Origin of the sequence: Pseudomonas sp. FH4 (assembly GCF_000510915.2) — a bacterium.
Lineage (GTDB): Bacteria > Pseudomonadota > Gammaproteobacteria > Pseudomonadales > Pseudomonadaceae > Aquipseudomonas > Aquipseudomonas brenneri.
Genome location: NZ_AOHN01000034.1, coordinates 1 through 57671, shown reverse-complemented (window position 1 = coordinate 57671; position 57671 = coordinate 1). Strand labels below are relative to the sequence as shown.

At 61.9% G+C, this 57671-nt stretch carries 44 protein-coding genes and 1 pseudogene; 16 read left to right on the top strand and 29 right to left on the bottom strand.

The window, feature by feature from the left end:
* Positions 1–177 precede the first annotated feature (177 nt).
* The gene (locus tag H097_RS23405) at positions 178–984 is read left to right on the top strand and encodes an MOSC domain-containing protein (RefSeq protein ID WP_032862772.1); all 807 of its coding nucleotides are present in this window, start codon (positions 178–180) and stop codon (positions 982–984) included.
* A 62-nt stretch (positions 985–1046) separates the two neighbouring features.
* On the opposite strand, the gene H097_RS23400 is transcribed toward H097_RS23405, so the two are convergent.
* The 8 genes from H097_RS23400 to H097_RS23365 form a co-directional block, all read right to left on the bottom strand.
* Positions 1047–1331: a pyrimidine/purine nucleoside phosphorylase gene (locus tag H097_RS23400; protein ID WP_032862771.1), complete on the bottom strand. Its 285-nt coding sequence runs from the start codon at positions 1329–1331 to the stop codon at positions 1047–1049.
* A gap of 48 nt (positions 1332–1379) precedes the next feature.
* On the bottom strand, positions 1380–1922 hold the full coding sequence (locus H097_RS23395; protein WP_032862770.1) for an exonuclease domain-containing protein: 543 nt from the start codon (positions 1920–1922) through the stop codon (positions 1380–1382).
* A 70-nt stretch (positions 1923–1992) separates the two neighbouring features.
* Entirely contained in the window at positions 1993–3927 is a 1935-nt protein-coding gene (locus H097_RS23390; protein ID WP_032862769.1) for an acetyl/propionyl/methylcrotonyl-CoA carboxylase subunit alpha, read from the bottom strand.
* Positions 3928–3992: 65 nt separating this feature from the next.
* Positions 3993–4754 carry an enoyl-CoA hydratase-related protein gene (locus H097_RS23385; protein ID WP_032862790.1) on the bottom strand — a complete coding sequence of 254 codons (762 nt, stop codon included), beginning with the start codon at positions 4752–4754 and terminating at the stop codon, positions 3993–3995.
* Between the two features lie 17 nt (positions 4755–4771).
* Positions 4772–5929: a citronellyl-CoA dehydrogenase gene (atuD, locus tag H097_RS23380; RefSeq protein ID WP_032862768.1), complete on the bottom strand. Its 1158-nt coding sequence runs from the start codon at positions 5927–5929 to the stop codon at positions 4772–4774.
* Positions 5930–5949: 20 nt separating this feature from the next.
* Positions 5950–7566 carry a geranyl-CoA carboxylase subunit beta gene (gene atuC / locus H097_RS23375; RefSeq protein WP_032862767.1) on the bottom strand — a complete coding sequence of 539 codons (1617 nt, stop codon included), beginning with the start codon at positions 7564–7566 and terminating at the stop codon, positions 5950–5952.
* 3 nt (positions 7567–7569) lie between these two features.
* Positions 7570–8442, bottom strand: coding sequence for an SDR family oxidoreductase (locus tag H097_RS23370; RefSeq protein ID WP_032862766.1), 873 nt, complete (start codon positions 8440–8442; stop codon positions 7570–7572).
* Positions 8443–8454: 12 nt separating this feature from the next.
* The gene (locus H097_RS23365) at positions 8455–10233 is read right to left on the bottom strand and encodes an acyclic terpene utilization AtuA family protein (protein WP_032862763.1); all 1779 of its coding nucleotides are present in this window, start codon (positions 10231–10233) and stop codon (positions 8455–8457) included.
* Between the two features lie 157 nt (positions 10234–10390).
* Here H097_RS23365 and H097_RS23360 point away from each other — a divergent pair, with 157 nt between their 5' ends.
* The 3 genes from H097_RS23360 (at position 10391) to H097_RS23350 (ending at position 13003) form a co-directional block, all read left to right on the top strand.
* Positions 10391–11014 (top strand): TetR/AcrR family transcriptional regulator, encoded by a 624-nt coding sequence (locus H097_RS23360; RefSeq protein ID WP_032862762.1) that lies wholly within the window; start codon positions 10391–10393, stop codon positions 11012–11014.
* A 97-nt stretch (positions 11015–11111) separates the two neighbouring features.
* Positions 11112–11909, top strand: coding sequence for a transporter substrate-binding domain-containing protein (locus H097_RS23355; RefSeq protein ID WP_032862760.1), 798 nt, complete (start codon positions 11112–11114; stop codon positions 11907–11909).
* An 80-nt stretch (positions 11910–11989) separates the two neighbouring features.
* The gene (locus H097_RS23350; RefSeq protein ID WP_032862759.1) at positions 11990–13003 is read left to right on the top strand and encodes a GNAT family N-acetyltransferase; all 1014 of its coding nucleotides are present in this window, start codon (positions 11990–11992) and stop codon (positions 13001–13003) included.
* 128 nt (positions 13004–13131) lie between these two features.
* On the opposite strand, the gene H097_RS23345 is transcribed toward H097_RS23350, so the two are convergent.
* Positions 13132–13683 carry an RNA polymerase factor sigma-70 gene (locus tag H097_RS23345; RefSeq protein ID WP_029298131.1) on the bottom strand — a complete coding sequence of 184 codons (552 nt, stop codon included), beginning with the start codon at positions 13681–13683 and terminating at the stop codon, positions 13132–13134.
* A 446-nt stretch (positions 13684–14129) separates the two neighbouring features.
* On the opposite strand from H097_RS23345, the gene H097_RS23340 reads away from it, so the two are divergent.
* Both H097_RS23340 and H097_RS23335 read left to right on the top strand, forming a co-directional pair.
* Positions 14130–27074 carry a non-ribosomal peptide synthetase gene (locus H097_RS23340; RefSeq protein ID WP_032862758.1) on the top strand — a complete coding sequence of 4315 codons (12945 nt, stop codon included), beginning with the start codon at positions 14130–14132 and terminating at the stop codon, positions 27072–27074.
* A 187-nt stretch (positions 27075–27261) separates the two neighbouring features.
* On the top strand, positions 27262–29973 hold the full coding sequence (locus tag H097_RS23335) for a hypothetical protein (protein WP_050593433.1): 2712 nt from the start codon (positions 27262–27264) through the stop codon (positions 29971–29973).
* Positions 29974–30157: 184 nt separating this feature from the next.
* Here the strand turns inward: H097_RS23335 and H097_RS27995 are convergent, their stop codons facing one another.
* The 4 genes from H097_RS27995 to dsbD all read right to left on the bottom strand — a co-directional run bounded on the left by H097_RS27995 (position 30158) and on the right by dsbD (position 34189).
* Positions 30158–30676: a GNAT family N-acetyltransferase gene (locus tag H097_RS27995; protein ID WP_082445661.1), complete on the bottom strand. Its 519-nt coding sequence runs from the start codon at positions 30674–30676 to the stop codon at positions 30158–30160.
* Between the two features lie 176 nt (positions 30677–30852).
* Entirely contained in the window at positions 30853–31614 is a 762-nt protein-coding gene (dsbG, locus tag H097_RS23330; RefSeq protein ID WP_032862757.1) for a thiol:disulfide interchange protein DsbG, read from the bottom strand.
* Complete coding sequence (locus tag H097_RS23325) at positions 31590–32459, bottom strand: TlpA disulfide reductase family protein (RefSeq protein ID WP_032862756.1); 870 nt, start codon at positions 32457–32459, stop codon at positions 31590–31592. The genes dsbG and H097_RS23325 overlap by 25 nt, the downstream gene beginning before the upstream one ends.
* Positions 32459–34189, bottom strand: a complete 1731-nt coding sequence (gene dsbD / locus H097_RS23320; protein WP_032862755.1) for a protein-disulfide reductase DsbD — start codon at positions 34187–34189, stop codon at positions 32459–32461. Before dsbD ends, H097_RS23325 begins: the two co-directional genes overlap by 1 nt.
* Before the next feature lie 171 nt (positions 34190–34360).
* Here dsbD and H097_RS23315 point away from each other — a divergent pair, with 171 nt between their 5' ends.
* From H097_RS23315 to H097_RS23295, 5 genes are all read left to right on the top strand, one after another.
* Positions 34361–35041, top strand: coding sequence for a response regulator (locus H097_RS23315; RefSeq protein ID WP_032862754.1), 681 nt, complete (start codon positions 34361–34363; stop codon positions 35039–35041).
* Positions 35038–36360: an ATP-binding protein gene (locus tag H097_RS23310; protein WP_032862753.1), complete on the top strand. Its 1323-nt coding sequence runs from the start codon at positions 35038–35040 to the stop codon at positions 36358–36360. Before H097_RS23315 ends, H097_RS23310 begins: the two co-directional genes overlap by 4 nt.
* 122 nt (positions 36361–36482) lie before the next feature.
* Positions 36483–37256, top strand: a complete 774-nt coding sequence (locus tag H097_RS23305; RefSeq protein WP_032862752.1) for an N-acetylmuramoyl-L-alanine amidase — start codon at positions 36483–36485, stop codon at positions 37254–37256.
* A gap of 155 nt (positions 37257–37411) precedes the next feature.
* Positions 37412–38824 (top strand): aspartate aminotransferase family protein, encoded by a 1413-nt coding sequence (locus tag H097_RS23300; protein WP_032862751.1) that lies wholly within the window; start codon positions 37412–37414, stop codon positions 38822–38824.
* A 79-nt stretch (positions 38825–38903) separates the two neighbouring features.
* Positions 38904–39128 (top strand): MbtH family protein, encoded by a 225-nt coding sequence (locus tag H097_RS23295; RefSeq protein WP_032862749.1) that lies wholly within the window; start codon positions 38904–38906, stop codon positions 39126–39128.
* 138 nt (positions 39129–39266) lie between these two features.
* On the opposite strand, the gene H097_RS23290 is transcribed toward H097_RS23295, so the two are convergent.
* The 9 genes from H097_RS23290 to H097_RS23250 form a co-directional block, all read right to left on the bottom strand.
* A complete protein-coding gene (locus H097_RS23290) occupies positions 39267–40190 on the bottom strand; it encodes a zinc ABC transporter substrate-binding protein (protein ID WP_032862747.1) in 924 nt (307 codons plus the stop codon).
* The gene (locus H097_RS23285; protein WP_029300631.1) at positions 40190–41089 is read right to left on the bottom strand and encodes a metal ABC transporter permease; all 900 of its coding nucleotides are present in this window, start codon (positions 41087–41089) and stop codon (positions 40190–40192) included. The genes H097_RS23290 and H097_RS23285 overlap by 1 nt, the downstream gene beginning before the upstream one ends.
* On the bottom strand, positions 41086–41832 hold the full coding sequence (locus H097_RS23280) for a metal ABC transporter ATP-binding protein (protein ID WP_032862745.1): 747 nt from the start codon (positions 41830–41832) through the stop codon (positions 41086–41088). The genes H097_RS23285 and H097_RS23280 overlap by 4 nt, the downstream gene beginning before the upstream one ends.
* Positions 41829–42749 (bottom strand): metal ABC transporter substrate-binding protein, encoded by a 921-nt coding sequence (locus tag H097_RS23275; protein WP_032862743.1) that lies wholly within the window; start codon positions 42747–42749, stop codon positions 41829–41831. Before H097_RS23275 ends, H097_RS23280 begins: the two co-directional genes overlap by 4 nt.
* A gap of 34 nt (positions 42750–42783) precedes the next feature.
* Positions 42784–43359, bottom strand: a complete 576-nt coding sequence (locus tag H097_RS23270) for a DUF6162 family protein (protein WP_032862742.1) — start codon at positions 43357–43359, stop codon at positions 42784–42786.
* Positions 43356–43685 carry a hypothetical protein gene (locus H097_RS23265; RefSeq protein WP_032862741.1) on the bottom strand — a complete coding sequence of 110 codons (330 nt, stop codon included), beginning with the start codon at positions 43683–43685 and terminating at the stop codon, positions 43356–43358. The genes H097_RS23270 and H097_RS23265 overlap by 4 nt, the downstream gene beginning before the upstream one ends.
* Positions 43682–44221, bottom strand: a complete 540-nt coding sequence (locus tag H097_RS23260) for a hypothetical protein (protein WP_032862740.1) — start codon at positions 44219–44221, stop codon at positions 43682–43684. The genes H097_RS23265 and H097_RS23260 overlap by 4 nt, the downstream gene beginning before the upstream one ends.
* Positions 44218–45429, bottom strand: a complete 1212-nt coding sequence (locus H097_RS23255; RefSeq protein ID WP_032862738.1) for a PepSY domain-containing protein — start codon at positions 45427–45429, stop codon at positions 44218–44220. Before H097_RS23255 ends, H097_RS23260 begins: the two co-directional genes overlap by 4 nt.
* Before the next feature lie 320 nt (positions 45430–45749).
* Complete coding sequence (locus tag H097_RS23250) at positions 45750–46205, bottom strand: VOC family protein (RefSeq protein WP_032862736.1); 456 nt, start codon at positions 46203–46205, stop codon at positions 45750–45752.
* A gap of 225 nt (positions 46206–46430) precedes the next feature.
* Between H097_RS23250 and H097_RS23245 the strand changes: the two genes are divergently transcribed.
* Positions 46431–46796: an antibiotic biosynthesis monooxygenase gene (locus tag H097_RS23245; RefSeq protein WP_032862734.1), complete on the top strand. Its 366-nt coding sequence runs from the start codon at positions 46431–46433 to the stop codon at positions 46794–46796.
* Here the strand turns inward: H097_RS23245 and H097_RS23240 are convergent.
* From H097_RS23240 to ssuD, 3 genes and pseudogenes are all read right to left on the bottom strand, one after another.
* A pseudogene (locus H097_RS23240) lies at positions 46785–47878 on the bottom strand (sigma-54 dependent transcriptional regulator). The gene H097_RS23245 and the pseudogene H097_RS23240 sit on opposite strands and share 12 nt — an antisense overlap.
* 9 nt (positions 47879–47887) lie before the next feature.
* Positions 47888–49075 (bottom strand): acyl-CoA dehydrogenase family protein, encoded by a 1188-nt coding sequence (locus H097_RS23235; RefSeq protein ID WP_032862733.1) that lies wholly within the window; start codon positions 49073–49075, stop codon positions 47888–47890.
* Between the two features lie 77 nt (positions 49076–49152).
* A complete protein-coding gene (gene ssuD, locus H097_RS23230; protein WP_032862731.1) occupies positions 49153–50289 on the bottom strand; it encodes an FMNH2-dependent alkanesulfonate monooxygenase in 1137 nt (378 codons plus the stop codon).
* A 254-nt stretch (positions 50290–50543) separates the two neighbouring features.
* Between ssuD and H097_RS23225 the strand changes: the two genes are divergently transcribed.
* The 3 genes from H097_RS23225 (at position 50544) to H097_RS23215 (ending at position 54041) form a co-directional block, all read left to right on the top strand.
* Positions 50544–50813 carry a hypothetical protein gene (locus H097_RS23225; RefSeq protein WP_032862730.1) on the top strand — a complete coding sequence of 90 codons (270 nt, stop codon included), beginning with the start codon at positions 50544–50546 and terminating at the stop codon, positions 50811–50813.
* Positions 50814–51034: 221 nt separating this feature from the next.
* Positions 51035–52195, top strand: coding sequence for an aminotransferase class V-fold PLP-dependent enzyme (locus tag H097_RS23220; protein WP_032862729.1), 1161 nt, complete (start codon positions 51035–51037; stop codon positions 52193–52195).
* A gap of 37 nt (positions 52196–52232) precedes the next feature.
* Positions 52233–54041, top strand: coding sequence for an aminopeptidase P family protein (locus H097_RS23215; protein WP_032862728.1), 1809 nt, complete (start codon positions 52233–52235; stop codon positions 54039–54041).
* A gap of 45 nt (positions 54042–54086) precedes the next feature.
* On the opposite strand, the gene H097_RS23210 is transcribed toward H097_RS23215, so the two are convergent.
* Both H097_RS23210 and H097_RS23205 read right to left on the bottom strand, forming a co-directional pair.
* Positions 54087–54677, bottom strand: a complete 591-nt coding sequence (locus H097_RS23210) for a 2-hydroxychromene-2-carboxylate isomerase (RefSeq protein WP_032862726.1) — start codon at positions 54675–54677, stop codon at positions 54087–54089.
* 36 nt (positions 54678–54713) lie between these two features.
* Positions 54714–55445, bottom strand: coding sequence for an SDR family oxidoreductase (locus tag H097_RS23205; protein ID WP_032862725.1), 732 nt, complete (start codon positions 55443–55445; stop codon positions 54714–54716).
* Positions 55446–55536: 91 nt separating this feature from the next.
* Here H097_RS23205 and H097_RS23200 point away from each other — a divergent pair, with 91 nt between their 5' ends.
* Positions 55537–56097, top strand: coding sequence for a TetR/AcrR family transcriptional regulator (locus tag H097_RS23200; RefSeq protein WP_032862723.1), 561 nt, complete (start codon positions 55537–55539; stop codon positions 56095–56097).
* A 4-nt stretch (positions 56098–56101) separates the two neighbouring features.
* Here H097_RS23200 and H097_RS23195 read toward each other — a convergent pair whose 3' ends face one another.
* Positions 56102–56383 (bottom strand): hypothetical protein, encoded by a 282-nt coding sequence (locus tag H097_RS23195; RefSeq protein ID WP_032862722.1) that lies wholly within the window; start codon positions 56381–56383, stop codon positions 56102–56104.
* 169 nt (positions 56384–56552) lie between these two features.
* The gene (gene rhtA / locus H097_RS23190; RefSeq protein WP_032862721.1) at positions 56553–57440 is read right to left on the bottom strand and encodes a threonine/homoserine exporter RhtA; all 888 of its coding nucleotides are present in this window, start codon (positions 57438–57440) and stop codon (positions 56553–56555) included.
* Positions 57441–57671: the final 231 nt, after the last annotated feature.

The window sequence follows — 57671 nt, the reverse complement described above, 5'->3', positions numbered from 1 at the left end:
GCTCGCGATGGTCGTTAACGATGACGTTGGGTATCTGACACCCCGAGTTGTTCTTGCTGGCGTCATCGCCGGCAAGCCCGCTCCTACAGGTGATGGCGCCTTGAATGCCCGCGGATATTTTGATTCTGCCAGCGGCCTCGTATAGGGTGACGTTTTTGCTCACAGGAACCCAGGCTCATGCTTCGTCTCAGTGCGTTGTATCGGTACCCCTTGAAGTCAGGCAAGGCAGAAACCTTGGCGCATATCGGCCTGGATAAACTCGGGCTGGACGGGGATCGACGCTGGATGTTGGTGGATGAGGCCAGCGGGCGTTTCCTGACCCAGAGGGCGGTGGCGCAGATGAGCCAGCTGTCGGCACTCTGGAGTGCCAGCGGTGGCCTGACCTTGAGCGGTACCGGTCGGCCCACCCTGGAGGTGGCGTTGCCCGGCGCTGACGCCGAGTTGCGTGGCGTCACCATTTGGCGCGACACCTTGCGAGTTCCCGATGCCGGCGATGAAGCTGCACGCTGGGTCAGCGACTTTATCGGCAAACCGACCCGGCTGGTACAGGTGCCCCTGGAGCGTGCGCGCACCACGGCGGCCGGTTATGGCAAGGATGATGATCAGGTCGCGTTCGCCGACGGTTTCCCGTTGTTGCTGATTGGCCAGGCGTCCCTCGACGATCTGTCGCAGCGCATCGGTCGGCCCATGGAAATGCTGCGCTTTCGCCCCAACCTGGTGATTGAAGGCAGCGAGGCCTTTGCCGAGGATGGCTGGAAGCGTATCCGCATTGGCGATGTGGAGTTGCGGGTGGTCAAGTCCTGTTCCCGTTGCATCCTCACCACCATCGACCCGGCAACCGGTGAGCGCAGTGCTGACCGTCAGCCGCTGGCAACCTTGGAAACCTACCGTAAAGAGCCCGATGGCGTGATGTTCGGCCAGAACCTGGTCAATGACGGGGTTGGCCGCCTGGAAATCGGCATGCCGGTGACGATCCTCGAATAACCCAGGCTCCATGAAAAATGCCCGTCTCATCGAGACGGGCATTTTTTGCGCGAGGGAAAGGCTTAGCCGCGGTATTCGCACAGATAAGCAGTGTCCACGGCCACTTTGAGCTGGAACTTGCTGTCGGCAGGTACGTTGAACTGGCTGCCGGCGGCGAAGGTTTCCCAGGCGTCGCTGCCTGGCAACTTGACGGTCAACGCGCCCGAGACCACGTGCATGATTTCCCGCTGGGCCGTGCCGAATTCGTATTCACCCGGTGCCATGACGCCGATGGTCGCCGGGCCTTCCGGGGTACCGAAAGCGATCGACTTGACGGTGCCGTCGAAGTACTCATTGACTTTGAACATGGGTGGATCCTCGAAAAAAGGGGCAAGAAAGGCCGGCCAGTATGCCTTCTACACGGGCAAAATCAACGGCAGCAAGCGTGCCGTGTTACGCGCATCTTCCAGTGCCCGGTGTTGCTGGCCGTTGAACTGCATGCCCGCCAGTTGCAACGCGCCATTGAGCCCCAGCGGCTTGTCCAGGCGCCGGGCCTTGGCGAAGCGTTGCTTGAGGTTCACATGGCGTGTCTGGCCAAGCACACTGGCCAAGCCATGGCGCTGCCACTCCAGCTCTAGTTGCTGGCGATCGTAGTCGCCCCAACTGGCCCAGCCTTCCAGGCGCGAATGATGCTGGCCCAGCCAGCGTTCGAACAGCGGCCAGACCTCGGTCAGCGGCGCAGCGCTGTCGATATTGGCCTGGCTGATGTGCGTCAACTGGCGGCAGAACGGCGTCAACAGTGGGCGGCGCAACGGCCGCACGAAACGCTGGAAGTGATCCAGCTCGCGGCCTTGACGGTTGACCAGGCTCACGCCGATTTCGATGATTTCCATCTCCGACACGGGCCAGCCGCCTTCATCCGTTGTGGCTTCAAGATCAATAATCAGCCAATGAGGCATCGCAGGTTCCCGTACTCATCCCTTTCTGATGGGGATAGAGCGTAGCCAAGCCTGGTAGTTCCGCCCAGGGCTACTCGATCTGCAGCAATACCTGGCGATTGCGCACCTGATCGCCGGCGCTGACGTGAATGGCCTTGACCACACCGTCGATGCCCGCCTTGAGCGGGTGTTCCATTTTCATGGCTTCGAGTACCAGCAACAGTTGGCCTTTGCTCACCCTATCGCCTTCGCGCACCTGCGCCAGAATGATGGCCCCGTCCATCGGCGCCTTGACCGTACCGTTGCTGGCTGGCGCTTCACGACTGGCCACGGTTTGCGTCTGATTGCTCACGCACAGGCTGTTGCCGGCGTGCAACAGCCAGAGCTGGGTGCCTTGCAAGTGATAGGCAACCCGTCGCCGAACGCCATTGATGTCCAGGCTGGCCCAGCGCCCGTCGCTGTGGCGGATGTGTATATCGATGTTGGCGACTTGCACATGATCGTCCGCCAATAGCCGCACGCTGACCTCGTGACGGTGTTCATCGATGCCCAGGCGGTAGGTCCAGGGCACGTTGGCGTTGTTGCGCCAGCCCGCCAGGGCCGGGCGATGCACTGCCGCGCTGTGCCGATAGAACAGGGCGGCGGCCAGTGCCAGCGCTTCTTCGCTGATGGCGGGGCGGGCAATATCGCTGAAATGTTCGGCGATAAACCCGGTGCTGAAATCTGCCGCGACAAACTGTGGATGCTGGAGCAGGTCCGCCAGTAACCGCTGATTGCTGGGAACCCCCAGCAACACGCAGTCCTGCACCGCGCGCAGCAGCTTGCGCCGCGCCTCTTCGCGAGTGGCGCCATGGGCGATGATCTTGCCCAGCATTGGGTCATAGAACGGGCTGATGCGCTGCGGGGCCTGCAAGCCATGGTCGACCCTGACGCCGGCCGCCGGCTCCCAGCGCAGTACCTCGCCGGTTTGTGGCAAGAAACCCTGGGCCGGGTCCTCGGCGTACAGTCGCACCTCCATGGCATGGCCGGTCAGCGTCACCTGCTCCTGGCGCAACGGCAAGGGTAGGCCGGCGGCGATTTGCAGTTGCCAATCCACCAGGTCCAGGCCGGTGATCAGTTCGGTGACCGGGTGCTCCACCTGCAGGCGGGTGTTCATTTCCAGGAAATAGAACTGCCCGTTCTGGTCCAGCAGGAACTCCACGGTGCCAGCACCTACATACTCCACCGCGCGCCCGGCCTTGAGCGCCGCCTCGCCCATGGCCTGGCGCAGCTCGGCGGTCATGACCGGGCAGGGTGCTTCTTCGATGACCTTCTGATGGCGGCGCTGCACCGAGCAATCGCGCTCGCCCAGGTAGATCAGGTTGCCGTGGGCGTCGCCGAACAGCTGGATTTCCACATGGCGTGGCGCAATCAACGCCTGCTCCAGAATCAGCTCGTCGCTGCCAAACGCGTTCAGGGCTTCGGAGCGTGCGGTGTGCAACTGTTCTAGTAGTTGCGCAGGCGTATGCACCAGGCGCATGCCGCGTCCGCCGCCGCCGGCACTGGCCTTGATCATCAACGGGTAGCCGATGCGCTCGGCTTCGTTTTGCAGGGTGGCGTCGTCTTGTGCGCTGCCCTGATAGCCGGCAATGCACGGCACACCCGCGGCGAGCATGGCGATTTTCGACAGGCGCTTGCTGCCCATCAATTCGATGGCGTGGGCGCTGGGGCCGATGAATACCAGGCCGGCGGCGATGCAGGCCTTGGCGAACTCGGGGTTTTCCGAGAGAAAGCCATAACCGGGGTGGACCGCATCGGCGCCGGTGAGGCGCGCGGCGTCGAGGATCGCCTGAATGTTCAGGTAGGACTGCTGCACCGGGGCAGGGCCGATGTTGACGGCTTCGTCGGCCATGCGGACGTGCAGGGCGTTGGCGTCGGCCTCGCTATAGACTGCCACGGTGCGGTAGCCCAGGGCCTGGGCGGTGCGCTGGATCCGGCAGGCGATTTCGCCGCGGTTGGCGATCAGTATTTTATTGAAACTGGGCATGTTCGGTCCCTGTTTGATTGGTTGCGCAGGTGCGGGCTCCCACAGGTGATGTGGCGTTTTCAAGATCAACTCACCCACCTGGCCTTGCGCTTCTCGACAAACGCCCGCGTTCCCTCAATGCCTTCTTCCCCGGTCACCGCCTCGGCAAACCAATCGGCAGCCTGGTCCAGCAGCAGTTCCAACGGCTGATCCAGACTCTGGAGCAACAACGCCTTGGTCCGGGCATTGGCACGCGGCGCACAACGCAACACCTGGCCCAACACCTCATCCAGGCGCTGCGCCAACCCCTGGGGATCATGCTCGACAAAATGCACCACCCCCAGGCGCTGCGCCTCGACCCCGTCAAACCGCGCCGCCGTCAACGCCAGGCGCCGGGCCTGTGTCAGGCCGATACGCTGCACCACAAAGGGTGCGATCTGTGCCGGCAGCACGCCGAGGCTGGTTTCCGGCAAGCCGAACTGCGCCTGGTGATCGGCAATCGCAATGTCACTAACGCACGCCAGGCCAAAACCACCGCCCAACACCGCACCCTGCAACACCACGATCACCACCTGCGGCAATGCCTGGACCTCTTGCAGCAGCGCACCAAACACCCGGTTCAGATCTCGCAAGCCCTCGCGGCTGCTCGCACGGCTCATGTCCTTTACATCGCCGCCGGCACAGAAGTGCCCACCGGCGCCACTGATCACCAGCGCCCGCACGTGCTCGTCACCCGCAACATCCGCCAGCACCGCGCGCAGTTCGCTGACCATCTGCAAACTCATGGCATTGCGGCTCTGCGGGCGATTGAGGGTGATGTGCAGCACGCCGTTGTGCGGCTCCAGCATCAGCGTCTCGCAGGTATTCACGACTTTTTACCCGGCAGCGTGCCCATCAGTTTGCAGATGATCCCCAGCATGATTTCGTCGGCACCGCCGCCAATCGACACCAGGCGCACATCGCGATAGGCGCGGGCCACCGGGTTGTCCCACATAAAACCCATGCCGCCCCAGTATTGCAGGCAACTGTCGCTGACTTCACGGCCCAGGCGCCCGGCCTTGAGCTTGGCCATCGAGGCCAGCCGCGTCACGTCCTGGCCCTTGATGTATTGCTCGGTCGCCTGGTAGACCAGCGCACGCAGGCATTCGATCTCGGTGGACAGCTCGGCCAGGCGAAAGTGGATCACCTGGTTGTCGATCAAGGCCTTGCCGAAGGTCTGGCGCTCCTTGCAGTAGGCGATGGTGCTGTCGATGCACGATTCCAGGCCCTTGATCATATTGGCTGCGCCAAACAGCCGTTCCTCCTGGAATTGCAGCATCTGCATCATGAACCCCGCGCCTTCATGGCCGATGCGGTTGCGCTGGGGGATGCGCACATCATCGAAAAACACCTGGGCAGTTTCCGAGCTGTGCATGCCGAGCTTTTCCAGGGGCGGGCTGACGCTGATACCGGGGGTGTTCATCGGCACCATGATCAGTGACTTGTTGATATGCGGCTTGCCGTCCGAGGTGTTGGCCAGCAGGCAGATAAAATCGGCACTGGGGGAGTTGGTGATCCACATCTTGCTGCCGTTGATCACGTAGTCGTCGCCATCCTTGCGCGCGTGGGTTTTCAAGCCCGCCACGTCGGAGCCGGCGCCGGTTTCCGAGACGCCGATGCAGCCCACTTGTTCGCCGCTGATGGCCGGGCGCAGGAATTCCTCGCGCAACTCATCGGAGCCAAAACGTGCGAGGGCCGGGGTACACATATCGGTCTGCACGCCGATGGACATCGGGATACCGCCGCAATGGATGGTGCCGAACTCTTCGGCGGCGACAATCGAGTAGCTGTAATCCAGGCCCATGCCGCCGAACTTCTCGGGCTTGGAGATGCCCAGCAGGCCGAGGTCGCCGGCCTTGCGGAAAATCTCGTGGATCGGGAAGCGCCCGGCTTTTTCCCATGCGTCGACATGGGGGTTGATCTCGCGGTCGACAAAAGCCCGTATGGTACGACGCAGCTCTTCGTGTTCCTGGGTGAAGATCATTTTTATTGTTCTCCTGATCGTTAAAAGCGCGCGGCGCCGAAGCTGTTGGGTTGCAATTGGCGCACCTGGGCCTCTTGGCAGATATCCAGCAGGTAACCCAGCAAGGTGCGGGTGTCCCGTGGGTCAATCAGCCCGTCGTCCCACAGGTTGGCGCTGCCATACAGGGCCGTGGACTGGCTATCGAGTTTCTGTGCGGTGACCTGTTCGAGCATGTCGAGCATCTTGGGATCGGGCACCAGGCCGTCTTTCAATTGCTTGGCCTCGGTGACAATGCGCAGCACTTTGCCGGCCTGGGCGCCGCCCATCACGGCGGTGCGGCTGTTGGGCCAGGCAAAGATAAAGCGCGGGTCCAGGCCGCGGCCGCACATCGCATAGTTGCCGGCGCCGTAGGATCCGCCGACCACCACAGTCAGCTTGGGCACGCGGGCATTGGCCACCGCCTGGATCATCTTCGCGCCGTGCTTGATCACCCCTTGTTGTTCGGATTCGGTGCCGACCATAAAACCGGTGGTGTTGTGGAAGAACAGCAGCGGGGTCTGGCTCTGGTCGCACAGCTGGATAAACTGCGCGGCCTTGCTCGCGCCCTTGGGGGTGATTGGGCCGTTGTTGCCGATAAACCCGCAGGCGCGGCCCTGGATCTGCAAGTGGCCGCAGACGGTGTGGGGATCGTACTCGCCCTTGAATTCGAGGAAGTTGGAGCCGTCGGCGATGCGCGCGATGATTTCCCGTACGTCGTAGGGCTTTTTCGGGTCGTCGGGGATCAGGCCCAGCAACTCTTCAATCGGATACAGCGGCTCGGCGTAGGCCCGCACCTGTGTAGGCGGCAGCCGGTCGTCCCACGGCAATAGGCTGACAATCTCGCGCACGATGCGCACGCCATCGGCATCATTTTGCGCCAGGTATTCGGCGGTGCCGGCGGTTTGCGCATGCATCTGGGCGCCGCCCAGCTCTTCATCCGTCGCCACTTCACCAGTGGCCGCCTTGAGCAACGGTGGGCCGGCCAGAAACAGCTTGGCTTTGCCGCGCACTACCACCACGTAATCCGAAAGTCCTGGCTGATAGGCACCGCCAGCGGTGGCCGAACCGTGGACTACGGTGATCTGCGGCAGGCCCATGGCGGACATCCGTGCCTGGTTGGCAAAGCTGCGCGCACCTTCGACGAAAATCTCGGCGGCGTAGTTGAGGTTGGCGCCGCCGCTTTCGGCCAGCGTCACCACCGGCAGTTTGTTTTCCATGGCGATCTGTTGCAGGCGCAGGGATTTTTTCAGGCCCGATGGCGAGATCGTCCCACCCTTGATCGCACTGTTATTGGCCACCACCAGCATGCGCACGCCGCTGACATAGCCAATGCCGGCAATCAAGCCGCCACCGGCGGCGCTGCCGTCCTTGTCATCGTGCAATTTGTAGCCGGCCAGGCTCGCCAGTTCGAGGAAGGGCGCGCCGGGGTCTAGCAACAGGTTCAGGCGTTCGCGGGGCAGCAGTTGGCCGCGTTTGTCGAACTTGCCCTTGGCTTCGGCGGCCTTGTCCAACAGGTTCTGTTCCAGTTGGCGCAAGTGGTTGATGGCCGTGAGCATGGCCTCGCGGTTCTGTGCGAACTGCGGGTGGTGGGCGTCGAGTAGCGAGTCGATGACCGGCATGGTTTATTGGCCCTCCTTGAGCACATCTGGCAGGTAGGCGCGGTGAAAACCATTGAAGGATGGGCTCGGCGGTTGGGCCTTGTGCAGCGGCCAGGCGCGGCTGCCCAGGCTGGCGGCGCCGTCGATGCGCAAGGTGCTGCCGCTGACGAACGCGGCGGCGGGGCTGAGCAGGAACACAATCGCTGCGCTGACTTCCGATTCGGTGCCAATGCGCTTGAGCGGTACATGCTCGCGCAGGGTCGGGATCACGGCCTTGAACGCACCTTCGTAGGTGTCCATGCCGCTGGAGGCGATCCAGCCTGGCGCCACGGCGTTGACCCGCACCCCGGCGTAGCCCCACTCGAACGCGGCGGTCTTGGTGAAGTTGTCCATCCCCGAGCGCGCCGCGCCGGAGTGGCCCATGCCAGGCATGCCGCCCCACATATCGGCCAGCATGTTGACGATGGTGCCGCCGTGCTTGCTCATCGATTGATTGAACACTTCCCGCGCCATCAGGAAACCGCCCACCAGGTTGGTGCGCAGCACCGTTTCAAAGCCTTTTTGATTGATCGACGCCAGGGGCGAGGGGTATTGGCCACCGGCGTTGTTCACCAGGCCGTGGATTGGCCCGTGTGCTTCGATGATCTGGCTGACCAGCGCCTTGACCGCTTCTTCATCGCGAATATCGCAGGCCTGCCAACTGGCGCGGCCACCGTCATCGCTGATCTCCTGGGCGACACCTTGGAGTTTTTCCGGCTTGCGCCCCACCAGCACCACATGGGCGCCGAGGGCTGCCAGTTCATGGGCGGTGCAGCGGCCGATGCCACTGCCGCCACCGGTGACGATAATGGTCTGCCCCAGGAACAGGTCGGCTTTGAAGATCGAGTCGAAGGCCACGGCGAGAGTCCCTTAGTTGAGTTGATCGGCGAGGTGGCGGGGCACGGCAATCGGTATTTCCAGCAGTTGCTGGGCGAAGGCCTTGCCCTGTGGGTCGATGCGCAGGCTGGCGATACCGCCGCCGCCCAGGGCATTTTCGAGGAGGAAATTGAGGCTGTGGCTGCCGGGCAGGTACCAGCGTTCCACGCGCCCATGCAGTGGGTCGAGGACGTGGCTCATCCAGTCGACGATCACCTCGGGCGTCAACGCCTCAGCGATCCATGGCAAGTATTCGGGGCGGCGTGCGATTACCCCGATATTGCTGTGATTGCCCTTGTCACCGGAGCGCGCCACGGCCAGTTTGACCAAGGGCACGCTGGCATCGGCGCGGCCTTCGGGCTTGGGCGGGTCGAGCGGTGTGTGGGGCGTGCCCAGGGCCGCTGTGGCAGGCAGTTCGCAGGGGTGGGACTGGCCCTGGAAGTCGACGCTCAAGGTGCAGGCGCGCTTATCGATCAGGAACGAAAACAGGCGGATCAGCGGATACACGGTGGGTCTGCCGCCAACGATGCCGGTCAGGCCCGGCGCCATGCCGGTGGCTGCCTGGGCAATTTCCCGGGCGAACAGCACCAGTGCTTGTTTGCTCGGGTGACGCACCGCCAGTTTGAGCACCACCTCGCGGCAATCCTGGCGCCGGGCGTGGGCGCCGTAGGTGGCTTCGCTGCCGAGCAATTCAATATTGACCTCGGTGTAGGGCGCCCAGCCGCGCTGGCTGAACAGTTGCGAGGTTTTGTTGATGATCGCCTGGCTGACCCGCTCGGCCTTGGCCACCGCATCCATGCCGGCCAGCAGGCAACTGGCGGTGCAGCGAAAACCGTCGGGGTAGGTGGCGCTGACTTTGTACTGATCGGTCGGCGCCAGGCCTTTAGCGCCGTGCAGGCGCACGCGGTTTTCGCCTTGTTGCTCCAGTGTGACCTGGCTGAAGTCGCAGATCACATCCGGCAGCAAATAGGCGCGGGGGTCGCCAATTTCATACAGCAGTTGTTCGGCGACGCTCAGTTCGCTGATCAACCCGCCTGTGCCCGGTGCCTTGCTGACGGTGAACTGGCCGTCGGCGCTGACGTCGACAATCGGGAAGCCGATGTGCTCGTAGTCCGGCACCTCGCGCCAATCGGTGAAGTTACCGCCGGTGCACTGCGCGCCGCATTCGATGATATGCCCGGCCAGCGCGGCCTGGGCCAGTCGGTCGTAGTCCTGCCACGACCAGTTGAACTCATGCACCAGGGCCGCGCTGACCACCGCGCTGTCCACTACGCGCCCGGTGATGACGATATCGGCGCCCAGTTGCAGGGCCTGGACGATGCCCGGCGCGCCGAGGTAGGCATTGGTCGACACACATATCGCCGGCAACGGCGCGCCGCTGAACATATCGCTGATGCCCTGCAGTTGCTTGAACTGCGGTTGCAGGTCGTCGCCCAGCACCACGGCGATTTTCAGCGGCACCCGTGCCTGGTCGCAGACAGCCTGCAATGCCGCGGCGCAGGCCTGGGGGTGGATGCCGCCGGCGTTACTGATCACGCGGATGCCCTGGCGCTGGATATCGGCGAGCAATGGCGCAAGCACTTCGACAAAGTCCGTCGCGTAGCCGGCCTGGGGATCCTTCATCCGCGCCCCGGCGAGGATCGACAGGGTGACCTCCGCCAGGTAGTCGAACACCAGGTAATCCAGGGCGCCGCCGTGCACCAACTGCGCGGCGGCGGTGCAGGTGTCGCCCCAGAATGCACTGGCGCAGCCGATACGAACGGTCTTGTCCATGGGACGTCCTTCTCTGGAAAATCGCTGGGTCGAGACTACCAAGCAAGCGCTTGGTTTGTAAACTCTGCTCATAACTTTTGCCCAAGCGCTTGCTTGGGTGGCTGTCACGGCCTAAATTGCCGGCCATGACGCAATCAAAGTAGTTGAGGAGAGCAGCATGGATGAGCAAAAAGCCCTGGAGGTGATGCGCACCATGGTGGACGGCGGGCAACTGACCGACCCCGACAGCGCCCGGGGCAAGCTGCTGCAGACCGCGGCTCACCTGTTTCGCAACAAGGGCTTTGAACGCACCACCGTGCGTGACCTGGCCAGTGCCGTGGGGATCCAGTCCGGCAGCATCTTTCATCACTTCAAGAGCAAGGATGAAATCCTGCGGGCGGTGATGGAAGAAACCATCCACTACAACACCGCGCTGATGCACGCCTCCCTGGCCGAAGCGAGCAACGTGCGCGAGCGGGTGCTGGCGCTGATTCGCTGTGAGTTGCAGTCGATCATGGGCGGCAGCGGCGAAGCCATGGCCGTGCTGGTGTATGAATGGCGTTCGCTGTCGGCAGAAGGGCAGGCCCAGGTGCTGGCGTTGCGTGATGTCTACGAAGATATCTGGCTGCAGGTGCTGGGCGAGGCCAAGCAGGCGGGTTATATCAAGGGCGATGTGTTTATCACCCGGCGTTTTCTGACCGGGGCGTTGTCCTGGACCACGACCTGGTTTCGCGCCCAGGGCAGCATGACCCTCGAACAATTGGCTGATGAGGCGTTGCTGATGGTTCTCAAGGCTGATTAGGCCTGGAGTGCAAGCCATTTATTGTCGGGTCGAAAGTTGTCTCTCCAGACAAAAACGCCTAGCTTAGCGAGATTCAGATTTGAACGGTGCGTGCCTGATGTTTTCGCCATTGCGGCTGGCTGCGGGACTTACAGTATTGGCAATGGGCACCCTGTGGCAGGCGCAAGTTTCGGCGGCCCAGTTGGTGCGGATCGGTGCCGCGCATTTTCCGCCGTACACGGTGCGCCCGGAGCAGGGCGCCGACACCGGATTGCTGCCGCAACTGCTGGAGGCGCTGAATCGTGCGCAGACCGAGTACCAGTTCGTACTGGTGCCGACGTCCATCCCCCGGCGTTTTCGTGATTTCGAACAAGGCCGGGTCGACATGGCTATCTTCGAGAACCCGCAGTGGGGGTGGCAGGATATTCCCCATACCAGCGTCGACATGGGCCTGGAGGACGCCGAAATTTTTGTTGCCCAGCGCCAGTCCGGTCGCGACCAGGGGTATTTCGCTGAACTCAAGGGCAAGCGCCTGGCAGTGTTCAGCGGCTACCACTACGCCTTTGCCAGCTTCAACCCCGACCCCAAGGCCATGGCCGCGCAGTTCAATGCCACGTTGACCTATTCCCATGACAGCAACTTGCTGATGGTGACCCGTGGCCGTGCGGATATTGCCCTGGTGACGCGCTCCTACCTCAGCGACTTCATGGTGCGCAATGCCGACACTGCCGGGCAGTTCCTGGTGTCCGAACGCATTGACCAGGTCTACCACCACTACGCATTGCTACGGCCCAAGGCCGCGATCAGTGGCCCGGCGTTTGCCGAGTTGCTCAAGGGCCTGCGCGACAGTGGCGAGTTGCTGAAGATCTTCGAACCGTACCGCATCGATGTGCTGCCGGTAGCGGATGCGCCCTGATCCCGGTAACGGCGCTTAAATTTTTGCTGTTGGCTCACGTCACTTCGTCTAACTGTCGACGATTACCGTGAGCCCCTTCCATGCCTAATCCCAATGATTTGTCAGTCCTGCCACTTCCGGCAGGGCCCACCCTGAACGCAGACGAAAGCGATAGCCGCCTGACCCTGACCCTTGCAGGCCAGCCGTTGGTGCGCCTGCGCCTGGAGCGCGGCGATGCACTGGACGTGTATCTGCAAAACCCCGCTGAGGTTCCTTCGGTGCAAGCCTTGTGGGCGGCGTGTTACTGGCTGTTTGCCCGGGAACCCGAGCGCCAGCAACTGACCTGGCACCTGGAGCACACCCCTGACGAGGCCCTGCGCAGCGGCCTGCTGCTGGCCACCGACGTGGTGGGGCAGTTGCGTTGCGAGCGCACCCTGTTCTGGCAATTGCCGCAGCCGTGGTTGGGCCAGCCGTTGAATGATGCCTATCCGCAGCAGATGATTATCAGCAACGGCAAGCGCCATCCGGTGCGTGCGCCCAAGCCGCGCGGTGAAGTCTATCGACGTTTCGATGCACGCCTGGGTGCGTGGATCTCACTGCGCACGCTGGAGATCGATGTCGACCTGGCTCGCTTCAATCGCTGGCAGAACAGCGCGCGTGTCGCCAACTTCTGGCAGGAAAGCGGCAGCCTGGAGCAGCATCGCGACTACCTGACGAAGCTGGACGCCGACCCGCATACCCTGACGCTGATCGGCTGTCTCGACGATGAACCCTTTGCCTATTTTGAGGCGTATTGGGCCAAGGAAGACCGCATCGCGCCGTTCTATGATGCGGACGATTACGACCGGGGTATCCATATGCTGGTGGGGGAGGAGCATCATCGTGGGCCGCACAAGGTTGCCAGCTGGCTGTCGGCGCTGGTGCACTACCTGTTCCTCGACGACCCGCGCACCCAGCGCGTGGTGGCGGAACCGCGAGCCGACAATGCGAAGATGATCGGGCATATGCAGAACCAGTGTTTCCACTGCGAGAAGGAATTCGATTTCCCCCACAAGCGTGCGGCGCTGATGATCCTGGGGCGGGAGCGGTTTTTTGAGCGGTGTGGGTTGGTCTGAGCGCTACAGGGCAACGAATATCAAATGTTGTGGGAGCGGGCTTGCTCGCGAAGGCGGTTTGTCAGTCAATTGATTCGTTGGCTGATACACCGCCTTCGCGAGCAAGCCCGCTCCCACACGCGTGGTGTTCAGACGCGTCGGGCAAAGGTATCGCTATGCGTCCCCGAAACCTTACGGCAGTGCACCAACGCATCGCGGATCATGAAGTTGACCAGGGTCGGCGACACGCCCAGTTCCTTGGCAATGTCCTTCTGCGGCACGCCATGCAGGCGGTACATCTCGAACGCGTAGCGCGTGCGCTGGGGCAACTCGGTCAGGGCGTCGGCGATGTTTTCCAGGGTGGAAAAATTGATATGCGAGGTTTCGGGTGAAGCGCCATGAATAACCACATTCAAGCCTTCCTCTTCCGTCCCGGAGTATTTCAGTTCCAGGGCCTGTTTACGGTAGTGGTCGATAGCCAGGTTGCGCACGATCTGGAACAGATAGCTCAGTTGCGCCTTGAACGATGAGGTGATCTGCGGTGCCGATTGCAGTCTGAAGTAGGCGTCCTGCACCACGTCTTCGGCGCGGGAACGGCAGCCGGTAATGCGCGCCGCGATCTTGACCAGGATCAGTCGATTATCGACAAACGCCTGGAGTAACGGTGAATCGCACCTGCTTGTGGATACTTGTTCCGTCATGGAAATCACCTTGCTGCAATAAGGTTTTAGTGGAGGGCATCCCTGCTGAGGCCTCCTACATATCGGGCAACAAATTATTCTTAATGATAATGATTGTCAAATGAGAAGTAGGATTAATCTTATTCCGAAATATAAATTGTGAGGTGCTTCTCTTTGTGTGTGGGCCTGGGCCTGCTGACTAATTATTTTGTCGGGCCATCCGTTCTCATTGGTGACAGGCCAGCCAGCACGCCGGCCAAGGATTTGCACCCGGAGGAGGACGACATGCGTTTGTATCGCGAGAACCCAGCGTTCCAGGCAAGGGTGGTCTGAGATGAGCACATCGACCCGCTGGCACCATGGTGCTGCGCGACGAGCGGCCCTGGCGACCGGCTGAACACGTCGCCACGCGCCCACGCCCTCTATCCCCGATTTCCCCGTAAGCCGATTTCAGGCAGGAACCCCTCATGATGGACGCCTTCGAACTTCCCCGCACTCTGGTCCAGTCCCTCCAGCGCCGTGCCGCGCAGACCCCGGACCAAGTGGCCCTGCGCTTTCTGGCCGAGTCTGCCGACGACACCGTAGTGCTCAGCTACCGTGACCTGGACCTGCGCGCCCGCACCATCGCCGCCGCCCTGCAGGCCTCGGCCGGGCTGGGCGAGCGTGCGGTGCTGCTGTTCCCCAGCGGCCCGGATTATGTCGCGGCGTTTTTTGGCTGCCTGTACGCCGGGGTCATCGCGGTACCGGCCTATCCGCCGGAGTCGACCCGTCGCCATCACCAGGAGCGGTTGCTGTCGATCATTGCCGATGCCGAGCCAAGGCTGTTGCTGACCAGTAGCGGTTTGCGCGACTCGCTGGGGCAGATCCAGGAGGCGCCACCCTTGCTCTGCGTGGATGAGTTGCACAGTGACATTGCCGCAGGCTGGGTCGCACCAAACCTGCAAGATGACGACATCGCCTTCCTGCAATACACCTCCGGTTCCACCGCCTTACCAAAGGGCGTGCAAGTCACCCACGGCAACCTGGTGGCCAACGAACTGCTGATCCGCCGTGGCTTTGGCATCGACCTCAACCCCGATGACGTGATTGTCAGCTGGCTGCCGCTGTACCACGACATGGGCCTGATTGGCGGCCTGCTGCAACCGATCTTCAGTGGCGTGCCGTGCGTGCTGATGTCGCCGGGGTACTTCCTCGGCCGGCCCTTGCGCTGGCTGGAAGCAATCAGCCAATACCGCGGGACCATCAGCGGTGGCCCGGACTTCGCCTACCGCCTGTGCAGTGAGCGGGTCAGCGACTCGGCCCTTGCGCGCCTCGACCTGAGTCATTGGCGAGTGGCTTATTCCGGCTCCGAGCCGATCCGCCTGGACACCCTGGAGCGTTTCGCCGAGAAATTCGCTGGCTGTGGCTTTACCCCGAACAACTTCTTTGCCTCCTACGGGCTGGCCGAGGCGACTTTGTTTGTCGCCGGCGGCACCCGTGGCCAGGGCATACCGGCCTTGCGTGTGGACGAACAGGCGCTGGCCGCCAACCGGGCGGAGCCGGGGCAGGGCAGTGCGATCATGAGCTGCGGCACCCGCCAGCCCGAGCATGGGGTGCTGATCGTCGAGCCCCATACCCTGGCTGAACTGGCCGACAACTGCGTCGGCGAAATCTGGGCCACCGGCCCGAGCATTGCCCACGGCTACTGGCGCAACCCCGAAGCCACGGCCAAGACCTTCGTGCAGCATGCCGGTCGCACCTGGCTGCGCACTGGAGACCTGGGCTTTATGCGCGACGGCGAGGTGTTTATCACCGGGCGCCTCAAGGACCTGCTGATCGTGCGTGGCCATAACCTGTACCCGCAGGACATCGAGCAAACCGTCGAGCGCGAAGTGGAAGTGGTGCGCAAGGGCCGTGTCGCGGCGTTTGCGGTGAATGACCAGGGCCTGGAAGGGATTGGCATTGCTGCAGAAATCAGCCGCAGCGTGCAGAAGATCCTGCCGCCCGAAGCCCTGATCAAGGCCATCCGCCAGGCGGTGGCCGAGGCCTATCAAGAGGCGCCGTGCGTGGTGGTGCTGCTTAACCCCGGCGCGCTGCCGAAAACCTCCAGTGGCAAGGTCCAGCGTTCGGCCTGCCGCACTCGCCTGGCCGATGGCAGCCTCGACAGCTACGCGCAGTTCCCCGACCTGCAGGTGCAGGCGGGTGATGAGGCCTTGGTGTCAGGGCTGCAACAGCAGATCGCCGCGATCTGGTGTGAGCAGTTGCAGGTGGAACAGGTGGCTGGTGATGATCACTTCTTCTTGCTCGGCGGCAACTCCATCAGTGCCACCCAGGTGGTTGCCCGCCTGCGCGAGGTCCTGGGTCTGGAGCTCAATCTGCGCCTGTTGTTCGAGGCCCCGGTGCTGGCTGATTTTGCCGCCAGCGTCGGGCAATTGCAGCAGGACGGTGGTGTGGCCCAGGGCGCAATCAGCACCTTGTCACGCCAGCAGGATATGCCGCAATCCCTGGCGCAGAACCGCCTGTGGATCACCTGGCAGTTGGACCGACAGAGCAGCGCCTACACCATCCCCGGTGCATTGCGCCTGCGCGGCGAGCTGGATGAAGACGCGCTGCATGCAAGCTTCGCGCAACTGATCCAGCGCCACGAAGCGCTGCGTACGCGTTTTTATGAGCGCGACGGCCAGGGCATGCAGTGTGTCGATGCCCAGCGCGAGTTTGCCGTGCAAGTCATCGACCTGCGCGACTTGCCCGTGGCCGAGCGCGAAGCCCGCGCCGCACAGGTCCGCGAGGACGAGGCACGCACCCAGTTCGACCTGGAGCAGGGCCCGCTGCTGTGGGTCACGCTAGTTCGCCTGGACGATGAGGATCACCAGTTGCTGGTGACGATGCACCACATCATCGCTGACGGCTGGTCGCTGAATGTATTGATCGATGAATTCTCGCGCCTCTACGCCGCCGCGTCCCAAGGCCAGGCCATCGAGTTACCAGCCCTGGCCGTGCAGTACGCCGACTACGGCAGTTGGCAGCGCCAATGGCTGGCCGAAGGCGAAGGCCAGCGCCAATTGGCCTACTGGCAGCAGCAACTGGGTGACGAACATCCCACCCTGAGCCTGGCCACCGATCACCCGCGTTCGACCCAGCAACGGCACAGCGCTTCGCGCTACAGCGTGCGTCTGGATGCGGATCTCGGCGCAGCCATCCGCCAGACTGCCCAGGCCCACCAGGCCACGCCATTCGTACTGTTACTGGCGGCATTCCAGAGCCTGTTGCACCGCTACAGCGGCCAGCGAGATATCCGCATCGGCGTGCCCAACGCCAACCGTGGGCGTCACGAAACCCAGGGCCTGATCGGCTTCTTTATCAACACCTTGGTGCTGCGCGCCGAGGTGGATGCGCGCCTGCCGTTCAGCGAGCTGCTGGCGGCGACCCGCCTGACGGCCACCGAGGCCCAGGCCCATCAGGACTTGCCGTTCGAGCAACTGCTGGAAGCTTTCCCGCAGGCGCGCGAACAGGGCCTGTTCCAGGTCATGTTCAACCACCAGCAGCGCGACCTTAGCGCCTTGCGCCGCCTGCCGGGCCTGCTCGCTGAGGAGTTGCCATGGCATAGCCGCGAAGCCAAGTTCGACCTGCAACTGCACAGCGAAGAAGACCGCAATGGGCGCCTGAACTTGTCATTCGACTACGCCGACGAACTGTTCGACGCCAGTACTATCCAGCGTCTGGCCGCGCATTTGGTCAGCCTGTTGCAGGCCGTCTGCGCGCAACCACAGCAGGCTCTGGGCGATATCCCGCTGTTGAGCGCCAACGAGCATGCCCAGCAACGCACCTGGAGCGAGGCACCGTGCGCACCGGCGCAGCGCCTGGTGCCGGAGCAGCTCAACCAGCATAACGACGAGCGCACCGCCCTGGTCTGGCAGGACGCCAGCCTGACCTTTGCCCAACTGCACACCCAGGCCAACCGCCTGGCCCATTACCTGCGTGACAAAGGTGTCGGCCCGGACGTGTGCGTGGCGATTGCTGCCGAGCGTTCGCCACAACTGCTGGTCGGCTTGCTGGCAATTCTCAAGGCCGGTGGCGCCTACGTGCCGCTGGACCCGGACTACCCGGCCGACCGCCTGGCCTATATGCTGGCCGACAGCGGTGTGCAATTGCTGCTGACCCAGACCCATCTGCTGCAACAGTTGCCGGTAGCCGAGGGCGTATCGGTGATCGCCATGGACAGCCTCAAGCTCGACAGCTGGCCGACCCAGGCGCCGGGCCTGCACCTCAATGGCGACAACCTCGCCTATGTGATCTACACCTCGGGTTCCACCGGCCAGCCCAAGGGCGTGGGCAACACCCATGGCGCCCTGGCGGAGCGTTTGCAATGGATGCAGGCCACCTACTCGTTGGATGAAAGCGATGTGCTGATGCAAAAGGCACCGATCAGTTTCGACGTGTCGGTGTGGGAATGCTTCTGGCCGCTGATCACCGGTTGCCGCCTGGTACTGGCCGGCCCCGGCGAGCATCGTGACCCTCATCGCATTGCGCAGTTGGTGCAGGAACATGGGGTCACCACCCTGCATTTTGTGCCGCCACTGTTGCAGCTGTTTGTCGATGAGCCGCTGGCGGCCGAGTGCAGCAGCCTGCGCCGGGTGTTCTCCGGTGGCGAAGCGTTGCCCGCCGAGTTGCGCAATCGGGTCCTGGCGCAACTGCCAGCGGTGCAATTGCACAACCGCTATGGCCCGACCGAAACCGCGATCAACGTCACTCATTGGCACTGTCAGCGCGCAGATGGAGAGCGCTCACCGATTGGCCGGCCGCTGGGCAACGTGATTTGCCGGGTGCTGGACGAGCAACTCAACCTGTTGCCGACAGGTGTGCCGGGCGAGCTGTGTATCGGCGGGATTGGCCTGGCCCGCGGTTATCTGGGGCGTGCGGGGCTGACGGCCGAGCGCTTTGTCGCCGACCCACTGGGCGCGGCGGGCGCACGCCTGTACCGCACCGGCGACCGCGTGCGCTGGGCTGCCGATGGCGTGCTGGAGTACCTCGGGCGCCTGGACCAGCAGGTCAAGCTGCGCGGCTTTCGCGTCGAGCCGGAAGAAATCGAGGCGCGGCTGTTGGCCCAAGACGGCATTGCCCAGGCGGTGGTGCTGATCCGCGACACCGCTGGCGGTGCGCAGTTGATCGGTTACTACACCGCCAGCGGCGAGCTGGATGAGCAGGACGTGAAAACCGCCCTGGCCGCCGAGTTGCCGGAGTACATGGTGCCGGCGCAACTGATACAACTCGATGTCATGCCGCTGAGCCCCAGCGGCAAGGTGGATCGTCGTGCCTTGCCGGAACCGGTGTGGCAGGTGCGTGAGCATGTGGAGCCGCACACCGCGCTGGAACAGCAAATCGCCGGGATCTGGCGCACGGTGTTGGGTGTGCCGCGTATCGGTCTGCGCGACGATTTCTTCGCCCTTGGCGGCCACTCGCTGCTGGCCACGCAAATCATCTCCCGCACACGCCAGGCCTGTGATGTGGAGCTACCGCTGCGCACCTTGTTCGAAGCCAGCGAGTTGGGGGATTTTGCCGAGCAGGTCCGCGAGATCCAGGCCAGCGGCCGGCGTAACCAGCAGACCGCGATTGGCAAGGTCGATCGCCGCCAGCCGGTGCCACTGTCCTATTCCCAGCAGCGCATGTGGTTCCTCTGGCAAATGGAGCCGGACAGCCCGGCCTATAACGTCGGCGGCATGGCACGCTTGCGCGGGGTGTTGGATGTGGGGCGTTTCGAGGCGGCGTTGCAAGCCTTGATCATGCGTCATGAAACCTTGCGGACCACGTTCCCGAGTATCGATGGCGTGGCCCAGCAGAAAGTCGCCGCGCAAAGCAGCGTGCGCATGAGCTGGCAGGATTTTTCGGCCCTGAACGAGGCCGAGCGCCAACTGCGTCTGCAGCAACTGGCCGACCAGGAAGCCCACAGCCCGTTCAACCTGGAAACCGGGCCGTTGCTGCGCGCCTGCCTGGTCAAGGCTGGTGACCAGGAGCATTACCTGGTGCTGACCCTGCACCATATCGTCACCGAAGGCTGGGCCATGGACATCTTTGCCCGTGAACTCAGCGCGCTGTATGAAGCCTTTATCGATGAGCGTGAGTCGCCGCTCGAACCCCTGCCGGTGCAGTACCTGGACTACAGCGTGTGGCAACGCCAATGGCTGGAGGCCGGCGAGCGCCAGCGCCAGCTCGACTACTGGACCGCGCAACTGGGCAATGAGCATCCACTGCTGGAATTGCCCAGCGATCGGCCACGCCCGGCGGTGCAAAGTCACCAGGGCGAGCTGTACCGTTTTGACCTCAGTGACGACCTTGCCGCGAGGGTTCGCGCGTTCAATGCCGAGCATGGCCTGACCCTGTTCATGACCATGACCGCGACCCTGGCGACGCTGCTCTACCGCTACAGCGGCCAGACCGACCTGCGTATCGGCGCGCCAGTGGCCAACCGTATTCGCCCGGAAAGCGAAGGGTTGATCGGTGCCTTCCTCAACACCCAGGTATTGCGTTGCCAGCTCGATGGGCAGATGCGTGTCGGCGAGCTGTTTGAGCACGTGCGCCACACCGTGATCGAGGGCCAGTCCCATCAGGACCTGCCGTTCGATCATCTGGTGGAAGCCCTGCAACCACCGCGCAGTGCCGCGTATAACCCGCTGTTCCAGGTGATGTGCAACGTGCAGCGCTGGGAGTTCCAGCAAAGCCGACAGCTGGCCGCAATGACCGTCGAATACCTGGCCAACGATGCGCGTGCTACCAAGTTCGACCTCAACCTGGAAGTCACCGACCTCGACCATCGCCTGGGTTGCTGCCTGACCTACAGCACTGACCTGTTCGACGAGCCGCGCATTGCACGCATGGCGGCCCATTGGTGCAACCTGCTGGAGGCGCTGATCGCCGATCCGCAGCAGCGTTTGAGCGAGCTGGCGCTGCTGCAGATCGATGAGCAGCGTGCCCAGCAAGACAGCCTCGGGATCGAGGCCGGCGAGCACCGTCTCGACCAGTGCATCCATCATCTGTTCAGCCAGCAGGTCCAGGCCCGTGGCGATGCCCCGGCGCTGACCTTTGCCGGCCAGACCCTGAGCTACCGCGAGCTGGACAGCCGCGCCAATCGCCTGGCCTGGATGCTGCGTGAGCGTGGGGTTGGCCCGCAGGTGCGGGTCGGCCTGGCGCTGCCGCGCTCCCTGGAAATGGTCATCGGCCTGCTGGCGATTCTCAAGGCCGGTGGCGCCTATGTGCCGCTGGACCCGGAATATCCGCTGGACCGCCTGCACTACATGATTGAAGACAGTGGTATCGGCCTGTTGCTCAGCGATGCGGCGATGTTCGATGCCTTGGGCGAACTGCCTGCCAGCGTCAGTGGCTGGTGCCTGGAAGATGACCTGCCGGTGCTCGCCAATTACCCGGCCAGCGACCTGCCGGCGATCAGCCTGGCGCAACATCAGGCGTACCTGATCTACACCTCCGGTTCTACCGGCAAGCCCAAGGGCGTGGTGGTGTCCCACGGTGAGATCGCCATGCATTGCCAGGCGGTGATCGGGCGGTTTGGCATGCGCCCTGACGATTGCGAACTGCATTTCTACTCGATCAACTTCGACGCCGCCACCGAGCGCCTGCTGGTGCCGCTGCTCAGCGGCGCGCAGGTGGTATTGCGCGCCCAGGGCCAATGGGATGCCGAAGAAATCTGCGGGCTGATCCGTGAGCACCGGATCACTATCCTCGGCTTTACCCCAAGCTATGGCAGCCAGTTGGCGCAATGGCTCGCCACGCAAAACCAGACCTTGCCGGTGCGCATGTGCATCACCGGCGGCGAAGCCCTGACCGGCGAGCATTTGGCGCGGATTCGCGCAGCATTCCAGCCGGCGCTGTTTTTCAACGCCTACGGGCCGACCGAAACCGTGGTCATGCCCCTGGCCAGCCTGGCCCCCGAAGTGCTGGAGGAGGGCGCTGGCAGCGTGCCGATCGGCAGCATCATCGGTGCGCGGGTTGCCTATATTCTGGATGCCGACCTGGCACTGGTACCCCAAGGTGCCACTGGCGAGTTGTACGTCGGCGGTGCGGGCCTGGCCCAGGGTTATCACCAGCGTCCGGGCATGACCGCCGAACGTTTTGTGGCTGACCCGTATGCCGATGGCGGGCGGCTCTATCGCACGGGCGATCTGGTGCGCCAGCGTGCCGATGGCTTGGTGGAGTACTTGGGGCGGATCGACCATCAGGTGAAAATCCGGGGTTTCCGCATCGAACTGGGCGAGATCGAAACCCGCCTGCTTGAGCATGAGGCGGTCCGTGAGGCCGTAGTCCTGGCCCTGGACGCGCCGAGTGGCAAGCAACTGGCGGCGTATCTGGTCAGCGATGCCAGCGATCACACAGCCTTGCGCGAGGCGCTCAAGACGCACCTGAAGGCGCAATTGCCAGACTACATGGTGCCCACGCACCTGATGGTGCTGGACAGCATGCCGCTGACCGCCAACGGCAAGCTCGACCGCCGTGCCCTGCCGCAACCGGACCCTGAAGCCAACCGCCAGCAGTACGTGGCGCCGAGCAATGAGCTGGAACTGAGCCTCGCCGCGATCTGGTGTGCGGTGCTCAACGTGCAGCAGGTCGGATTGCACGATAATTTCTTCGAGCTGGGCGGCGATTCGATCCTGTCGATCCAGGTGGTCAGCCGGGCACGGCAGGCGGGGATTCACTTCAGCCCGCGTGACCTGTTCCAGCACCAGACCGTGCAGGCCCTGGCAGCGGTGGCCACGCGCAGTGAGCTGATCACTGCCGAGCAGGGTGTATTGACGGGGCCCTCGGGGATGACGCCGATCCAGCACTGGTTCTTCGACAGCGAGATCCCGGCGCGCCAGCACTGGAACCAGGCCTTGTTGCTGGCACCGGTGCAAGCTCTGGACCCGCATCGCCTTGAACAAGCGCTGTTGGCCGTGCTGGAGCACCACGACGCCTTGCGCCTGAGCTTCACCCAGCGCGACGCGCAATGGCATGCCGAGCATCTGGCGGTGCCGGAAGGCGGGGTGTTGTGGCTGGCCCAGGTGACGGATATGCAGCAGTGCGAGGCGCTGTTCGCCGATGCCCAGCGCAGCCTCGACCTGGAACACGGCCCGCTGCTGCGCGCCTTGCTGGTGGACGGGCCGATTGGCCAGCAACGCTTGCTGATCGCGATCCATCACCTGGTGGTGGACGGCGTGTCCTGGCGTGTATTGCTTGAAGATCTGCAAAACGTCTATCGCCAATTGAGCGACGGCCAGGCCGTCAGCCTGCCGGCCAAGACCAGTGCGTTACGCGACTGGGCCGCGCGTTTGCAGGCGTATGCCAGCAGCGAATCCCTGCGTGAAGAACTGAGCCTATGGCAGCAACAGTTGGCCGGCCCGGCGGTTGAACTGCCGGTGGACCGCGCGCACGGTAGCCTGCGCAATCGCGACGCGCAGACCGTCAGCGTGCGCCTGGATGCCGAGCACACCCGCCAATTGCTGCAGCAGGCGCCGAGTGCCTACCGCACCCAGGTCAACGACCTGTTGCTGACTGCACTGGCCCGCGTGCTGTGCCGCTGGAGCGGGCATGCGTCGAGCCTGATCCAGTTGGAAGGCCACGGCCGCGAAACCCTGTTCGATGAAATCGACCTGACCCGCAGTGTCGGTTGGTTCACCAGCGCGTATCCGCTGCGCCTGACCCCGCTGCAGATCGAAGACGCCAGTGGCCAGGGCGCGTCGATCAAGGCGATCAAGGAGCAACTGCGGGCGGTGCCCCACAAGGGCCTGGGTTATGGCGTGCTGCGCTACCTGGCCGACAGCACCTGTCGCCAGGCCATGGCCGCGTTGCCGAGCGCCTCGATCACCTTCAACTACCTGGGGCAGTTCGACCAGAGTTTTGATAGCCAGGCGCTGTTCCATCCATTGGAAGCGTCTGCCGGGCCGGCCCATGATCCGGATGCGCCGCTGCCCAACGCCTTGAGTGTGGACAGCCAGGTGTACGGCGGCGAGTTGGTACTGCGCTGGACCTTCAGCCGTGAGCGCCATGACCACCAGACCATCAGCGAACTGGCCGAGGCCTATCTGGGCGAGTTGCAGGGCCTGATCGCCCACTGCCTGAGCGATGATGCCGGCGGCCTGACGCCGTCCGATTTCCCGCTGGCGCACCTGACCCAGCCACAACTGGACGCGTTGCCAGTGCCGGCCAGCGCCATCGAAGACGTGTACCCGCTGACGCCGATGCAGGAGGGTTTGCTGTTGCATACCCTGCTGGAGCCGGGCACCGGTCTGTACTACATGCAGGACCGCTACCGCATCAACAGCGAGCTCAACCCCGAGCGCTTTGCCCTGGCCTGGAAAGCCGTGATTGCCCGGCATGAAGCCTTGCGGGCGTCGTTCTGCTGGAACGTGGGCGAAGACATGTTGCAGGTGATCCATAAGCCCGGCAGCACGCCCATCGAGTATCTGGACTGGAGTACTGTCCCTGAAACCGAGCAGGAGCCACGCCTGCAAGCGTTGCTGAAAAATGAGCGCGAAGCCGGTTTTGATCTGCTCAACCAGGCGCCGTTCCACCTGCGCCTGATCCGCGTCGGCGAAGCCCGCTACTGGTTCATGATGAGCAACCACCACATTCTGATCGATGCCTGGTGCCGCTCGTTGTTGATGAATGACTTCTTCGATATCTACATGGCATTGGGTGAAGGCCGCGAGGCGCAGTTGGCAGCGCCGCCACGTTATCGCGACTACATTGCCTGGCTGCAACGCCAGAACCTGGCCGAGGCGCGGCAGTGGTGGCAGCAGAACCTGCAAGGCTTTGAGCGCACCACGCCCATTCCGAGCGACCGGCCATTGATGCGCGAACACGCCGGCCATAGTGGCGGCATGGTGGTGGGTGATTGCTACACCCGTCTGGATGTACGCGACGGCGCGCAATTGCGCGAGCTGGCCCAGGCTCATCAGTTGACCGTGAATACCTTCGCCCAGGCGGCATGGGCCTTGGTGCTGCGGCGCTTGAGCGGCGAGCGTGACGTGCTGTTCGGCGTTACCGTGGCAGGGCGCCCGGTGGACATGCCGCAGATGCAGCGCACGGTCGGCCTGTTTATCAACAGCATCGCCCTGCGGGTCAAGTTGCCTGAGGACGATCAGCCGTGCAGCGTGCGCCAGTGGCTGAGCGCGTTGCTCGACAGCAATATGCAACTGCGCGAATACGAGTACCTGCCGCTGGTGACGATCCAGGAACACAGCGAACTGCCCAAGGGCCAGCCGCTGTTCGACAGCCTGTTTGTATTTGAAAACGCCCCGGTGGAAGTCTCGGTGCTGGACCGTGCGCAAAGCCTGAATGCCACCTCGGACTCGGGCCGCACCCACACCAACTTCCCGCTGACAGCCGTGTGCTACCCGGGCGATGACCTGGGGCTGCACCTGTCCTACGACCAGCGTTATTTCGATGAAACCACCGTGCAAGGCATGCTCGCTGAGTTCAAGCGCTTGCTGCTGGCGCTGGTGCAGGGCTTCCATGGCGATATGGCCGACCTGCCGCTGATTGGCGAGCAGGAGCGTGAATTCCTGGTGGACGGCTGTAACCAGAGCGCCCATGACTACCCGCTGGAGCGCAGCTACGTCGCACTGTTCGAGGAGCAAGTGGCACAGCATCCGCAGCGCATTGCCGCCAGTTGCCTGGACCAGCAATGGACTTATGCCGAGCTGAACCAGCACAGCAATCGCCTGGGCCATGCGCTGGTCGCGGCGGGTGTCGGCCTGGATCAGCCGGTGGCGCTGCTGGCCGAGCGTGGCCTGGATCTGCTGGGCATGATCATCGGCAGCTTCAAGGCTGGTGCCGGTTACCTGCCACTCGACCCGGGTCTGCCGACCCAGCGCCTGAGCCGTATCATCGACTTGAGCCGCACACCGTTGCTGGTGTGTACCGAGGCCTGCCGTGAACAGGCGCAGGCATTGCTCGAAGACTTTGCCTGCGGCGCGCGGCCGAAGTTGCTGGTGTGGGAAGAGCTGGCAGGTGAGCACACCAACCTGGGGATCTACAGTGCCCCGGACAACCTCGCCTATGTGATCTACACCTCCGGCTCCACCGGGCTACCCAAGGGCGTGATGGTCGAACAGCGCGGCATGCTCAACAACCAACTGAGCAAGGTGCCGTACCTGCAACTGAGCGAGCAGGATGTGATCGCCCAGACCGCGTCCCAGAGTTTCGATATTTCCGTGTGGCAGTTCCTCGCCGCACCGCTGTTCGGCGCGCGGGTGGACATCGTGCCCAATACCATCGCCCATGACCCGCAGGGTTTGCTGGCCCATGTCCAGGCCCAGGGCATCACGGTGCTGGAAAGCGTGCCGTCGCTGATCCAGGGCATGCTCGCCCAGGACCGTATCAGCCTGGATGGCCTGCGCTGGATGCTGCCGACCGGCGAGGCAATGCCGCCGGAGTTGGCACACCAGTGGTTGTTACGTTACCCGGATATCGGCCTGGTCAATGCCTACGGCCCGGCGGAATGCTCGGATGACGTGGCGTTCTTCCGTGTCGACCTGGCCTCGACCCGTGGCACCTACTTGCCGATTGGTACCCCGACGGATAACAACCGCTTGTACCTGCTCGATGGTGCGCTGGAGCTGGTGCCGCAAGGTGCGGTCGGTGAGCTGTGCATGGCCGGCACCGGAGTGGGGCGCGGTTATGTCAGCGATCCGCTGCGTACCGCCCAGGTGTTTGTGCCGGATCCGTTTGGTGCACCGGGGGAGCGCTTGTATCGCACCGGCGACCTGGCGCGTCGGCGCAGTGACGGCGTGCTGGAGTATGTCGGGCGTATCGATCATCAGGTGAAGATTCGCGGCTACCGCATCGAACTGGGTGAAATCGAGGCCCGCCTGCATGAGCAGCCCGAGGTGCGTGATGCTGCCGTCGGCGTGCAGGAAGGTGTCAACGGTAAGCACTTGGTCGGCTATCTGGTTGCCAGTGATGCCAGCCTCAACCCTGGCGAACGCCTGGACCGCATCAAGCAACGCCTGCGTGCCGAACTGCCGGAATATATGGTGCCACTGCACTGGCTGTGGCTCGACCGCCTGCCGTTGAACGCCAACGGCAAACTCGACCGCAAGGCCCTACCGGCCTTGGAGATCGGCCAGTTGCACAGCCAGGACTACCTGGCACCGCGCAACGAACTGGAGCAGACCCTGGCCACGATCTGGGCCGAGGTGCTGAAGGTTGACAAGGTTGGGGTGCTGGACAACTTCTTCGAACTGGGTGGGCATTCGTTGCTGGCCACGCAAATCGCCTCACGGGTGCAGAAAACCCTGCAGCGCGATGTGCCGCTGCGGGCGATGTTCGAATGCAGCACGGTAGAGGAATTGGCGGCGTACATCGACGGATTGGCGGCCAATGAAATCAGTGCGGGGACAGTGGATCGGCTGAGTGATCTGATGGCGGAACTGGAGGGGCTTTAAGCCGGAGAAAGGGCCGCCCGTGGCTGACACGGGCGGCACGCCGTTGGTCTGTTGTGCGCTTTTGCAGTGCCTGAACTGTCAACTCTGACAGTAGGCAAACTTCCCGTTTCAGGGGCTAGATAACAGCAGATTTTGGGCCTGCCACTCAGGCTTGCTGGTTATCTTTCCCAGGACAGGAGGTCTTCCCATGGTTAAAAAAACCACCCCCAAGCATTCGCAATCGGTGACTACCCAGCCACTTGCCGAAATCGCTGTCGAGTTACCCTATCCGCAAATTCTCTATGCCGCGAATAACAGCATCTTGTATCCCATCGACGCGGAGACGGGCACTGTTGCGACCATCAAGTTCACCGGCATGGGTACCACACCCATCACGCTGTATTGGGCCATCAAGGACCAGGAAGAACCTGCGTTCGAGCCCATTGTGCAATCGGGCAACCCCAGCGGCAGTATCGACATTCCTATTCTGTGGCAAACGATCAGTACCTGCATTGGTCATACCGTTTTGATCTGGTATACCGCGATGGTGGGGGGGCAGCTCAAGCAGTCGCTGGTGCTGGAGCTGGAGATCCAGGACATCCGCGAAACGGACCTTCGGGAGTCGCTGCCGGTATTTGCCCATGCGCGGCTGGAATGGAACACCCTGTGGCTGAACATGTACGAGTTTCAGGGTGACGAGATCATCCGCATCAAGGCCTGGCCGATGATCCAGGCTGGGCAGCGGTTGTTTGTGACCGTGGCCGGTGACCAGCATCAGGTGCCGTATGCGTTCACCTGGGTGGCGTTTGACCATGTTGTGCAGGCCGAAGAGGCCAATCCGGAACATGTGTTCGAGTTCAGGCTCGCCCGCGGCTGGCTGGCGAGCCGCCAGGATTACTCGGCCCTGACCACCCACATGGGCGTGATTTGGGACGGTTCAGCGCCGGTGCTGCCAAACCCGGATGACCTGGTGCATGAAAACCCTTTGCCACTCAACGCCCAGGACTTTCACCTGCGGACCACCACGTTGTTGCGGGTGGATCCAGCACTGGAACTGCCGCCGCCCCATCTCAAGGAGTCGGTGGATTGCGGCACGGATGGCTGGCTGGTCAACCCGCTGAATACGGTGGACGGGGCGCATATTGTGATTGCCTACGAGGGCATGCACGCCGGGGATATTGTGTGTCCCTCCTTCACCGGTACGGCTGGCGCAGGATCGCCGGCGCTGGAATGCCGCACTGTGCAAGAAGGTGAAAGCAGCCTTGTGTTCCTGGTGCCACCTTCGCCTATCAGTGCCAACTTTGGGTTGCCGATTACCCTGGAATATCAGGTGTACTACAACGGCACCGGGCCCTGGCCATCGCCGGCACGGGTGGTGAAGGTACTTGACCTCAGTGGCCTGCCCACGCCTGCGGTGGAACAGGCCACGGGCAGCACGCTGGACCTCAATACCTTTGCCGGTGATGCCACCGCGACGGAGAGTGCGTGGCCTTATATTGCTTTGGATCAAGCCTGCTGGCTGTGGGTGACGGGAGTCTTGGAGAGTGGCAGCGCCTACAGTTTTGAAGTGCTGGAAGGTGAGCCGGTAACCGAGGAGTGGCTGGCCAGTGGCGTCAACACGCCACTACCGCGTGATGAGTTGCAGAAACTGGCGGATTGCCGTGACGTTGAAGTGCATTTCGCGGTGAATTTCAACGGCCAGTCCGATAAAGCCAGTGCCAAGGCGTTTCCACCGTTGGTACTGCATGTCGTGCAGGAGGATCTGGACCTTGATGCCCCGACAGTGCGTGAAGCTGTGGGCGAGCAACTGACGATCTGGAACGGCCGGGATGGTGTAACCGTACGGGTTGAGTACGAGCGCATCAGCCCCGATCACACGATCAATGTGCAGTGGCTCCGCCAGGATGGCGCGAGCCTGCCGCTGGAGCCCAAGACGGGTAACAGCGATCCAGGCTATGTCGATTTCGCCATACCTCGTGAAGCAGTGATTTATGGCGCGGGCAAAACGGTGCTGATTCATTACACCGTTACCAGCGCTTGTAAGCTGGCGTCTTCCAGGACCTTGCCTTTGCAAATCAGTGTGCCAGTACGTTTGCCAACGCCAGTGGTGCCGCAGGCAACGTTAGATATTCTGGATTTGAATACGTTTGAGGGGAACGCAGACGTTGAAGTCTTTGATGAGACGTTCTCTATGGCTTACTGGTTCGCTTTGGAGAATCAAAAGGTTTGGTTGGATGCCGAGGGGGTCGATGAAAGTGGAGCACCGCATCGGTTCACGGTTTTCTCGGCTAGAAATCTAACTGCTAATGAGGTCGAGGCGGGTGTCGACAGCGTATTACTTCGAACTGAGTTGGAAAAGTTGAAAAACGGTAGTTTGTTAGCCTTGAAATGCTATGTGGCAGCCGATGGTCGTCCGAGCAAACAGGAGGCGATTGCATTCCCTGTTCGATCGCTGACTGTAGTAGTACCGACAAAAGTCCGTTATGAGGATTTTACCGGGCAAGCACAGAGGTTTATTTCTGCTGGTCAAAGTATTAGTGTTCCTAGTATGAAAATATCTTTTGTGTCGGGTCCTGAACAGGCTGGTATTCACTCTTACACTTTGCTTCCGTTTACGTCTGGTCCAGCCATTGTTATGGCTTATCAGCGTGATAATTTACCCCAGCATCAGGTTCTGCGGTTGGATTTGGAGTTTACATGTAAGAAAGTACAATTCGGTGTCTCGGCATTGAATCTAGATTTTTTCGCATTTTTTTTCAACAAGTCTGGTGTCAAACTAGGAGAAGTAGTGCTGCGATTCGCAGACGGCGGGAAAAATCAGTGGGTCGACTTCACACCATCTGCTGGTAATGAAGTGGCAAGAATAGATATTTCAGCTAGTGACTGGCTCTATGTAGATAACTTCACTTTCTGGCTCTAGGCTGTAGCGTTGAAAATAAGTGCCCATGCCCATGCATGGGCACTTAGTGCTGGCAGTCGGAACTGTCAATTATGACAGTAGGTAAACCTCCGACTTTAGAGGCTAGATAACAGCAGATTCAGGGTAAGCGTCCGGCGAGCGCACTTTTCTTTCCTAGGGGCTTAGAGGCATGAAGGTTTTGTACTTAGGTCACCGACCATGCCATGGCACACCGACTTTCCGGAGCAAATCCGTGTTTGTACTCCTCGCTCAAGATCCCCGCTAGCCTCTGACCTAGGTCTGTGGTGGCTTTAGTCTGAAATCCTATGCGGGAGTAAAATGGTGCATTCCATGGCACGTTTGTGAATGTCGTAAGCGTTACGAAACTAAGTCTGCTTGAGCGCGCATAATCCTTCGCTACCTCAATCAGACGCCGACCTGTACCTTGTCCTTGCATTGATTGCATAACTGATAATTCATAGATGTGAAGATCATTGCCGTGGCACTCAGCACTGAGAAATCCTTGTGGCCGATTTTCGGCATCAAGTGCAACCCAACATGTCGAAAGCGCAATCAGTTGGCTATGACGTTCGATGGACATCGGAGGCGATTCAGCCAGCCAACTCAACTCATCAATCATGCGAAATACTTGAGCAGCGGAGGTTTCAATGGCGGGCAGGAGTTGTGCTTCTTCCGGTAAAGCAAGTCGGATAATCGCAGGCATGTGTCGCCTTTGGTGAAGTGGGTGAGATGGCAGTCAGACTAGAAGTAACCGTACACGACTATTCGTTTATCGATAACATTTACAATGTGGTATCCACGTTAGGTGGCAGTTGGCCTTTCCAGTACTGAGACTAAACAATGCCCGCTTTATGCGGGCATTGTTTATGAGGGGGCGTTTCACTTGGGACCGAGGATTTTCCCCAACTTATCCGGCGATGGCGCCCCTTGCTGTTGCTGCAATTGCCCCTTGTCATCCAGATAGAAAATCGCCGGCGTGGCCGACAACTCCAACTCTTCCATCAACTTCATATTGGCATCGAGCTTGGCCTGGATCTCGGCAGGGATCTTGGCCAGCGCCTTGAGCTTGCTGGCTTTACCCGCCGACTCATGTTCTTGCAGGGCCTTGGCTGTGTCTTGGCTTGCCAGCAGCGCCGCCGATTTGCCCGGGCTGTCCTCGCGAATGATCCCGACCATGATGTGCCGCAACTGCACCTTGCCCGCTTTTACCCAAGGCCGCGCCTGTTCCCAGAACATGTTGCAGTACGGGCAATTGGGGTCGCTGAACAGGTACACGGTACGTGGCGCATTTTTATCGCCATCCTGGATCCAACTGCTCTGTTCCATCTTGGCCCAGATTTCCTTGGCCATCGGCGCGTAGACCAGTTTTTCCAGGGGCGCGGTGCTCAGGTCATTGCCTTTGGCGTCGTACAGATTGCCGGCGAGCACGTGCTGGCCGTCGGCGGTCAGGTACAGGGCCATGCCACGGTTCTGGTACTGCGCGGCATAGCCCTTGAGCCCACCCGGTGCGTCGAAGCTGCCGATGATCTTGGCGCCCTTGGCTTCGATCTGTTTGATCGGCGCCGGCCATTCTTCGGCATGGGCGAGGGTCGCTGCCAGGGTCAGGGGCAGCAGGGTTAGCAGGTGGCGGAGGCGGGGCATAGGGTTTTCCTTGTTGTGGCCGGCTGGGCGGCGGTCGAGTCCGTGGGGTCGAAAGATTCCATGGCGCGGGCCAGGCTGGCCTGGGACAGTTCGCCGAGGTGGCTGTTGATCAGGCGACCGTCGGCTTGGTAGAACAGCGTGGTGGGCAAGGCCATGGAGCCCACAGCCTGGCCGAGGCGGCCGCTGGCGTCGAACAGGACGTTGTCCAGGTTCAGGCCCTGGGTCGCCAGGTAGGTGCTGACGCTTTGCATGCTTTCGGCCTGGTTGACGAACAGGAAGGTCACATCAGGCCGTTGTTTCTGGGCGTTTTCCAGCACCGGCATTTCTCGTCGGCACGGCGGGCACCAGGTGGCCCACAGGTTGATCACCAACGGGCCGCCCTGGTAGTCGGCCAGTTGCACGGTTTCGCCATCGGCATTGCGCAAGGCGATGTCCGGCAGGCGCGTGCCTCGCTCGAAGATGTTCAGGGACAAACTGGCCAGTGCCCAGAAAGCCAGGCCGGTGATCACGCCTGCACTCAACGGCTTGCGCAGGGCCGGGCGACGCCAGCCCCACAGGACGGCGCCAAGCAGCAGGGCAATGACGCCAGGCCAGGCGAGAAAACCGCCGTCGCGCAGGTCGACGATTTGCAGTGGATCGTCACGGTAATAGGCCCAATACATCAACACAAAGCTGATCCGCGCACTGAGCATGCCCAGCAGGAACAGGCTGAACAGCACTGACTCCGGGTTCTCGCCGCCGCGCTTGGCCACGCGCCAACCCACCAGTGTGGCGAGGATCAGCGCACTGATCAGCAGCAGGTGGTTCAAGGCGATGGCGAAGGTGCCGATGGTCAAGGTCAGCATCAGAGTGCATCCCGGGTCTGGGTCCAGCGTTGCAGGAAGGCTTGCGCATTCACTTCGCCGGTGATGCGTTGGGCGCGGCGCTCTTCACCGTCGGGGCCAATCCATACGAAGCTCGGTGGGCCGGGGACTTTGTAGCGGCCCAGCAGTTCACGGCTGGCGGCGTTGTCGGCAGTGACGTCCAGGCGCAACAGGCGCACGTTCTTCAGTGCATCCATCACTTCGGGTTTGCCGAATACCTGTTTTTCCATGATCTTGCACGACACACACCAGTCGGCGTAGTAGTCCAGCAGCACCCATTGGCCCTGGGCCTTGGCGCTGTCGAGCTGGGCTTGCAGGGCCAACGGGTCGTTGATTGTGGTGAAGGCATCATGGGCCGTCGGTGCGCTGGCGACTTGCGAGCCGCCGAAGACCTTGAGCGGCTGCCACAGATCATCGCTGCCACCGGCGGCACCGATGACCAGAATGGCACCCCACAGCCCCAGGACCAGGGAACCTGCGCCCAGTACCTTGGCGACCAGCCCGTATTCGCGGGCCAGGCTCCAGCCGCAGTAAGCCATGACCAGGGCCAGTACGCCCCACAGGCCTAGCCACAGGCTTTCGTCGAGCACCGGGCGAATCATCAACACGGCGGTCGCAAGGAACAGGAAGCCGAAGACGCCCTTGAGCACATTCATCCAGTTGCCAGGCTTGGGCAGGAAGCGATTGCCCACGGTCACCAACAGCAGCAATGGGACACCGATACCGATGCCCATGGCGAACAGGATCAGGCCGCCGTGCAGGGCATTACCGCTTTGCGCGATGTACAGCAGGGCGCCGGCCAGGGGCGCGGTCATGCACGGGCCCACCAGCAGGCCGGACAAGGCCCCGAGCACACCGGCGCCGAGCAGGCTGCCACCGCTTTGCTGGCGAGTGGCGTTGTCTAGGCGGTCGCGCAGGAAGGCCGGCAATTGCAGCTCGAAGAAACCGAACATCGGCAGGGCCAGGATCACAAACAGCGCGGCGAAGCTGCCGAGGATCCACGGCGTTTGCAGCAGTGCAGCCAGGTTGCTGCCCGCCAGCGCGGCCAGCACGCCGAGCGCGGCATACACCAGCGCCATGCACACCACATAGCTGGTGGCCATGGCAAAACCACGGCGTGGGCTGGCACCGCTGCCCACCACCAGGCCGGCGAGGATCGGCAGCATCGGCAGCGAACAAGGGGCAAATGCCAGCAACAGGCCGAGGCCGAAAAACACCAGCAGGCTCCAGCCCAGGCTGCGTTGTTGCAGGCCGCTGGCCAGGCTCTCATCCTGGGCCTCGGCGGTGGCGGCAACCGCCGGGTTGCCGCCCAGGTCAACGGTGAGCGATTGCGGTGGGTAGCACAGGCCGGCATCGGCGCAGCCCTGCCAGCCCAGCTTGACCTGGCCGGTGGCGCCGGCTGGCAGCTTCACTTCCAGGCCCTGGCGGTACACTTGTTGCTCGCCAAAGAACTCGTCGCTATGGGCTTCGCCCTGCGGCAGCACCGGCTGCTGGGCCAGGCCGTCGAACTTCATGCGTTGCTGGTACAGGTAATAACCATCGGCAATCTGCCAATACAGTTGGGTTTCACCCGAAGCCAGGCGCTCAGAGGTAAAGGTGAAGGCTTTGCCCACCGGAAGGAATTGGGCTTTGGTCTCGAAAGGATTGCTGCCAGGCGTGGCCTGGGCCAATCCGGTGAACACTATCAGCAGGAAGATAAACAGATGCCGCATGGTCAAGCCTTAGTTCGATGCAAGTGGGGCACACAATGTGTGGTGCTGATTAACCGATGATTAACCGGGCTATTCTAGAGTGTAGGGATTATCGGGGCGCGCATCTTTTCACGGCATAATGCGTACTTAATCCGTCCTCCTTTAAATCAACCTTTTTGCACAGGGTTCACCATGCACGTACTGGTCTGTGAAGACGATGACCTGATTGCCAGTGGCATTGTTGCCGGCCTCGGCGCCCAGGGCTTTACGGTCGAGCGCGTGGGTACGGCCGCAGCCGCCCGGGCGATGCTCAAGGCGGCGCAGTTCGACATCATGGTGCTGGACCTCGGCCTGCCGGATGAAGACGGCCTCAAACTGCTGCAGCAGCAGCGCAGTGCGGGCCTGGAAATCCCGGTGTTGATCCTCACTGCCCGGGATTCGGTGACCAACCGGGTCGACGGCCTGCAAGCCGGCGCCGACGATTACTTGCTCAAGCCCTTTGACCTGCGCGAGTTGGCCGCCCGCCTGCAAACCCTGTTGCGCCGGGTGGCCGGACGCAGCGTCGACCTGATCGAGCATGGCCGCTTGACCTACAGCCCCAGCAGCCGCGAAACCTTGTTGGGCGGCAAACCGGTAGACCTGTCCCGTCGCGAGCAAGCCCTGTTGCAGGCACTGCTGCACAACCGTGGCCGGGTGCTGTCCAGTGAGCAACTCAAGGACAGCGTCTATGGTTTCAACGATGAGCTGGAAAGCAATGCCCTGAACGTGCACATCCACCACCTGCGTCGCAAGTTGGGCAATGGCATCGTCGAAACGGTGCGCGGCCTGGGTTACCGCCTGGGCCCGGCGGACGCTGGAGAGGACGCCTCGTGACGAGCCTGCGCCTGCGCCTGACCTTCAAGCTGGGCGCCGCTTTTGTGCTGATCTGGGTGCTGGCGGCGGCCTGGATGCTCAACGACCTGCGTAACCAGATGATGTTTTCCCTGGACCAGCGGCTGGTGGCGTCGGCGCGCATGGTGGCCGGGCTGATGGAACAGATGCCGGGCCTGGCGAGCGTGGGCGAGGGCAAGCGCTTTGGCGCCGAACAACTGAATGTACCGGGCGGCATGGCGTGCCAGGTCAGTTCGTTGCGCGGTGAAATCCTCGCCCGCAGTCACACCACCCCGGACCAGGGGCTGGAGTCCCGGCAAAGCGGCTTTCGCGATCAGATCATTGACGGTGCTGCCTGGCGCAGTTTTACCCTGGCGCGGGGCGATTTGTTCATCACCACGGCAGACCGCCAGGTGGAGCGCGAGGCGCTGAACATGTCGATCCTGCTGGCGGCTTCGGTGCCGGTGGGCGTGGCCCTGCTGGGCTGCCTGTGCCTGTTGTGGCTGGGGATCGGCCAGAGCCTGGTGCCGCTCAATCGCATGCGCGATGCCTTGATGCGCCGCAGTGCTGATTCCCTTGAACCGTTGCAGATTCATCCGTTGCCCAGCGAACTCAAACCGCTGCTCGACACCCAGAACCAGCTGCTGCAGCGCATCGCCAAGACCATCGAGCGTGAGCGTCGCCTGACCGGTGATGCGGCCCACGAATTGCGTAGCCCGCTCACGGCGATCAAGACCCATCTGCAAGTGGCGCGCATGACCGACGGTGCTGCCCGCGATCAATCCCTGGCCCATGCCGAGGAGGGCGCCGACCGCCTGCATCGCACCCTTGAGCAACTGCTGCTGCTGGCGCGGGTCGAGGGCAGCCTGTCGTTTGATGACGGCTTGCAGTCCAGTGCCGAACAAGTGGCACGCCTGGCGATCCAGGACGCCAACGCTGGGGATAATCGGCGGATCGACCTGATCCTGCCGGACAACCTGCCCCAGGACCCGGTGGAAATGCCCGTGGGCCTGGCGGTTGCCGCCTTGCGCAATCTGCTGGATAACGCCCTGCGCCACACCCCGCACGATACGCGGGTGGAATTGAGCGTGTTCACCCTGGGCAATCAAGTGGTGTTCCGCGTGCGTGACCACGGTGCGCCGATCTCCAGTGAAGACCTGCAACACCTGACCCAGCGTTTCTGGCGCAATGGCAACAGCGGCGGGTGTGGCCTGGGCCTGGCCATCGTGCAGGCGATTGTCCAGCGTTGTTCCTGTTCTTTGACTTTCGACAGCCAGGCTGATGGCCTGCGGGTCGACCTGGGCATGCCGTTACGGCGTTGATCCTTCCTGCATACACATAACTACCGCCATCCTCAGGCCCGACGCTTCAGGATGGCGTTAATTTTTGTGTTTGCAGGTTTGCCGGCTGAATGACTCAGCCTGTATTGAAAAGGACAGCACCTATGTTGGTCATCGACTCCACTTACCCCGCCAAGGATTTTAATCAGCGCAATGGCGAAGCCGTGCGCCAGTTGGTGGTGCATTACACCGCCGCGCCCTTTGCCTCCTCCCTGCGCACCCTGACCCAGCAGGGTGTCAGTGCCCATTACCTGTTGCCCGACCCCCGTGAGGCGGGTTATCGAGACGCCGGCTACGACGAGTTGAGGGTGTTCCAGTTGGTGGATGAACGCCAGCGTGCCTGGCATGCGGGAGCCAGTCATTGGGCGGGGCGCGATAACGTCAACAGCCATTCCATCGGCATCGAGATCGTCAACCTGGCCCGTGACGATGCTGGTGTCTTTACCTTCCCGCCCTATGATCCGGAGCAAGTCGAGGTGTTGATCGCGCTGCTTCACGACATTTGCACCCGTCATCCGCAGATAGGCGCTACTGATATCGTCGGCCATTCGGATGTTGCGTTCTGGCGCAAAAGTGACCCTGGGCCACAGTTGCCCTGGCCCGCCTTGTTCGCGGCGGGTCTCGGCGCCTGGTTCGATGAGGCCGCCAAGAATGCCTTTGTGCGGCGTTTTCGCATGGGCTTGCCGCAGGAGGTGGAGGTCGAGCGGGCCTTCCAGCGCTACGGTTACGCTCCGGCGAAAAACCGCCAGGCGTTCCAGCAGCGGGTGCGTGCCTTCCAGATGCACTTTCGGCCCACCGATTATCGTGGGCAACTGGATATCGAGACCTGCGCGATTCTTTATGCGCTGAATGAAAAGTACACCAGTGCCGGCGAGTGACCGGTCATTTGCCGGTTTTTCATCGAGCCGGGTGTAAATCCTCGCGCCGCTGAAGCGTTTCCAGAACAGGAAATCCGTGCGCACGCCCTTTGGGGGCCAGACGTCAACGGGTTGGCAGTTTGGTCACCATCATCAGCGTATTGAGGGATCTTGAGATGTCAGTCGCTACCAGTCGCATTGAGGATTCGCTGGCGTCGGCCAGCCCGACTCCAGCAGAAATGCTTTACCAGTTCGATGAATCACCGCTGCTGGCCCGCCAGCGCCAGCAGGAATCCAATGCGCGCAGCTACCCCCGGCGCATCCCCCTGGCGCTCAAGCGGGCCAAGGGTATTTATGTCGAGGACGTTGAAGGCCGCAGCTTTATCGACTGCCTGGCCGGGGCCGGTACATTGGCGCTGGGGCATAACCACCCGGTGGTGATCGAGGCGATCCAGCAGGTGCTGCTGGACGAGTTGCCCCTGCATACCCTGGACTTGACCACGCCGGTCAAGGATCAGTTTGTGCAAGACCTGTTCGGCCTGTTGCCGACGGAGCTGGCCCGGGAAGCCAAGATCCAGTTTTGCGGCCCCACCGGCACCGATGCGGTGGAAGCCGCGCTGAAACTGGTGCGTACCGCTACAGGGCGTAGCACGGTGTTATCGTTCCAGGGCGGCTATCACGGCATGAGCCAGGGCGCGTTGAGCCTGATGGGCAGCCTGGGGCCGAAAAAGCCGTTGGGCGCCTTGCTGGCCAATGGCGTGCAATTTTTGCCATTCCCCTATGACTACCGCTGCCCGTTCGGCCTGGGGGGGGCAGAAGGGGTCAAGGTCAACCTGCATTACCTGGAAAACCTGCTCAATGACCCGGAGGCGGGCGTGTTGCTGCCGGCGGCGGTGATCGTCGAAGTGGTGCAGGGCGAGGGCGGCGTGATTCCGGCCGACCTCGACTGGCTGCGCGGCCTGCGGCGGATTACCGAGCAGGCGGGCGTGGCGCTGATTGTCGATGAGATCCAGAGCGGTTTCGGTCGCACCGGCAAGATGTTTGCCTTTGAACATGCCGGCATTGTTCCGGATGTGGTGGTGTTGTCCAAAGCCATTGGCGGCAGTTTACCGCTGGCAGTAGTGGTGTACCGCGAGTGGCTCGACACCTGGTTGCCGGGCGCCCATGCCGGCACCTTCCGTGGCAATCAGATGGCCATGGCGGCGGGTTCGGCAGTGATGCGCTATCTCAAGGAACACAAGGTTGCCGATCACGCGGCGGCCATGGGGGAGCGCCTGGCCGAACACCTGCGCATTCTGCAACGGGACTTCCCGCACCTGGGGGATATTCGCGGACGCGGTCTGATGCTCGGGGTGGAGTTGGTCAACCCGAGCGGCACGCCCGACGTCCAGGGCCACCCGCCGGTCCATCGGCAATTGGCGCCGCTGGTACAGCGCGAATGCCTCAAGCGCGGGTTGATCCTGGAATTGGGCGGGCGTCATGGCAGTGTGGTGCGTTTCCTGCCCCCTTTGGTCATCACCGCCGCAGAAATCGACCGGGTAGCAGAGATCTTCGGGCGGGCGTTGGCGGCGGCAGTGGCCAGCCTCTAATTTTCCTGCACCGCTATACGTTCCTACATACATCAGCCACGCGCAGTGCGTGGCAGCCTCTAAGTGACGGAGAACCGCAATGACCTCAGTATTTGACCGCGAAGACATCCTGTTCCAGGTAGTGGTCAACCATGAAGAACAGTATTCCATCTGGCCCGACTACAAGGCTGTACCAGAAGGCTGGCGCACCGTGGGTAAAAGCGGGATGAAGAAAGAGTGCCTGGCCTACATCGAAGAAGTGTGGACTGATATGCGCCCGCTGAGTCTGCGCCAGAAGATGGATGCGCAGGTAGTTGCTGGCTGAACGCAAACAAATGTGGGAGCGGGCTTGCCCGCGATGGCTGAGTGTCAGTCGATACATTAATTGACTGATACACCGTCATCGCGGGCAAGCCCGCTCCCACATAAGCTCGCACACACACACATAGGTATTGCGTTGCTTTCAGGGCGCCAATGCCTTGATCACCTGATCCACATTCCCTTCCAACTCCGCCACCGGGTCTGCGCCGTCGGTGCTCAGCACCAGCAGCGTCGATCCCCCCGCGCTGATGGCGGCTTTCACCGCCTCAGCCGGTTGACGATGGTGCAGCACTAGTGCCACGTCGTTGTCCTTCAGGCTGGCCGTCAGTGTTTGCAACGCCTCGGCGGACCATTCGGTATCCGGCCGTGGGTCGGTGCTGAGCAACTCCAGGTTCAAGCCACTCACCAGATAAGCAAAATGATCGCTCAGGCTGACCACGCTCAGGTTATCGGCCTGGGCCAGGCGTGCCTCGCTGTCGGCAGTGAGCTTGAGCAGGCGTTGCTTGAGGCTGGCCAGGTTGCTGCCGATTTGTGCCTTGGCGCTAGGCGCCAGGCGGCTCAGGTCGGCAGCCATCACATCGGCCATGCGCCCCAGGTTGTTGCTCGATTGCCACGGCTGGCTGTTGAGACCATCGACGGTGCCCGGTTGCAGGGCCACGCCCGGCAAACCGCCGTCTACCGGGCGCGCGGCGTCCACTTCGACAATACGGATATTGCTGCGTCGGGCTACCGGGTACAGCGGGTCATCCGGCCACAGCGAGCGCAGGCCGATCGCGGCATCGGCGTCCAGCGCCAGGGTGTGCAAGGCCGGTGCGCCACGCCCAGTAAAGTACGAAGTCTGGCGCGAGCCCGGCAGGTTGGCCGGTGCCGCGCGTTCAAGCGTGACCTGGGTACCTTTGAGCAGGGTTTCGGCCAGGCCGTAGGTGACGGGCAAGGCCGCCAGGACCTTGACCGGTTTGGCCGATTGGGCGGCGGCCGGCAGTGGTTTGGCAGGGGCGGCTGTCAGCAGCGCAGGGCTGATCAGGCAAGCGATGGCCAGGGCCAGGGGGCGTAGAACAGGGCGCATTATCCGAGATTCCCTTTCAGGCTGGGGACCGTGCCGCGCGCAATGGCGGCCAGGGCGAAGGCGATGCCGGCGACCAGGATGATCGCGGCACCGGACGGGATGGGCAGGTCGAAGATGATCGGCAGCAGAATCCCGCACAGGGTGCTGACCGTGGCAATCACCACCGAGATCCAGAAGAAACCTTTGAGCGACTGGCTCAACAGGCGCGCCGCAGCGGCGGGAATCACCAGCAGGGCACCCACCAGGATCGCCCCGATGACCTTGACTGCCGCCACGGTGATCAGGGTCACGAGGATCACGAACAGGTAGTCCAGGGTCTTCACGGCCACACCACGCACGGCGGCCAGTTGTGGGTTGAAGCTGGCGAGCATGATGCGGTTGTACAGCGGCAGCGCCAGGGCCATCACCAGTGAGCCGACAATCGCCAGCACCAGCAGGTCATTGCCGTTGACGGTCAGCACCGAACCAAACAGCACGTTTTCCAGAATGTGCACGTTGATCTTGCCCGCGAGGATCAGCAGCAGGCTCGCGCCCAGCGCCAGGGACACCGAGAGGAACACGCCGATCAGCGTATCGGGGGCCAGGCCGGTGCGGTTGCGCAGGTAGTTGAGCAGGATGCCGAACAACAGGCAGTAACCGAACAGGCTGCCATAAGGCCCGGTGTAGGGTTCCCCCAGCAGAATGCCCACGGCCACGCCGGTGAGTGCGGCGTGGCCGACGGCTTCGGAGAAGAACGCAAAGCGCTTGACCACCACCAGCGTGCCCAGGCCACCCAGCACCGGGCCGATCAGCAGGCCGGCGAGCAGGGCGTTGACCACAAACCCATAGGCCAGGGCTTCCGGCAGATAGCCGGATGAAGCCCAGCCCTGGACCATCAAGCGAAAGGCTTCGTAGCTCATTGGGCTGTGCTCCGTGGATGGGTGGAAAACAGCGTCAGCAGGCGCTCCGGGGTCAGTGCTTGCTTGGGCGTGGCGTCGAACAGCACGCGGCGGTTCAGGCCGGTGACGCGGTCGGCCAGGCGACCGACGGCCTCCAGGTCGTGTTCGATCCACAGCACGGTGATCCCGGCCTGGCGCCAGTCGCTCAGCAGGCGTTCGAATACCTGGATCCCGGCTTCGTCGAGGGCCGACATCGGTTCATCGAGGACCAGCAGTTGCGGCGCCGGGATCAAGCCCTGGGCCAGCAACACACGCTGGCGCTCGCCGCCGGACAGCGCTCCCATGCGGCGTTTGCGCTTGTCTTGCATGCCCACGCGCTCCAGTGCCTCGCCAATCGCGCCGGCGTAATGCCGGGACAGCCCAAGAAATGCCGGGCGTCGCTGGCACATGGCGGCCATGAAGTCGTCGACGGTCATCGGCAAGCCGCGGTCGAACTCCAGGGCCTGGGGTACGTAGCCGATGGTGCCTGTGGCGCCGGGCCAGTGCAGGCTCAGTTGGCCCTGGTGCGGGGTCTGCCCCAGCAGGGTCTTGATCAACGAACTCTTACCGCCACCATTGGGGCCGACCAGGGCGTGGATACTGCCCGGTTGCACCTGGAAACTCACGTTGTCGAGGATCGCGGTACGGCCCAGGGTCAGCGAGACGTTGTCGAATTCGATCGTCGGGCCGATGCTGGCCACATTCAGGTGTTCAGCCGCCGTCATGCCCCCGACTCCTGGATGGCCCGGACCACGGTATTAAGGTTGCCGGTCATTTCCACTTCGTACTTCTCGGCGCTGTATTCACCGTAGGAAATATGCGACAGAGGGTACAGCTTGACCCCCGACTCACGCTGGATGGTGTCAACGTAAGAGGACGGGAAGTCCATCTCCGAGAAGATCACCTTCACGTCCAGTTCGCGCAGTTGGTCGATGGTCTTCTTCAGTTGGCTCGGGCTTGGCTCGATGCCATGGGCCGGTTCCACCACGGCGGTCACTTCCAGGCCGAACTCGCGCAGCAGGTAGTCGTAGGCGGCGTGCACCGTGGCCACGCGCAGGTCGGCGTTGGGCGCGCTGGTGAGCTTGGCCAGGGCATCGGCGCGCATCTGGCGCAGGCGCTTGCCATAGGCACGGGCGTTCTGGGTGTAGGTCTTGGCGTTGTCCGGGTCGAGCTTACCCAGCTCCCGGGCGATGTTGTTGACCTGGGCAATGGATGCGCTGATGGACAGGAAGGTGTGCGGGTTGACCACTTTGCCAGCGCCACGGGCCGCATTGCCGGTGGCGGCCAGCAGCGGCACGTTGGCGTTGGCCTCGATCACCGGGATGTCCGGGCGCTCGCTGGTGGCGATCATGCGGTCGGCGAAGTCATCATGGCCGACGCCATTGAGCACAATCACGTCCAGGCTGCCGATGCGCTTGATATCTTCGGCGCGCGGCTCGTAGGCATGGGGGTTGAAGCCGGCCGGAATCAGCGGCACCACCTCGGCCTTGTCGCCGACGATATTGGCTACATAGCTGTAGTAGGGGTGCAGGGTGATACCGATACGCAGGCGCTTGGCCGCCTCGGCATTGGCCAGGGGTGTCAGCAAGACGCTGAACAGGCCCACCAGCAGCAGGCGGAGCAAGGGAGATGACATAGACATGGGCAATCGATCTTCTCTCGGAAACAGCGTGAATTCAGTGGCGATGCTGGCGGGTGACACCAGCGTCGAATTGCGCAACGACCTGCTGCCAGCCAGCGGCGATCAGCCCCTGGTCGCTAAGGTCGGTCGGGGCGGCCAGGTTGGCGCTGCGGTTGAGCCAGATATCCGGCTCGGCACCGCTCACGCGCATCAGCAGCGAACCGCTGGTTTTGTTGGCCTGGCTCAAGCCCAGGTACGCCGAAGGCGCCAGCAACTGCCAGCGGTGGTCGCCACGGCTGACCGAACTGGCGTCCTGGGCGAACGGCGCGAAGCCTTCTTCGGCCAGTTGCGCGGGCGTTGGCAGGGCGCTCTGCTCCTGCTGGAGCAACTGGATTTCATCCAGGGTCACCCGCAGGTCGGCATAGATGCCTTGCTCGGCGGCGCTCAAGTCGCGACGGGCGTCCAACTGGTGGCTGGACACCGCCTCGACTGCCTGGGTTTCACCGTGCAGGGACACCACCGTGCCGGCGACGGCCAGGATGATCAGGCACAGCAGCAGGACATAGAGGGTTTCGTGGCCGGCGCCGGCAGGCCGGACGACCTGGGTGGTGCCTGGGGTTACGCTGCTCATTGGGCCTGGATATCCGCTTGGTCGATCTCGACAACGTGACCGGGACCTGCGTCAAACAGCACATAGAACTCGGCGGAAGGTTTCTTGAAGGTCAACGTAGAGTCTGCGCCCAGCTTACCGGGGACCAGGATGGTCTCGTCGTAGCCGATCACATCCAGGGTCACGCCGGGCGCGCCGCTGCCGTCGGAGAAACCGCCGGTGCACTGGATCTGCTCGCCGGGGATTTCCTTGCATTCGCACATCGGGTTGTGGGCCAGGGCTTGGGTGCTTGCGCCGGCGCAGAGGATCAGCACGGCGCAGGCGCGTGTCAGGCGAATCAAAGTCATGGTTTAACTCCTTGCTGGGTCAACCAGGCGACGGTGGCAGGCGAAGCCTGGCTCAAGGGAATGGAGGCCTGTTGCATGCTGCCGTCCCAGCCTTCCATGGTGATCCACAGTTCGGCGTCGGGCGATGTGCGTTCAGGAACCGGCAGGGCGGCGCCCATGCGGTATGGGGTGCCGAAGAAAATCACCCCGGCGGCGCGCAGGCTACGGGGTTTGCCGATACGCAGGTAAGTGGCCTTGACCTGCTTGACGCACTCTTTGCACAGCGCGGCATTGAAGGATTTCATCGGGCCTGCCGGGTCCGGGCGCGGGGCTTCGTTGCGCAGTTCGGCCAGTGTCAGGCTCCACGGGCCGACCTGCACCTCGCCCACTTCACGTTCGCCCAGGCCGCTGTCGCCGCGAAACAGTGCGGCATCGGCAAAGTATTTGGGCATGAAGCCCAGAGGCACCAGCAACAGCAGGACATTGATATGAAAACGCCATTTGTGCCAAAAGGCCCGCAGCGGCGAGGGTGGTTGCACGGTAGTGGCCTTGTTCATCGTATGCCCTCCGGGGTTTCAGTCTGCAGGGCTGGCGTGGCTTGAGAGTGCTCGGCCTGGCGTTGTGCCTTGTTGTTGCGTTTGAAAGCATGCAGCGTCGCCAGCGCGGTGCGTTTGCTCCAGATCAACAGCCCGCTGAGGACCATCATGCTCAGCAACAGGCCGAAAAACGCCCAGATCAGCTTGATCCACAGGCCGCCAAAGTCGCCGGTGTGCAGTGGGCGCATGGACTCGGTGACGAACTCCAGGGCCGAGCGGTCGGACAGCAGGTGCGAGGAGGCGATTTCACCGTTGTAGGGGTTGATCTCGGCGGTCTGGAACATCAGCGGGTACCAGCCACGTCCACCAATGCTCAGGTGGCTGTAGGCGGTACTTGGCAGGGTGATGAAGGTGGTTTCCAGCCCGGGAATACGCTCGGTGGCAATACGAATCGCTTCGTCGATGGGCATCATGGGGGCCGGTACGCCAGGGTCAGACATCGGCACCTTGTCCCGGCTGATCACCGGCACAATTGGCGCTGTGGAAATAGTGATCTGGTTATCCGACAGTGTCGCTTCGATCAGGAACCAGGTGCCGGTAATGGAGATGACGGCGATAAACCAGATCGACCAGATCCCGCTCAGGCGATGAAAGTCGCCCCAGAAGATCCGCGCGCCATGCTTGAAACGCAGGGTGGGTTTGAAAAAGCCTTTCCAGAAACGTTTGTAGACCACCAGGCCCGTGACCAGCGACGCCAGCATCGGCAAGCCGAGAAACGACACCAGATACCAGCCCCAGCTGTAGCCATTGGTGAAGGGCACCAGCCACCACCCATGCAAGGCGCGGGTGAACTGCTCGAAGTTGAACGATGGGCTGATGCCCTGGATCACTCCGGTGTAGGGGTTGACGTAGACCGTCACGGCGCGCCCGTCGGGGTAGGTGACCCGGGCCATTAGTGCAAAGTGGGACTCGTCGTGACGGATCAGGTCGGTGACGATCAGGTCCGGTTCGGCGCGGTTCATCGCCTTGATGATCTGGTCATAGCTCAATAGCTCGGTGTCATCAGCGGGCTTGTCGGCACGGATATCCGGGTTGGCCAGCCAGACGATTTCCTGGCTGACCACCGCCAGGGTCCCAGTGACGCAGACGATCAGCACAAAGAACCAGATGGGCAATGCCAGCCAGCTGTGGACGAGAAACCAGAGTTTGGAGCGTGACTTCTTCGACATGTCTATGGGGGTCTTGATCGGGAGGGGGCAGAGAAGGCCCGGGAAAGGCCCAGTCGTAGCTTTTGCTTACGCGACGGGCTGTATCTAAGTTAAGACGGATGAGAATCGCAAAACCCTAAGGCGAAAATGAAAGTAAATGTTTCAGATGTGCATTTGCCGGTAGTTCTGCCTGACGTGCACCAAACTGTAGGCGCTGGCTTGCCAGCGATAATCGTCAACGATAACGGGGGCATGCCTGATGCCCCGCGTTGTTCTCGGGTTTTTCGCCGGCAAGCCGGCTCCTACATGTGATCGGGTTCTCATGTTGCAACGTATAGCGGCTATGGGAACAGATCCTTGGCGCGCTGGCGAATCTGTTCCTCGGTCAATTCTTCTATATGGGTGGCGAGGAACCACACATGCCCGAACGGATCCTTCAACGTCCCGGAGCGGTCGCCGTAGAACTGATCCTTGGGTTCGGAAATTACCGTGGCGCCGGCTGCGATGGCTTGTTTGTACTGCGCGTCCACGTCTGTCACATAAAGGTGCAGGCCAACGCTGGTGGGATGGCTGCCAGGACTGCCGAAGGCCATTTCATCGCAGGGTGAGGCCAGCATGATTGGCGAATCACCAATGCGCAGCTCGGCATGGCCAACCTTACCGTCCGGCATGTCCAGGCGCATGATTTGAATGGCACCGAAGGCTTTTTTATAAAACTCGATCGCTTCAGCCGCCTTATCGATACCCAGGTAGGGCGTGATGCTGTGATAGCCCTCGGGAATGGGTTTGACGCTCATTTCGTTCTCCTTGAGGTTGTACAGGGGGCCGGTTTTTCCGGTCTGTTCACTATAGGCCAGGTCTTTCGTGGCCTCTGGGCACCCGACGACTGTCATGTTTGGCTTGGCGTGAGCGCTGCCCCCTGAATATTTGCACAACAGAGGCTTGACCTTGACTTAACTAGAGGTTTTACCCTGCGTGGCATCGGATCGCACGATTGCACCTACAGAGAGAGGGGATTGGTCATGCAGGTATCAGCGAAAAGTCATGGTTTTACCCAAATGATCGAGTTTCAGATCGAGCCCCGGCAGCAGTCCGCGCTGGTGTTGGCGCTGTCTGAGCAGACCGAGCGCCTGGCCCAAGGCCATGAGGGGTTTCTGAGCGCCAGTGTGCAGGTCAGCGAAGATGGGCGGCGGGTGCTCAACTACCTGCAGTGGCAGACCCGCGAAGATGGCGATACGGCGTTCAAGTGCCTGGAGCGTGAGGGCGAGGATTTTTGGACATTGATTCGTGCCCATCAGGCCACGGCCGTGACCTTTGGCTCATTCCAGGTGCTGCGCAGTATCGAGCGCAGCCAGGACAACGCCTTGGCGTGCAACCTATATAGATAGATGCAGCATGCGTTCACCTTGCAGGTTTCCCCCAGGGCGGCGCTTGTTCACCGCCAGTTCACCGATCTTGATCAGGCGCGTACGCGTGACATTGCGGCTCAGGCCCAGCAGGTTGGCGGTATGTACCTGGTTGTAGTGGCTGAAGCGGTAGGCGGCGCGCAGCAACGCGTCCTCGACTTTTTCATGCAAGGCGCCGGCCTGTTCGTCGAACAGCTTCTGGAAGGCGCGCTCCAACAAGGCTTCTGCGCTGTTGTCGATGCAGTGCTGGCTGTCGTCCTGGCGCTCGATGCGCATGTTCGACAGGCGCAGGTCATCGCGCTCGATTACGCCATTGCGGCAAATCAGCAGGGTGTGGTGAATGACGTTTTCCAGTTCACGAATATTGCCCGGCCAACTGTAACCCTTGAGCCTTTGCTCGGCCTCGGGGCTGATGGTGATGGGGCCGTAGCCCAGGCGCTGGCTGTAGGCGTCGATAAAGTGCCGGGTCAGGGGCAGGATATCGCCGGGGCGTTCGCGCAAGGGGCTCAGTTCCAGGCTGACCACGTCCAGGCGGTAATACAGGTCTTCACGGAAATGCCCGGCGTTGATGGCTTTTTCCAGTTGTACATTGGTCGCCGCCAGTACCCGCACGTCAATGGGAATGCTCTTGCGTGACCCCAGGCGCACCACTTCGCGCTCTTGCAGGACGCGCAGCAGCTTGACCTGGATGGCCATGGGCAGATCACCGATCTCATCGAGGAACAAGGTGCCGCCGTCGGCCTCTTCGAACCAGCCGGCCTTGGCACTGAGGGCGCCGGTGAACGCGCCTTTTTCATGACCGAACAACTCTGCCTCCACCAGCGATTCGGAAAACGCCCCGCAGTTCACCGCCACGAAGGGCCGGTTGCGCCGGGCGCTGAGGTTGTGGATGTGGCGGGCCACCAGCTCTTTACCAGTGCCGGTTTCGCCGATGATCAGCACGCTGGCTTCGCTGGGCGCCACTTGCTGGATATGCGCGAGCAGGGCCTGGGATTTCGGGTCCTCGAAGACTTGCGCGGTGGCGCGAATCGACGTGGCGAGGGCGGTAGGGTCAAAAGCTGCATGGGCACCTCTTAGGAATAGAACGTTGGCGTCGGCAGGGACTGGTTCAAGGCCCAGTCACCCAGTTCGTGGAGTTTGTAGTCCACCGGATCGTGCAGGCTTTGGGTGCGCAGGTTGCGCCAGTGGCGGTCCAGGCGCAGCGAGGCGTGGGTGGAGCGGGCGCCGGTGACTTCAAACAGGCGGCTGCACAGCTCCAGGCCGTTGCGGGTGGCGGCGACCTTGGCCGTGGCGATGGCAATCGCCAGTTGCCCGCGCTCGTCTTCACTCAAGGCAGGGCCCTTGGCCCAGGCCTGGTCCAGCAACTCGGCGGCCCGTTGTACCAGCAGGCGCACGCCTTCCAGCGCGACCCAGAACTCGCCGTAGTGGTTGAGCACATAAGGGTCCTGACGCACATCCTGGACGCTGGATTTATGCCAGGGCCGGGTTTCGGCGAGGGTGTAGTTGCGCGCCTCCTCAAACGCGCCTTCGGCAATGCCGAGGAACATATGGGTGAATGTCAGTTGGGCAATCAATGGACGCAGGCAGGCGAACGGCGTGCTAAGGGGGCCGGGGTCGAGCAACAGCTCTGACTCTTCGACCCGGACGCGTTCAAAGCTGGCGCTGCCACTGTCGGTCTGGCGCTGGCCGATACTGTTCCAATCGTTATGCACGGTAATGCCACTGCGCCCGCTGGGAATGGCGGCGATCAGCAGCTTGCCGCCGGCGCTTTCATCGACGGCCGAGGCGATCAGCATCTGCGAGTCGCTGGCGCCGGAGCAGAAGCTCTTTTTACCGGAAAACTCACGCCAGCCGCCGAAATCCTTGACCACCGTGCGCGTGTCCAGCGGGTTCAGGGCATTGCCCCAGAACCAGTGCTTGCGGGCGGTCTGTTCGAACCAGGGCTGCCATTGCTCCGGGCGGGAAAACAGGCGCACGGTGGCCAACATCAGATGATGGAAGCCGAAGACGTGGGCGATGGAACTGTCGACTTTGGCGAACTCGCGCACGATTTCCAGGGTTTCGCTCCAGCGTGCGCCAAGGCCGCCGTACTGGGTGGGAATGCTCAGGGCCAGCAGGCCACTGTGGCGCAGGGCGTCGCGCTCAGCCTTGGGCGTACCGCCGCGCTCGTCACGCTCCACGGCGCTGAGGGCGAATTCGGCGGCCAGCAGCTTGGCGGTCTGCAAGGGGGTTGGCAGGACGCTATGGGGTTTGGCTGTCACGCGGAGCTCCTCAAAAAACCTAATGCCTGACGCAATCACTGTGGGAGCGGCAAGCCAGCTCCCACATAAAGTTGATATCAGCGTTTTGGCAGTACATCGTTGGCAATCATTTCGCCGAACGGCCCGGTGAGGTTGGTGACGCCACGTCCGGCAAGGCTGGCGTAGGGTTCCGGCAGCAACGGGAACACCAGTTCGGCAAAGCGATAGGCTTCTTCCAGGTGCGGGTAGCCGGAAAAAATGAAGCTCTCGATACCGAGGTCGGCGTACTCCTTGATCCGCTCGGCCACTTGCTGCGGGTTGCCCACCAATGCAGTGCCAGCACCTCCGCGCACCAGGCCGACGCCGGCCCATAGGTTGGGGGCGATTTCCAGGTTGTCGCGCCGCCCATCGTGCAGGGCAGCCATGCGGCGCTGGCCTTCGGAGTCAAAGCGCGAGAAGGATTTTTGCGCGGCGGCGATGGTGTCGTCGCTGATGTGCTCGATCAACCTGGCGGCTGCTTTCCAGGCCTCGTCTTCGGTTTCGCGCACGATCACATGCAGGCGGATCCCGAACTTGACGGTACGGCCATGGCGGGCTGCGCGCTCGCGCACATCGGCGAGTTTTTCCGCGACAGCTGCCGGTGGTTCGCCCCAGGTCAGGTACACGTCCACCTGCTCGGCGGCGAGGTCATGGGCGGCATCGGATGACCCACCGAAGTACAGCGGCGGGTAGGGCTTCTGGACCGGCGGATAGAGGGCCTTGGCGTTTTGCACCTTCAGGTGTTTGCCTTCAAAGTCGACAGATTCGCCCTGCAATACCCGGCGCCAGATCTTGAGGAACTCATCGGTCACCTCATAACGTTCGCTGTGGTCGAGGAAGCTGCCGTCACCGCGGTTTTCATCGGGGTCGCCGCCGGTCACCACGTTGATCAGCAGGCGGCCGTTGGACAGGCGGTCGAGGGTGGCGGCCATGCGCGCGGACACGGTGGGCGAGATGATCCCCGGGCGGATTGCCACTAGGTAGCGCAGGCGCTCGGTCAAGGGCACCAGCGCCGAGGCAATGACCCAGGAGTCTTCGCAGGAGCGGCCTGTGGGAATCAGTACGCCGTGGTAGCCGAGGTTGTCGGCGGCCTGGGCCACTTGTTTCAGGTAGTTGAGGGTGACTGGGCGGGCGCCTTGGGTGGTACCGAGGAAATGGCCGTCGCCATGGGTCGGAAGAAACCAGAAAACATCCATGACAAGTCCTTGAGCGGTGTTCAACAGGGAGTGTTGCCGGATCAACAGTTGTATGGGCAACAGTTGCGGCGTTGGGGGACTGTTATAGAGCGTCTCTTTTATTCCGTAAACGAACTGATTTCTATATTTATATATCTTTAATGAATATGTGGAATTGGCTGATAGCGACTATCACAGAGGATGATTTTTCCCTGCGAAGGGCTGGGAGTAGCCTGTGTTCATTGCCTTGACAGCCCATTCGCAGGACCTTCGCCATGAACCATTCACTCTCTGTTGCCTTGTTGCTGATTGCCTCTTTCCTCGCCGGTTGTGCCGCTCAGCCTGGACCCGAACTGCGCCCGTATACCGCTGAGGAAACCAGGCAGTTGGCGATGGAGGGGCTTAACCGCCGTGGTTTGTCGTTTGACGAATACCAACACAAGAAAGCCGAACTGGCTGCCCAGCCACAGAAACCTTTTGGCTTTGATCGCCAAGGTGAAATGAATGCCGAACGCAGCGTAACGCTGCATGGCCGTCCCAGTTGAAACGATTGGCGGTGTCCCAGGGCCCGAGGTTCCGAGCAGGTACTTCGGGCTTTTTGTTTTCCATCCTTTTCATCGAGCCTGTTAAGCTCAATTTCAGGAGCGTTCCTACGCACTTTTAAATTCTTTAACGGCATCCGATCGGGTTAACCTGACAATCTCTGTACTGGTCGCTGCCCCTGGGACGCTGATCTCGGGAACATGCTCTGCGGGTCTTTAACGTCATGAATAAACGTCCTTTGTATTTCGACTACGCCGCCACCACACCGGTGGATGAGCGGGTCATCCAGGTCATGGTCGAGTGTCTGGGTTTCAACGCCAATTTCGGTAACCCTGCGTCCAGCTCCCACGCGTTTGGCCAACAGGCCCGGCACACGGTCGAGCAGGCGCGTCGGCAGGTAGCGGAGTTGGTCGGCGCCCAGCCCGAGCAGATCGTCTGGACCTCCGGTGCCACCGAGTCCAACAACCTTGCGCTCAAGGGCGTAGCCCAGGCGCGCGGCGTGGCCGGTGGTCATATGATCACCAGCCAGATCGAGCACAAGGCGACGCTGGACACCGCGCGCCAATTGCAGGACGCCGGAATTGCCGTGACCTACCTGGTGCCGGACGCCGACGGCCTGATCACCGTCGAGGCCGTCAGCCAGGCACTGCGTGAAGACACGTTCCTGGTGTCGTTGATGCTGGTCAACAATGAGCTGGGTACGCTCAATGACATCCCGGCCATCGGCGTGCGGGTGCGTGAGCATGGCGCGCTGTTGCATGTGGATGCGGCGCAAGGGGCGGGCAAGGTCGAGATTGACCTGGCGCGTTGGCCGGTCGACCTGATGTCGTTTTCTGCGCACAAGCTGTATGGCCCCAAAGGCATCGGCGCGTTGTATGTCGGGCCGCGAGCACAGCAGAACGTCACGGCGCAGATCCACGGTGGCGGTCATGAAGGCGGGCTGCGTTCCGGCACCCTGGCGACCCACCAGATCGCGGGCATGGGCAGCGCCTTTGCGTTGGCTGCGCACTCCTTTGCCGAAGAGTCGGCGGGCATTGTCGCCCTGCGCGAGCGTCTGCTTGAGCAAGTGCTGAGCATCCCCGGCGTGCGCCTGAATGGCAGCGCCACCCAGCGCATTCCCCACACCTTGAGCCTGACCTTCAGTGAAGGCGAGTTCAATTCGGCAGCCTTGAGCGCCGGCATTGCCTTTTCGGCAACCTCCGCCTGCAATTCGGCCAGCAATGCACCCTCCCATGTGCTGCTTGCCCTGGGGCATGATGCGCGCAGTGCCGGCCGCACCATTCGCCTGAGCCTGGGGCGGTTTACCACCGAGCAGGATATCGATCAGGCAGTGCAATTGATCAAGGCCGCGTTGGCCAGCGCACCGGCCTTCTGGGCAGTTTGAAACACATAACAATTATTAGTGGTTAGCAGGAGACAAGATGAGTACGCAGCCTTTGACCCATGGAACGGTTCCCCAGCGCCTGGCGCATACCCGCGAGTTGATGAAACGGGAGGGCATCGATGCCCTGCTGGTTCCATCCGCCGACCCGCACCTGTCCGAATACTTGCCGGGCTACTGGCAGGGGCGGCAGTGGTTGTCGGGGTTTCATGGGTCGGTAGGCACGTTGATCGTCACGCCTGATTTCGCCGGCGTCTGGGCTGACAGCCGTTACTGGGAGCAGGCGGCCAAGGAGCTCAGCGGTAGCGGCATTGAGTTGGTGAAGCTGCAACCGGGGCAGTCCGGCCCGCTGGAATGGCTGGGCGAACACACCCCGGAAGGCGGGGTAGTGGCGGTGGATGGTGCGGTGATGGCCGTTGCGTCGGCCCGCACCCTGGGCGGCAAGTTGGCGGAGCGTGGTGCTCGCCTGCGTACTGACATCGATTTGTTGAGTGAAGTCTGGACCGACCGTCCGGCGCTGCCAAACCAGCCGATCTACCAGCACCTGCCGCCCCAGGCCACTGTCAGCCGAGGCGAAAAACTCGCTGCACTGCGCGCCGGCCTGAAGGACAAGGGTGCGGATTGGCATTTCATCGCCACCCTGGATGACATCGCCTGGCTGTTCAACCTGCGTGGTGCAGATGTTTCGTTCAACCCGGTGTTTGTGTCATTCGCCCTGATCAACCAGCAGCAGGCAACCCTGTTTGTTGCCCTCGGCAAGGTCGATGCCCCGTTGCGTGAAGTGCTGGAACAGGATGGCGTGACGCTGCGTGACTACAGTGAAGTGGCGGCGGCCCTGGGTGAAGTGCCGGACGGTGCCAGCCTGCAGGTCGACCCGGCGCGCGTGACCGCAGGGTTGCTGGATAACCTGGGCAGTGGCGTCAAGCTTGTGGAAGGCCTCAACCCGACCACGCTGGCCAAGTCCCGCAAAAGCCTGGCGGATGCCGAGCATATTCGCCGGGCGATGGAGCAGGATGGCGCGGCCCTGTGCGAGTTTTTCGCCTGGCTGGACTCGGCCCTGGGGCGCGAGCGCATTACCGAGCTGACGATTGACGAGCACTTGACGGCTGCGCGTACCCGGCGCCCGGATTATGTGTCGCTGAGCTTCAATACCATCGCCGCCTTCAATGGCAATGGCGCGATGCCGCATTACCATGCGACCGAAGAAGAGCATGCGGTGATCGAAGGTGATGGCCTGTTGTTGATTGATTCTGGCGGCCAATACCTGGGCGGCACCACCGATATCACGCGGATGGTGCCAATCGGCACGCCGAGCGAGGAACAAAAACGCGATTGCACTCGTGTGCTCAAGGGGGTGATTGCGCTGTCGCGTGCGCATTTCCCCAAGGGCATTCTCTCGCCCTTGCTGGACGCCATCGCCCGTGCGCCGATCTGGGCCGAGGGTGTGGATTACGGTCATGGCACCGGTCACGGGGTTGGCTACTTCCTCAATGTTCATGAAGGTCCGCAGGTGATTGCCTACCAGGCTGCGGCCGCACCGCAAACCGCGATGCAGCCGGGAATGATCACCTCCATTGAGCCGGGTACCTACCGCCCGGGTCGTTGGGGGGTGCGTATCGAGAACCTGGTGTTGAACCGCGAGGCGGGCAAGACCGAGTTCGGCGAATTCCTCAAGTTCGAAACCCTGACCCTGTGCCCGATCGATACCCGTTGCCTGGTGCCGTCATTGCTGACGACCGAGGAGCGCCAGTGGTTCAACGACTATCACGTTGAGGTGCGTCATCGCTTGAGCCCGTTGCTCAGTGGCGCTGCGTTGGAGTGGTTGCAGGTGCGTACGGCTGCCATCTAAGGGGCGGCCGCTCGCAGGCGCAGGCTTGCGAGCGGCTTGCAGGTCTTAGCTCAAGGCTTCGCGGACAAAATCCAGGCGATCCTGGCCGAAGAACAGCTGTTGACCGACAAACAGGCTAGGTGCACCAAACACGCCCCGGGCAATCGCCTCTTCGGTCTTGTGCTTGAGGGTGTCCTTTACTTCCTCATCCTGGGTCAATTCCAGTACCTGGGCAGGGTCGAAGCCGTGTTCGGCCAAGACCGCTGCTACCACTGCCAGATCCCCCAAGTTGCGTCCATCCACCCATAGCGCCCTGAACAGGCAGTCGATGAAGTCGATAAAACGTTCCGGCTGACGGAGTTGAATGCCGGTGACGGCGCGCATCAGTGTCAGGGTGTTGATGGGGAAGTGCGGGTTGAACTTGAGCGGCACGTCGTAACGCTTGGCGTAGCGTGCCAGGTCTTGCAGCATGTAGCGGCCCTTGGCCGCAATTGTGATGGGAGAGGCGTTTCCGGTGGCTTTGAAGATGCCGCCCAGGAGTATGGGCTGATACACCAATTGGCTGCCGGTTTCGGCACAGATTCCGGGCAGTTGGGTATAGGCCAGGTAGGTGGTGGGGCTGCCGAGGTCGAAGAAAAATTCCAGGGTTTTGCTCATGTCGGATGCTCGCTGCTTATTGTTATGTAGGCGTGCTTACCAGGTTTCGTTCCAGGGGCGCAGATCCAACTCGAAGGTCCAGGCATCCCGTGGCTGGCTGTGCAGGTACCAATAGTTGTCGGCAATATGTGCGGGATCAAGGATGCCATCCTGGTCCTTGAGCGCGTATTTGGTTGGGAAGTTGTCGCGGATGAAGTCCGTATCGATGGCGCCATCCACCACCACATGAGCCACATGGATGTTCATCGGGCCAAGCTCGCGCGCCATGCTTTGAGCGAGGGCGCGAATCCCATGTTTGGCCCCGGCGAAGGCAGCGAAGCCAGCGGCGCCGCGCAACCCGGCGGTGGCACCGGTAAACAGGATCGTCCCGCGTCGGCGGGTTGCCATGCGCTTTGCTACTTCCCGAGCATTCAGGAAGCCGGAGAAGCAGGCCATCTCCCATATCTTGAAATACTTGCGTGCGGTTTCTTCCAGAATGCTGCAAGGCACGTTGGCGCCGATGTTGAACACGAAAGCCTCAATCGGACCCCGCTCGCTCTCGATCTGCTCAATCAGCGCGATGACCTCGTCCTCCTTGCGCGCATCGCAGGCAAAACCGTGGGCCTCACCGCCTGCAGCCTGAATGCTGTCCACCAAGGGTTGTAGTTTGTCGGCACTGCGGCGAGTGACGCAGGCTACATAACCCTCACGGGCAAAGCGCTTGGCGATTGCGCCGCCTGTAGCATCACCTGCGCCGACGACCAGTACGATTTTCTTATTCTCAGTCATGGGGAAGTCCTTTGCTAAACGATCGTTAACTAAACGTACGTTATGCTACGATCTGGCAGGCGTCAAGGCACTGTATTCAGGGGGAGAGGCGATGCGCTATTCAGTCAGTCACAAGCAGCAAACCAGAGACAAGCTCCTGCAAAGCAGTGCGGCCCTGGCTAAAAAAGAAGGGTTTGTCAGTGTTGGCGTGGACGGCTTGATGAAGGCTATTGGCTTGAGCGGGGGGGCGTTCTATAGCCACTTTTCGTCCAAGGATGCGCTGTTCAGTTCAATCGTCGAGCGCGAGTTGAGCCAAAGCCTTGAGCGTCTGGGGGCGGGAGACGTGCAGAGTCGCGAGCGCCTGGGGCGGTGCCTGAAGATTTATTTGAGCATGGCCCACGTGGAGCAGGTGCAAGACGGCTGTGCTTTGCCAAGCATGGGGGCGGATATTGCTCGCGCTGATATAGCTGTACGCCAGCAGGCACAGGAGTGGATTTGTCGATTGCAGGCCAACTGGGCGCGGACTCTGGAGAGTGACAGCCTGGCCTGGGCCATTTTGTCCCAGTGCGTGGGCGCATTGGTGGTGGCCAGAATGATGGTCGACCCGCACGTTCAGGAGCAGGTGCTTTCATCGAGCTATAAAGAGCTCAGCCAGAGAATCGCCCAGCAATGACCACTTACTTGCAGAGCACGATCATGCTTCGGCTGGTATAGCCGGCAGGGTTGAGGCCAAAGGGGTAGTCACCCGGCTCTTCACTATTGTCGCCGGACTTGGCGATGACTCTGTAGCCCTTCTTGCCGCACGAGTTGGCTGCGCTGATATAGCACTGGTCCCAGGAGGAGGACAGGCCGGAGCAGTTGATATGCAGCCCTTTCTTTCCGCGTTTGACTTCTGTCTTGGTGGTTGCTGCACACCCTGCAAGGGCGATGACGACAAGCACTATCAAAATTCGCTTCATTACCATCCTTAATAGCCGCGCCGTTGGAATGCCCGATGCTGGCTTTGCTCGCTCTCAAGTGTAGCGTTCGTGGATGTCCCTATTTGAAAAATTCCATGACTGACACCGAGTTACAGCCTAAACATGGCCTAATTGAGCGGCAAATGCCAGAGCTTCGTTAAATCCTGTCTCAATCTGCCGCGACGATTGGCGTTGACTGGCTGCGCATAGTCAGCGTCGCGCCCACGGAGGCCAGGATAATGCAGGCGATAGCCAGCCATTGCGCCAGGGACAGGTATTCCTGGAGGAAAAACAACCCGCAAAGCGCGCCGAATGCGGGCTCGATACTCATCAGGGTGCCGAAGGTACGTGCGGGCAGTCGGGTCAGGGCGACCATCTCCAGGGTGTAGGGGAGGGCGGTGGAAAGAATCGCCACGCCGATGGCGATTGGAATCAGTGCGGGTGTCAGCAGGGCGCTACCGGCATGGACGATACCGATAGGCGCGACAAACAGTGCAGCAATCATCACACCGAGGGCGGCTGTCTGGACACCGTTGTCTGCGCCAGCCTTCTGCCCGAACAGAATATAGAGGGCCCAGCAAATACCCGCGCCCAATGCATAGGCGGCGCCGGTCAAGTCGATGCCTTGGCTGGCTTCGCCAACCGGTATCAATAGCAGCAGGCCGATGATGGCCAAGGCTATCCACAGGAAGTCGACGGCACGCCGCGAAGCATAGATGGCAACGGCCAGTGGGCCGGTGAACTCAAGGGCCACCGCAATCCCTAGGGGCACGGTGCGCAATGACATATAGAAGAGGAAGTTCATGCCGCCAAGCGCCATCCCGTAGACGATGACGGTGCGCAGCGACTTGGCGGTGAGTTTTGCACGCCAGGGACGAAGCAATAGCAGCATGATGATGCTGGCGAAAACCAGGCGCAGCGTAGTGGTGCCTTGGGCGCCTACGACAGGGAACATGCTTTTGGCCAGCGAGGCGCCCGACTGGATCGAGGCCATGGCAATGAGCAGCAGGCCGACAGGGAAAAGCGCGGAGCCCAGGCTGCGGGATGAGGTGGTCATTGGGGGTGTTTGTCCAGGGTCATATAAAGGCAGAAGCCGCTATGATGATCAACTGGTTCAGAATGGGCAATATATTGCTCAGTTTTGTGCGTCTTCTCTAATAGAACAGAGGGCTTTTGGGTATATCGATAGAAAAACTAAATTAACGGTTGACGGCGATTTATATCTGTCTATAATTCGCCCCGCTTCCGGCGCAGTCGAAACGGAAAACTCCTTGGTAAACAGTGAGTT

Coding starts and splice junctions, on each gene's coding strand:
- H097_RS23405 (WP_032862772.1), top strand. CDS start 178: ATGCTTCGTCTCAGTGCGTTGTATCGGTACCCCTTGAAGTCAGGCAAG.
- H097_RS23400 (WP_032862771.1), bottom strand. CDS start 1,331: ATGTTCAAAGTCAATGAGTACTTCGACGGCACCGTCAAGTCGATCGCT.
- H097_RS23395 (WP_032862770.1), bottom strand. CDS start 1,922: ATGCCTCATTGGCTGATTATTGATCTTGAAGCCACAACGGATGAAGGC.
- H097_RS23390 (WP_032862769.1), bottom strand. CDS start 3,927: ATGCCCAGTTTCAATAAAATACTGATCGCCAACCGCGGCGAAATCGCC.
- H097_RS23385 (WP_032862790.1), bottom strand. CDS start 4,754: ATGCTGGAGCCGCACAACGGCGTGCTGCACATCACCCTCAATCGCCCG.
- atuD (WP_032862768.1), bottom strand. CDS start 5,929: ATGATCTTCACCCAGGAACACGAAGAGCTGCGTCGTACCATACGGGCT.
- atuC (WP_032862767.1), bottom strand. CDS start 7,566: ATGCCGGTCATCGACTCGCTACTCGACGCCCACCACCCGCAGTTCGCA.
- H097_RS23365 (WP_032862763.1), bottom strand. CDS start 10,233: ATGGACAAGACCGTTCGTATCGGCTGCGCCAGTGCATTCTGGGGCGAC.
- H097_RS23360 (WP_032862762.1), top strand. CDS start 10,391: ATGGATGAGCAAAAAGCCCTGGAGGTGATGCGCACCATGGTGGACGGC.
- H097_RS23355 (WP_032862760.1), top strand. CDS start 11,112: ATGTTTTCGCCATTGCGGCTGGCTGCGGGACTTACAGTATTGGCAATG.
- H097_RS23350 (WP_032862759.1), top strand. CDS start 11,990: ATGCCTAATCCCAATGATTTGTCAGTCCTGCCACTTCCGGCAGGGCCC.
- H097_RS23345 (WP_029298131.1), bottom strand. CDS start 13,683: ATGACGGAACAAGTATCCACAAGCAGGTGCGATTCACCGTTACTCCAG.
- H097_RS23340 (WP_032862758.1), top strand. CDS start 14,130: ATGATGGACGCCTTCGAACTTCCCCGCACTCTGGTCCAGTCCCTCCAG.
- H097_RS23335 (WP_050593433.1), top strand. CDS start 27,262: ATGGTTAAAAAAACCACCCCCAAGCATTCGCAATCGGTGACTACCCAG.
- H097_RS27995 (WP_082445661.1), bottom strand. CDS start 30,676: ATGCCTGCGATTATCCGACTTGCTTTACCGGAAGAAGCACAACTCCTG.
- dsbG (WP_032862757.1), bottom strand. CDS start 31,614: ATGCCCCGCCTCCGCCACCTGCTAACCCTGCTGCCCCTGACCCTGGCA.
- H097_RS23325 (WP_032862756.1), bottom strand. CDS start 32,459: ATGCTGACCTTGACCATCGGCACCTTCGCCATCGCCTTGAACCACCTG.
- dsbD (WP_032862755.1), bottom strand. CDS start 34,189: ATGCGGCATCTGTTTATCTTCCTGCTGATAGTGTTCACCGGATTGGCC.
- H097_RS23315 (WP_032862754.1), top strand. CDS start 34,361: ATGCACGTACTGGTCTGTGAAGACGATGACCTGATTGCCAGTGGCATT.
- H097_RS23305 (WP_032862752.1), top strand. CDS start 36,483: ATGTTGGTCATCGACTCCACTTACCCCGCCAAGGATTTTAATCAGCGC.
- H097_RS23300 (WP_032862751.1), top strand. CDS start 37,412: ATGTCAGTCGCTACCAGTCGCATTGAGGATTCGCTGGCGTCGGCCAGC.
- H097_RS23295 (WP_032862749.1), top strand. CDS start 38,904: ATGACCTCAGTATTTGACCGCGAAGACATCCTGTTCCAGGTAGTGGTC.
- H097_RS23290 (WP_032862747.1), bottom strand. CDS start 40,190: ATGCGCCCTGTTCTACGCCCCCTGGCCCTGGCCATCGCTTGCCTGATC.
- H097_RS23285 (WP_029300631.1), bottom strand. CDS start 41,089: ATGAGCTACGAAGCCTTTCGCTTGATGGTCCAGGGCTGGGCTTCATCC.
- H097_RS23280 (WP_032862745.1), bottom strand. CDS start 41,832: ATGACGGCGGCTGAACACCTGAATGTGGCCAGCATCGGCCCGACGATC.
- H097_RS23275 (WP_032862743.1), bottom strand. CDS start 42,749: ATGTCTATGTCATCTCCCTTGCTCCGCCTGCTGCTGGTGGGCCTGTTC.
- H097_RS23270 (WP_032862742.1), bottom strand. CDS start 43,359: ATGAGCAGCGTAACCCCAGGCACCACCCAGGTCGTCCGGCCTGCCGGC.
- H097_RS23265 (WP_032862741.1), bottom strand. CDS start 43,685: ATGACTTTGATTCGCCTGACACGCGCCTGCGCCGTGCTGATCCTCTGC.
- H097_RS23260 (WP_032862740.1), bottom strand. CDS start 44,221: ATGAACAAGGCCACTACCGTGCAACCACCCTCGCCGCTGCGGGCCTTT.
- H097_RS23255 (WP_032862738.1), bottom strand. CDS start 45,429: ATGTCGAAGAAGTCACGCTCCAAACTCTGGTTTCTCGTCCACAGCTGG.
- H097_RS23250 (WP_032862736.1), bottom strand. CDS start 46,205: ATGAGCGTCAAACCCATTCCCGAGGGCTATCACAGCATCACGCCCTAC.
- H097_RS23245 (WP_032862734.1), top strand. CDS start 46,431: ATGCAGGTATCAGCGAAAAGTCATGGTTTTACCCAAATGATCGAGTTT.
- ssuD (WP_032862731.1), bottom strand. CDS start 50,289: ATGGATGTTTTCTGGTTTCTTCCGACCCATGGCGACGGCCATTTCCTC.
- H097_RS23225 (WP_032862730.1), top strand. CDS start 50,544: ATGAACCATTCACTCTCTGTTGCCTTGTTGCTGATTGCCTCTTTCCTC.
- H097_RS23220 (WP_032862729.1), top strand. CDS start 51,035: ATGAATAAACGTCCTTTGTATTTCGACTACGCCGCCACCACACCGGTG.
- H097_RS23215 (WP_032862728.1), top strand. CDS start 52,233: ATGAGTACGCAGCCTTTGACCCATGGAACGGTTCCCCAGCGCCTGGCG.
- H097_RS23210 (WP_032862726.1), bottom strand. CDS start 54,677: ATGAGCAAAACCCTGGAATTTTTCTTCGACCTCGGCAGCCCCACCACC.
- H097_RS23205 (WP_032862725.1), bottom strand. CDS start 55,445: ATGACTGAGAATAAGAAAATCGTACTGGTCGTCGGCGCAGGTGATGCT.
- H097_RS23200 (WP_032862723.1), top strand. CDS start 55,537: ATGCGCTATTCAGTCAGTCACAAGCAGCAAACCAGAGACAAGCTCCTG.
- H097_RS23195 (WP_032862722.1), bottom strand. CDS start 56,383: ATGAAGCGAATTTTGATAGTGCTTGTCGTCATCGCCCTTGCAGGGTGT.
- rhtA (WP_032862721.1), bottom strand. CDS start 57,440: ATGACCACCTCATCCCGCAGCCTGGGCTCCGCGCTTTTCCCTGTCGGC.